The sequence below is a fragment of the Halogranum gelatinilyticum genome (assembly GCF_900103715.1).
Lineage (GTDB): Archaea > Halobacteriota > Halobacteria > Halobacteriales > Haloferacaceae > Halogranum > Halogranum gelatinilyticum.
Genome location: NZ_FNHL01000003.1, coordinates 334,895 through 387,073, shown reverse-complemented (window position 1 = coordinate 387,073; position 52,179 = coordinate 334,895). Strand labels below are relative to the sequence as shown.

Below are 52,179 nucleotides of genomic sequence, written 5' to 3'. Positions count from 1 at the left end.
CTCGATATGCTGCTTGACGAGTTCCGTGGCGAGCGTCGGACGCCCGACGACAGGGCCGTCGACCCCGACAGCGAACCGGGGACGGTCAACCTCGCCCGCTTGCTCGCGGGCAGCGAGGGAACCCTTGGCATCGTCACCGAGGCGACCGTCTCGCTGGAACCCGTGCCGAACACGGCCGCCGTCGCCCTCCTGACCTACGACGACGTGCTCGACGCGATGGAGGACGTCGCGCCCATCCTCGAACACGACCCCGCAGCAGTGGAAGTCATGGACGACGTGCTGCTCGATCTGGCCCGCGAGACCGCGGAGTTCCGCGACGTCGTCGGGCTGCTCCCCGAGGGGACCGACTCGGTGCTGCTCGTCGAGTTCTACGCCGAAGACGACGACCACGGTCGCCAGCAGGTCGCCGACCTCGTCGCCGACAGAGTGGGGGACGTCGACACCGAAACCGACCCGAGCGACGACCGCGTCGCGACCGACAAAGCCCGGTACGCCGTCACGGCGATGGAGGCCCACGACGCCGACACGCGCGCGAAGTTCTGGAAGATGCGCAAGTCCGGGCTGCCTATCCTCCTCTCGCGCACCTCCGACGCCAAACATATCGCCTACATCGAGGACACCGCCATCCCGGCGGAGAACCTGCCGGACTACGTCGCCGACTTCCAAGCCATCCTCGACGAGCACGACACGTTCGCCTCCTATTACGCCCACGCCGGGCCGGGCGTGCTCCACATCCGGCCGCTGGTCAACACGAAGACAGCCGAGGGACTGGCGACGTTCGAGGCTATCGCCGACGCCGCCACGGACCTCGTCGTCGAGTACGGCGGCTCGGTCTCCGGGGAACACGGCGACGGCCGTGCCCGGACCCAGTGGAACCGGAAGCTGTACGGCGACCGGCTGTGGCGGGCCTTTCGCGACCTCAAGACCGCCTTCGACCCACAGTGGCTGCTCAATCCGGGCAACATCTGTGGCTACGCACCCGACGAACTCGCCGAGACCGACGCTGTCGGCGACGGACCGGGACACACGCCCGGCCCGACGACGGCCCACGACATGACCGAACAGCTCCGGTTCTCGCCGGCGTACGAGTTCGACGCCGGGTTCGACCCGGCACTGGAGTGGGACAACGAGAACGGGATGCAGGGGATGGTCGAACTCTGTCACGGCTGTGCGGGCTGTCGCGGGATGCAGGACACCACGGGCGGGGTGATGTGTCCGACCTTCCGCGCGGCCGAAGAGGAGATTCAGTCGACGCGCGGCCGGGCCAATATGCTCCGGCAGGCGATGAGCGGCGACCTCCCCGAGGACGAACAGTTCTCCGAGGAGTTCGTCCACGAGGTGCTCGACCTCTGTGTCGGCTGTAAGGGCTGTTCGAAGGACTGCCCGAGCGAGGTCGACATGGCGAAGCTGAAAGCCGAGGTGACCCACGAACACCACGAACGAAACGGAGCCAGTGCCCGCGACCACCTCTTTGCAAACATCGACACGTTCTCCAAACTCGGCTCGGCGTTCGCGCCGCTGTCGAACTGGGCGACGAAGGTTCCGGGCGTCCGGAGTCTGATGGAGTCGACAATCGGCATCGCAGCCGACCGGGACCTGCCGACCTTCCACCGCGAGAGCTTCGTCGACTGGTTCCGCGACCGCGGCGGGGCGCAGGTGCCGTACTCACAGGCCACGCGGACGGTCCTCCTGTTTCCGGACACGTACACCACCTACAACCATCCAGAGGCTGGCAAGGCTGCCGTCCGCGTCCTCGAAGCCGCGGGCGTCCACATCCGGGTCCCGCGCGACGTCGCTTCGAGCGGCCGACCGGCACACTCGAAGGGGTTCCTCGACAAGTCCCGCGCCGAGGCCCGACAGAACGTCGACGCCCTCGCACCCGAGGTCGAAGCGGGCTGGGACGTCGTCGTCGTCGAACCCTCCGACGCCGTGATGTTCCAGTCGGACTATCTCGACCTGCTCTCCGGCGACGACGTCGAGACCGTCGCAGCAAACAGCTACGGCGTGATGGAGTATCTCGACATCTTCCGGCTGACCGATGACCTGCGTTTCGACAGTCCGACCGAGTCGCTCACCTACCACGGCCACTGCCACCAGAAGTCGACGAAGAAGGACCACCACGCGGTCGGCGTGCTCCGCCGGGCCGGCTACGAGGTCGACCCGCTGGACTCGACCTGCTGTGGGATGGCCGGGTCCTTCGGCTACGAGACCGAACATCTCTCGATGAGTAAGGCCATCGGCCGCATCCTCTACGACCAGGTCGACGACAGCCCCGGCGACGAGGTCGTCGCCCCCGGAGCCTCCTGTCGCTCACAGCTGGCCGAGAAGACGGGCGAGACGGGCGACCCGCCACATCCTATCGAGAAAGTCGACGCGCTGCTCCGGTAGCACCGACGCGAGACTTTTTGTCCGGAGAGGCGGCCAACCGACCCCATGCACTGACCGTCGCCGCGGGGGACGCCGCCGTCGTACGACGCACTCCCTCGTGACCGTCACCGCCACCAGCGTCGTCTGCTCGCCGCCCGCATTGTCTGTCTTCCGCCCTGTTCCGCCGCTCGATAGCTCCGGTCGCTTCGCTCACGCGCTCACAGCGAATCGAGGACGTCACCCAACACCGACAGCCCCGCCTCCACCTCGTCGGGCGAACGGCCGAGCGACAGCCGAAACGCGTCGGGTTGGCCGAAGAACCGACCGGGGACGACGAGGACGCCCCGGTCCCACGCCGCCGTCGCAACCGCGTCGCCGTCGGCGGTCTCGTGTGCGAAACAGCCGAAGGTGCTCCCGTCGAAGAGCGGACCAGCCAGATCACCACGTCCCTCGACGAACGACGCCAGCTGCCCGTGGTTCGTTCGGAGCAGTGCTCGCGCGTCCATCGTGAGCTGTTCTTCGTGGTGGAGTGCCCGCCGAGCCAGTGCGACGCTCGGCTCTGCGACCGCCGGAACGTGCTGCATCACCTTTCTCGCCCGCTCGACGAACCGCTCCGGCCCGACGAGCCAGCCGACTTGCAGCCCACCCAGTCCGTGGAACTTGGTGAGCGAGTTGGTGACGACGGTGTTCGGTAGCCCCGCAGCCGTGACGCCCCCGAACGGGCCGTCGTCGACTGTCTCGACGTACGGACCATAGACCTCGTCGACGAGGAGGTAGCCGCCGTCGTCGGCGACGACGCGTGCCAGCTCGGCCAGCGTCTCGCGACTGCTCAGCCGTCCGCTCGGATTGTGGCGGTTCGTCACACTGACCAGCGCGACGTCGTCGGCCGCGTTCGCGACACGTTCGGGGACCAGCGGATAGTCGCCTTCGGCCGGTCGGAAGAACCGGTCGACGCGTGCGCCGAGTGCCTCGGGTGTCGCGACGAGCGGCTGGTATCCCGGTTTCTCGACGAGTAGCTGTGGTCCGGCCGCCGCGTCCAGGTCGGCACCTCCGGCGAGGTCGATAGCTGCAGCTGCAGCGAGGAAGTTCGCGTGTGTCGCCCCCGCCGTGACGAGGACGTTCGACTCGCCGACGTCGTAGCACGCCGCGAGTTGTGTGCGTAGTGTGACGTCGCCTTCGGGTGGGGCGAGTCCGACGAGCGCAGGTGGAACGACGTCATCTGTCGGTTCGTCCTGTCGGAGGTCGCTCGAACCGAGGTCGTACGTCGCTTCTTCGGGCCGACCCTCGATCCATTCGAGGTACGGTATCGGCGGGAACATGAGACTCACATCCCGGCGCGGGTGGTAATAGCTACCTGTTGTCGGTCACGCTACCGTCGGCGACGCCGTTGAGCGGTGTCGCCGCGTCCCAGTACGTGTTCACCTGTCGTTTGGCCCACTCGAACGCGTCGGGATCGTCGTTGCCGATGAAGCCCCTGACGCCGCTCTCGGCGTAGACGAGCAGCCCCATTTCCGACCCGTCGGCCGTCTCGGCCGCGACGAGGCTGTACGGGAGCGACTGGTCCGTCCGTCTGATATCGAGGTTCCCCGTCGCGAGTGCCTCGCGCAGCTCCGTCTCGTAACGGCTGACGAGATGTTCGACGACCGCATCGGTGAGTGTGAGCCGCGCCGACAGGTCGCTCGTCGTGAGCCGTTCGTGGTAGATCGACACCTGCTGGGGCAGGACTGCGGGGGCGACCGACCAGATCCTCGTCGCCCGCGCAACGAGATCGCTCATATGGTTGACCGGGACGTGCGGCGAGTGCCGCTCTGCTAAGACGACCGTCGCGTCGTCGAGAATCCGGCTGTCACACGGCGCGTCCGCGGGTAGGAGGGACAGCACGTCGATACCCGAGAGGACGCCGTCGATGCAGGACGCGAACCGGTCGTACTCTTCGAGGGCAAGCTCCCCCGGAAGCGTCCGTCGGTAGCCGCCTTCGTCGGCGCGTTCGATGAAGCCGACCGACTCCAGTTCGCGGATACTCCGGTCGACCGTCGACCGCGAAACGTCCAACTCGCTGACGAGTGTTCGCTTCCGGACCCCCTCGGCGTCGACCGCTCGCAACACCCGCCCACGGCGTGCGATGACGGCCATCACTTCGGCGGGGTCCGGTCGTGTCATCGGGTAGTTTAGTCGGCACAGTGACTATAAGGGTTCGGATGAGACGATTATATATAAAACAGAGAAAGTTTTAAATGTCTAATTTCAGGAGTTGACGAAACTACCCGAGGCGTGAGGTAAAGATGGATGGGGAGAAAGAGAGTGATGCCGGGGTGCCTCTGACACAACACCGGCAGCGAACGCGGCTCCGTCGGCCTTGCCCGGACTGACAGAGCCGCGGTAGGGAACTCGTTCCCTTCGCTATCTCTACGGGGTGGATGGCTCTTGCCCGGACCGTCCGCCTCTTCGAGGGGTTTCCCCTCGTTTCTCTCGACCACCGAGCGGCGTGTTTGGCCGAAGCTTCTTACACGATGACAGACAAACATGACATATGGATTGCAGAGTCGTCGTCGAGGCAGCAGTCCCCGTGTACGACGTAGAGACGGCCGACGAAGCCGTCCGTATCGCCATCTCGAAGACGGGGGAGATGCTCAATCCAGACCTCAACCACGTCGAGATCGACATGGCTCACCGGGAGACGGAGTCCGGCGAGGAGCTCCCGCCGGCGTTCATCGCTGCCGACGAGGCACTCGTCGCGCTCGAACTGGAGATGACCGTGTTCAACGTCGAGCGTGAGGAACACGCCCGTCGCATCGCTCGGAAGGAGATCGGAATGCGTCTCGACAACATTCCGCTGAAGACCCTCTCGACGGAGGTCGTCCCCGAAACGGTGGACGACGAGCAAGACGCGTAGCTGGTCGGTCTGAGAGCAGCGAGGAGATGACGAGAGATTAGTCCGCCTGAGCAGCCAGGGGTTCGGTCTCGGCGTCGCTCACCGATTTCGTGATTCCCTTGGCGAGTTTGAAAACAGCAGCTTTGTGGTCGGTCTTCGATTTGTGGATAGATGTTGGTCGTACGCCGAGGTTCTGATACTCGGTCATTGGGAATTCATCGCCCTCCCATTTTTCGCACTGGTTCTGTACCTCTGCAAGCAGGCCGTGTAGGTGGATGAGCTCCTGCTTCTTCATGAGCAACGCCAAGTTACCACTGGAGGGTTATATTATTATCTTGAGTCTCGTTAACACACGAGTGCGTAGATAGCCGCTAACGCGGCAGATATCACCGCGTAGCGACAGTAGTCCTGAACGTTTTTTGTCTCGGGACGTCCACCGTTGAGACATGGGATACGAGGACCAACTCGACCGTGCGATGGAGGCGGCACCGGACGTCGAAGCGACGGACGACCGGTTCGAGGTCCCCACGCCAGCGGTCCGTCCCGAGGGAAACGTCACCATCTACGAGAACTTCCAGGAGACGCTCGACCGACTGGACCGCGAGGACCGACAGCTCCTCAGCTTCCTCCAGACGGACCTCGGGACGAGTGCCCAACTCGACGACCGTGGCCGCGCCCGGCTGACCGGCTCGTTCAAACAGCGACGGCTCGCTGACGCGCTCGACGACTACGTCGACCAGTACGTCCTGTGTTCGGAGTGTGGACTCCCGGACACACAGCTCGTCTCCGAAAAAGGTGCGACACTGCTGAAGTGCGACGCCTGCGGCGCGCGGTCGTCGGTCGCAGAGCAGTAGCCTACTCGAACTGCCGGACGATTTCGAGATCGCGTTCGGTCCGCATGAACTCCGTCAGCCGCCGCGTCGCGTGACAGTTCGGACAGCTGAAGTTCTGCCGTGTCTCCGGTAAATCCGTGGGGGTGGACTCCCACTCCTTCCCACACTCCGGGCACAGAAGACGGACAAACGCTTCGACCATACTCACTCGTGCGCTTGCTGGCTCAATAAAAGTTTGCGCGCCAACAGACTTTTGAGACCTACCTCGTCGGCGCAGGGGAGAAACGGGATAAAAAGGCGACCGGCCGCCACACACCATCAGACGAACAGGCCGAGGTCCTCGGCTTCGAGGAGTTCCTTGTACCGGTTTCGGATGGTGACTTCGCTGATGTTGGCGACGTTCGACACCTGGTTCTGTGTGACCTTCTCGTTGGTCAGGAGCGACGCGGCGTAGACGGCGGCGGCGGCGAGACCGACCGGCGACTTGCCGCTGTGGATGCCTGCTTCCTTTGCCGTGCGGAGCAGTTCGCGCGCCCGGCGTTCGGCCTCGTCGGAGAGACCGAGGTCGCTCGCGAACCGCGGGACGTACTGCTCGGGGTCGGCGGGCTGGATCTCCAGCTTGAGCTCGCGGACGATGTAGCGGTACGTCCGGGTCAGCTCCATCTTCTCGACGCGGGAGACGCTCGCGATCTCGTCGAGCGAGCGGGGCGTCCCGGCCTGTCGGGCCGACGCGTAGAGCGCGGCGGTGGCGACGCCCTCGATGGAGCGTCCCGGCAGGAGGTCCTCGGCGAGCGCGCGGCGGTAGATGACCGACGCGGTCTCGCGGACGGCCTGCGGCAGGCCGAGTGCGGAGGCCATGCGGTCGATCTCGCCGAGTGCCTGCTTGAGGTTGCGCTCTTTGGAGTCGCGAGTGCGGAACCGCTCGTTCCACGTGCGGAGCCGCTGCATCTGCTGGCGTTGGCGGCTCGACAGGGTCTTGCCGTAGGCGTCTTTGTCCTGCCAGCCGATGTTGGTCGACAGTCCCTTGTCGTGCATCATCTTCGTCGTGGGGGCACCGACGCGGGACTTCGAGTCACGCTCGGCACTGTCGAACGCGCGCCACTCCGGGCCGCGGTCGACGTTGCCTTCCTCGACGACGAGACCACAGTCACCGCAGACGAGTTCGCCGTGTTCTTCGTCGGTGACGAGTCGGCCCTCACACTCGGGGCAGAGTCGAATCTCCTCGCTCTCTGTCTGTCGCTCACTCTCCTGCTCGGCTGTGCTGCTGCTGTATCGTCTGATGTTCGTTTCGGTCATGATGGGTGGGCGGACGACTGCCTCGTCGGGAGGGGGAAAAGACAGATATCCCGGGTACCGTCCGTTACCAGTAGTAAGCGCGAAAAGTATATAAAGCTATCGCTGATGTGTGTCGCCGTAAACCAAGCGATAGAACGCTCTTTGCCGCCATCTCGGGGTGGAAACCGGCTACGACGTGCGTGTTGTTGAGTAACTTAACGGTTCCGCAAAGAGAACGATTCTACACATATAACGGTTGCTCCTGGTTCAGAGCCAGCCTTCCCGTCGGAAGTAGACGAGCAAGACGAACGAGACTGCCGCCATGCCAAGCATGATCGCCGGATAGCCGTACGTCCAGCCCAGCTCGGGCATATTGAACGGACCGCCCGAGAAGTTCATCCCGAAGACGCCGACGACGAGCGTCAGCGGCAGGATGACGGTGGCGACGACGGTCAGTGTCTTCATCACCTCGTTGGTCGACTGGGCGACGGCGTTCTGGTAGATGTCCCGTGCACCACGGGCGAGGTCGCGGTAGGTCTCCGTGAGGTCGGCCAGCTGGACGAGATGGTCGTAAACGTCGCGGTAGTATTTCTCGGTCGCGTCGCGCACCTCGTCGGGGTCGCCGCGAGCGAGGACGTTGACCGCCTCGCGGGTCGGCCAGACGACCTTCCGAAACGAGAGCAGGTCGCGACGGACCGCGTTCAGCGCTTCGAGGATCGTCTGGTCGGGACCGCCGAGGATGCCGTCCTCGATGGCCTCGATGGTCGTCTCCACGTCGTCGAGCAGCAGATAGTAGTCGTCGACGACGCGGTCGACGACGCGGTAGGCCGCGAAGTCCGGCCCGAACCGCCGGGCGCGCGACTCGCCGTTTTCGATGTTGTCCCAGACCACCTCGACCGCGGGCATCTCCGAGACCGAGAGCGTGACGAGCCAGTCCGACCCGATGAACAGTCCGACCTGCTTGGTGCGAAGCTCTTCGTCGAACGTCGTCTCTCCGCGGCGCAGCGAGGCCGTCTTCACGAGGACAAAAGTGTGGTTCGGGAACAGCTCGGTCTTCGGTCGGACGTCACGGTGGATGTCCTCGACAGAGAGCGGATGGATGCCGAAGACGTCCGCCACGCGCTGGAGTTCGTCGTGGTCGTCGGTCTCGGCGCGGACCCACGTCGTCCCGGCAGCCCGCTTGGCGCGTTCGAGGTCGTCGTAGCGGTCGATGCCGTCGGCGGTGTAGACGATGGCCTGGGTCATACTCCGGCTCTCCCGTAGCCGATGGCCAAGAGCGTGATACCGACCATCACGCCGCTCAACGAGAAGGCGCGTCCGGGATACGGCGCGACGGCACCGACGAGGTAGCCGACGACACCGAGTCCGGTGAGGAGCCCGCCTGCGACGAGTTCGGCGTTCATGTCATCGCGCTTGCGGCCCGGAGAGAAAAGCGTTGCCGGCGTCAGCTACTGGACTCGACCGGATGCTGCATCGCTGTCATCATCGACAGCACGTTCTCCTGTTCGTCCAGCCGTCTCGGATAGACGCCGAAACAGGCCACGAAGTCCGCGCCGCTGCGGACCTTCGTGACGTGGATGTTGACGTCGACGTCCTGCCCGTTGAAGTCCGCCGTCGCCCGGAACTTCGTCACGGACGTGTCCGTTCCGAGGACGGCGACGGTCTGCGAGGAGACCTCCTGGGCGTTGCTGATCCCCTCGTAGTTGCTCTGAAGCAACTGGACGAGCTGGTCGTTGTCGTAGTCACCGACGGGGTTGAACGTCTCGCCCGCGATCTCGATGGCCGGGGTGGCGATGGCGGCGAAGACACCCAGCCGCGCCGACCCGACGAGCGGAATCGACAGCGATTTCTCGTACGTCGCGACGCGGTTGATCGCCGTGGCCGTCTGGCCTGCGAACTCACGCTCGATGGTGAGGTCCTCGACGCCGTCGAGTTCGTAGTTCGCCTCCGAGGCCACGCTCGCTTCGGTTCTAGCCGTCGACGCTTCGAAGGTCAGCGCGTCCGACCCGCCGAGACCCGCACAGCCGCTGCTCAGTGCAAGCAGTCCGGGAACCCCAGCGAGTACGCTCCGACGTGTGGTCATGCTCCTTCGGGACTACCAGCGACTCGTAGATAAGCCGTATGGCCGGTTCGTTGAGATGTGGGGCTAGCTTCCGGGGAGGATGTCACCGAGTGCCGCACCGATGGCCATCGCGACGAAACAGACGCTCACCTGGCAGGCAGCGACCCACGGCGTCGACCAGTCGACGCGGCCCCAGACCGTCATCAACGCCGTCGCCGTCGCCGCCGAGATGGAGAGCACGCCGACCATGCGGCGCGGGACGAGGCCGAGGACCGGGTTGACCACCTCGACCTCCTGGAAGTCGGCGACGTAGATGAGCCCGTGGACGAGCACGACGGTGAACGCGAGCGTCCCAACGAGATAGGCGACGTTGCCGGCGACGAACGAACCGACCTCCAGCGTTCCGCTCTCGACGAGCATCGGGATGCCGAAGACGACGCTGCCGACGAGTGCCTCGGCAGCGTCGGTCCGGTCGAAGCCGCCCGTAACGACGTTGCCGAAGGTCCCGCGCGTGTCGATGTCGAGGCGTCGGGCCAGCCGCATCGTCTCCGCCAGCTGTGCCTTGGCCTCGGGGGCTCGGACCTGCTGCTCCAAGAGTTCGAGTTCGTCGAGCAGGTCGTCGACTCGCGGCCGCTCTCGTGGCCCGTCGGCTCCGGACGACGTCTCGTCGGCCGTCGACTGCTCTCCCCTGCTCATGTCGTTCGCTCTGGGAGCCACCGACAAAAGGGTACGCGCTGTGGTAGCCGCCGCGTTGATATATCTGGAAAATATATAGATATACTGTCCGGGCTGCCGTCGACGACGCCTCTGACACGTCGACGGCGGTGCGGGCTTTCGTACTCAGCGTCCCTGCCACTCGGGAGCTCTGTCCTCGAAGAACGCGTCGATGCCCTCGTTCTTGTCTTCGGTCGCGAACAGGCCGACGAACAGCTCCTTCTCGTAGTCGAGACCCGCATCGAGGTCCAGCCGCGAGGCCGCCTGCACCGCCTCCTTCGCCCGCTGGAGCGCGAGCGGACTCTTCGACGCCATCTTTCTGGCGAGGTCGTCGACGCGCGCGTCCAACTCGTCGGGCGCGACCGCCTCCTCGACGAGACCGATGTCGGCCGCCTCTGTCGCGTCGACGAGTTCCCCCGAGAGCACGAGCCGCATCGCCTGCCCCGGGCCGACGAGACGGGTCAGCCGTTGCGTGCCGCCGCCGCCGGGAATCAGCCCGAGGTTGATCTCGGGTTGGCCCAGTTTGGCGTCTGCGCGGGCGATGCGGACGTCGCAGGCCTGCGCGAGTTCGCAGCCGCCGCCGAGGGCGTGGCCGTTGACCCGCGCGATGACCGGCTTGGGACAGTCGGCGACGGCCTCGTAGACCCGCGGCCGCTCGCTCGCCTCGCGCTGTTCGACGACGCCGCGCTCGCGCAGCTCTTTCACGTCCGCTCCGGCGACGAACGCCTTCGCCTCGTCGGCTCCGGTGAGGACGACCACCCGAACCGACTCGTCGTCTGCGACGGCCGCGAAGACGCGCTTCAGTTCGTCGCGAATCTGGCCGTTCAGCGCGTTGCGGGCCTCCGGCCGGTCGATAGTGACAGTGGCGACGTACTCGGCGCGCGCGTCGATTTCGACGCGAACGAGGTCGCAGCCGGCGGCGACATCGAGGACCGATGAGCTGTCGTCGTTACTCATCCTCCACCTCTCCAGAGACACCGACGATCTCGCCGTCCTCCCAGACGTAGAATCCTTCGCCCGACTTCTTACCCAGCTTCCCCGCCCGGACCTTCTTTCGCAGTATCGTCGGCGGCCGGAACCGCTCGCCGAGCTCTTCTCGAAGGTGTTCGAGGATGCCCAGACGGACGTCGAGTCCGACCACGTCGCCGAGTTCAATAGGACCCATCGGATGGTTGTAGCCGAGTTCCATCGCCGCGTCGATGTCGCGGGGGCTGGCGACGCCCTCCTGGACCATCCGCATCGCCTCGACGCCGAGTGCGACGCCGAGCCGCGAGGTCGCAAAGCCGGGGGAGTCCTCGACGACGACGGCGGTCTTGCCGACGCTCTCGACGAACACCTCGGCGAACTCCCTCGTCGCGTCGCTTGTCTGTTCGGCGACGACGACTTCGACCAGCCCCATGATGTGCACGGGGTTGAAGAAGTGCAGGCCGACGGCCCGCGAGGGGTCCGAGAGCGCGCTCGCGATGCCCGTCACCGAGATGGAGGAGGTGTTGCTGGCGACGACGCAGTCGGCGGGGGCGTGCCCTTCGGCCTCCGCGAGCACCTTCTGTTTCAGTTCCTCGTCCTCGGGGACTGCCTCGACGAGGAGGTCCGCGTCGGCGACGGCCGCAGCGAGGTCCGTCGTCCCCTCGATACGGTCGAGTGCGGCGTCGCGCTCGCTCTCGGTCACCTTGTCGCGGTCGACGCCGCCCTGGAGGTTCTCGCGGATGTGCTCTAGCCCCTCGTCGACGATGTTCTGGTTGATGTCGCGGAGGACCACGTCGTGGCCACCCATCGCGCTCACCTGGGCGATGCCGTGGCCCATCGTGCCCGCACCAAGCACACAAACGTTCATGAAGAAACGCTCGCCGCAGGGGAGGTAAATCATTCTCTTCGTGAGATGTCGAGCGCGGCACAGTGTTATCCCGTCCTCCCGCGTCTTACGGGTATGGCCGACACGAAGCGCGGACGAGTCGAACAGGCACGGCAGGCAGAGCGTCGCCAGCGACGCCGGGAACTCGAAACAGCACTGGACCGGCTCGACGAGTCCGAACCCGAATCGCTCGACGAAGAGCTGGACGACGAGTCCGAGGAGGAGTTGGGCGTCGAGGCGGTCGAACCCGTGGCCGACGAGCGTCCGGTCTGCCGTCGCCGCGGCTGTTCGGAACCGGCGACGTTCGTCGTCCTCGAACGCTACCTCGAAGAGACCAGCAACGACCCCGTTGAGGCGGCCGCGCTCCTCTGTCACCGCCACACCGAGGAGGAGGGGCCGACACGACTCGACGCGGCCTACGACGACTACGTGTTCCGCATCGAGCCGCTGCCCGAGTGGTAGTCAGAAGTTCGCTACCCGACACCAGCGGGCTACATATCCCCCGCTCGCCTACAGCGTCCCATGCGCTTCGATATGCTCGACTCGGAGATGAGTCTCGACGAGTCGTATCTCGACGTCGACGAAGACGAGCTACGGGCGCGACTCGCCGCCTACGGCCGCGGTGAGCTGCAAGCGTTCGACGTACCCGTCGACTATCCCGACGGTCTCCTCGGCGACGTGATGCGGCTGATGTCCGCGATTCCGTACGGCGAGACGCGCACCTACGGCGACCTCGCGGCCGACCTCGGCAGTTCGGCGCAGGCGGTCGGGCAGGCCTGCGGAGCCAACCCCGTCCCCATCGTCGTTCCCTGTCACCGCGTCGTCGCCGCCGACGGTCTCGGCGGCTTCTCCGCGGAGGCCGGGACCGACCTCAAACGCCGACTGCTCGCGCTGGAAGCGGGCGAGTCGCTGGCGCGGTTCTCCGAGTAGTCAAACTGGCCGAATTAGTCGAGCGGCCGGACTTTGGTCCCGTAGCGCGTCACGCCCTCTTGTGTGTAGATCCGCCGTCTCGTCGCCTCGACAGCGTCGCCCGCGCTGACTGCCTCGGGGTCGGTGTCGACGACCTGTAGCGGCATACTCACCGTCTCGCCCGCGTGTTCGAAGGCGACGAGCGCGACCGCGAAGTCGCCGCCGCGCGCGCCGAACTGCGCGAACTCCGGCGGCGCGCCACCGGGCGAGACGGTCGTCACCGTCTCTATCTCTCCCTCTCGGGGCAACTCGACGCGCTCGAACTCGTCGAGCGCGTGGCACGCGCGACAGGCACCCTCCGGCGGGAAGGTGAGCGCGCCGCACTCGGCGCACTTGCCCGCGACGAGGCGGTACCGCGCCTCGTGCGTCCGTCGCCACGAGGGCACAGAGACCGCGGCCCCGCCGCCCGCCGGTGGCTCGCCGGTGAGTTCGCCCCGGAGTCGCAGATACTCAGCGTAGCTGACCTGTACTCCCTCGGTGTCGCTCGTTTCGACGGGCGGGAAGTCGTCGGGGCCGTCGGCCTCACAGGCGACGACCAGCGCGTCAGCACCCGCGCCGCCCCCGTAGCCGACGGTCAACACGCGCTCGTGGCCAGCGTCGAGTGCCGTCGCGAGCGCGACGAGCGGGCTGGCCGCCCCGAGGTCGCCGAACTCGTGGATCGGTGTGACGGAGGAGATAGCCTCCGCGTCGACGCCGAGCGCGCCGGTCACGCGGTACGGCAGCTTGCCGTCCGGTGCCTGGAGGGCGACGGCGGACGGATTGGGGTCGCTGTCGAGACCGCTGACCGCCCCCGCGACGCACTCGACGAACGCCTGGCGGTCGTAGGCACTCACGCCGAGACCTTCGACCCGCTCGCTCCCCTGTCTACGGAACCGCGTCCCCGGATAGTCGACGGCGTACTCGGCGTGGTCGACGAACTTCGCCGCTCCAGCCTCGCTCAGGACGAACGCCGCCGCTCCCGCACCGGCGGCGTGGTCCTCGGGGCTGTTCGGCTCCCCCCGCGGGCAGTCGGCGGCGACGACGAGCGCGGGCGTCTCGCCCGGTTCGGCCGTCCCGAGTGCCTGCGTCCCGGCGCGGGTACTGCCGGTGAAGAAGCGACGCGGTGTCGCGGCGTCGACACCGAGGAACTCGCCGAGTCGCGCCGTCGGGTCCTCCTCGGCCAACGGCGGGGTCGTCGTCGCGAGCACGAGCTGTTCGAGAGCGGTCGCGTCGACACCGGCAGCGTCGAGTGCCCGTTCGGCCGCGTCGGCGGCCATGGTCAGGCTGTCCTCGTCCGCACCGGCGACGGCCTTCGACTGCACCCCTGCAGCCGAGAACTGCCCCCACGCCTCGCGGACGGTCTCGGCGTCGATACGGGCCCGCGGGAGGTAGACCCCGATACCCGCGATACCGACCGCGCTGCCGCGCCCGTCGGTCATTCTCCGCCCTCCGCGCCGTCCGTGCTCCCAGCAGGCTCCGCGTCCTCGCGCTCGAAGACGTGGACGACGGCCGCGCCGCCGCTGCCGCCGACGTTGTGCGTCAGCCCGCGCTGGGGGTCGTCCAGCTGTCGCTCGCCCGCCCCGCCCGTCAACTGCTTGAACGCCTCGACGGCCTGGCCCGCACCCGTCGCGCCGATGGGGTGGCCCTTCGACTTGAGGCCGCCGGAGGTGTTCACTGGCAACTCGCCGTCGATAGCGGTCGTCCCCGAGAGCGCGAGGTCACCCGCCTCGCCACGCTCGCAGAAGCCGAGGTCCTCGTAGGCGAGCAGTTCGGCGATGGAGAAGCAGTCGTGGACCTCCGCGAAGTCGAGGTCGCCTGGGCTGATTCCGGCCATCTCGTAGGCCTCGTCGCCCGCGGCTTTCGAGGCCGGGACCGACGTGTAGGAGTCCCGTTGGAACAGCCCCACACGGTCGCTCGCCGCGCCGACACCGGTGATCTTCACCTTGTCGTCGTACGACTGGGCGACCTCCTCGCTGGCGACGAAGACCGCGGCCGCACCGTCGGAGGTCGGACAGCAGTGATAGAGCGTGAGCGGGTCGGCGACGACGGTGCCCGACTCGGCGTCGTCGACGGTGCAGGTGAAGCGGAGATGCGCGTGCGGGTTCTTCGCGCCGTTGGCGTGGCTCTTGACGGCGACGTGCGACATTGCTTCGCGCGGGACGTCGTACTCGCGGAGGTAGGCGTCTGCCATCTGGGCGTAGACGCCAGAGAAGGTCGTCCCGGCCAGCCGCTCCCACTCAGTCTCGCCGCTGACGCCGAGCCAGTATTTCGTCGCCTCCGTCGACATATCGGTCATGACTTCGACGCCGCCTGCCAACACGAGGTCGGCCATGCCGCTCTTGACGGCCATTACGGCCTGTCGGAGCGCGTAGCCCGACGCCGCACAGGCGTTCTCGACGCGCGTGCAGGTGACGCCGTGGAGGCCGACGTGTTCGGTGACGGCGGGACCGGGAAGGCCGAGTTGGCGGCCGCCGACGCCGAGCGTGCCGAGTACCGCTTCGTCGACGTCGCCGGGGTCGACGCCGCCCGCACTCTCGACGGCGGCTTCGTACGCGGTCCGAAAGAGCGAGCGGTAGCTCTCGTCGGGGAACGCGCCGTAGTCGGACTGTCCGGCACCGACGAGATAGACGTCCGGGATGGCACTGCTACCACCACGGGCTGAACGAGACATGGCGAAACCTACCGGGTCGTTCGTGATATAGCTCGTGGTCTGTCGTTCCGTCCCGTCTCGTTCCATCTCGTTCCATCTCGTCCCGTCCGCGCCACTGGACTCCCATGACTCCCGCCAACCGGTCTTCGGCCGTCGGCTTACACCGCCATCGAGTCGGCGTCGTCGCCGACGAAGGAACGACACTCGTCGACGAACGTCGAGAGGTTGCGTCCGACGTCACGCGAGAAGAGGAGGACGACGCCGTCGCAGTCGGATATCGGCAGCTGGATGGTGAAGAACTGCTCGAACTGCGTCACGACCGACTGTGGCTCGCCGAGACTGCTTCCGATCTGACTCGCCTCGACGAGTGCCCGGTGGATCGCTCGCGCACGTGCGACGAGCCGGGTGACTTCCTCGGCGGAGAACGCCGCCCGGATTTCGGGCGAGCTGTGGACCTTCGTGAACCCCGAGTCGGTGTAGAAGACCGACCCGAGAAAGCCGCTGCCGACCCGTTCGCCGCAGAACGAGCTCAGTCGGCGAACGCACTGTTCGGACATGGTTCATGTTCGCTGCACAACAGTATTAACGTTCCCGCTGGGTCTGAGCGGCGTTCGCACGGCGCGTCACTCGTCGGTCTCGTCGATCTCGTCGGATTCGTCGACGTCGCCCTCGCTCTCGCCGGTGTCAGCGTCGCCCGTGTTCCGTCGCTCGTTCTCCGCGCGGACCTTCCGCCCGCTGTAGAGGTAGTAGACGAGCGCGACGAGCGGGAAGACGACGGCCGCCCCGAACCAGAGATGTCGCCAGAGTCCCCACTCCAGCCCCTGACGGCGCTGGACTTTGATGTCGAGATGGATGATGCCCGCGAAGAACAGATGCATCACGAAGACGACGGCGAGCGCGCCGTCCGGCCCGACGAAGAGCGACACGACGAGCAACAAGACGGCTCCGATGGCCCAGATGAGCGGCAGCACGCCGCGGTACGGTGCCCGGACGCGCGCCCGGACGTTGTTCCGGTCGACCTGCTTGCCACGCCGGTAGCTGTCCATACGGGTCCGTACAGCCGTCGCGGCAAAAACGGTTCGACGCCGCCGCGTTGGCTCCGACGCGCCGTCACCCACTCACCGTCTCGGCCAGCCAGCGTCCGCACCAACTCGCCCGTCGAGGGCGGCGGTGGCGAGCGCGAGCACGACGCCGAAGGCGAAGCCGACGGCGTGCGCGAAGACGTTCGTCAACCGGCCGTCGACGACGACGGTGGTCGGGACGAGACCGTAGACGAGGATGCCTACGAGGGCGAACAGCGACCCCGCGAAGAGAGCGTCGGCCAACACGCGTCGACGGGGGCGGTCGGCCGCGGCGGAGACGCCACCACGTTTGAGCTCCAGCCGGACACCGAAGACCGCAGCGACGAGTCCGATGACGACCAGCCCTGCCGAGAGCACCGAGACCGTCCCCGAGGCGCGCGCGGTGACCAACGCGAGCACGAGGAGACCCGCTGCTTCGCCGACGTAGACGCCGACCGAGCGGCCGTACTCGTCGCCGACGAAGACCGCGGCAGCGACGAAGAGGAAGCCGCCGAAGCTGGCGACGACACCCGAGAAGCCACGGTTGGTCGGGGTGAGACCCGGAAACCACGTCAACAGTACCGCGTAGTTCGCGAGGTTGACGAGCACGGGGACGAGGAGGAACAGACAGAGGCTCGTCCACCAGAACCAGCGTCTGCGACCGAGATGGCTGGTCACGAGATACGTGACTGCCGTCATCGTGCCGTAGCCGAGCAGATTGCCGAGGAGATGGGCGTCGTCGGCGTGGACGTAGGCCGCCGTGACGAGCGTGAGCGGTCGGGGCGCGCCGTGGTCGAACGCAAGCTGTGTCTGCGTCGCCGCGGGCAGCAGTTCGTGGACCGCGACGAGGAGCCCGGCCACGGCGACGAGGACGACGAGGTCGAGGGCCACCCTGAGAACCGCTCGCCGTCGCATACGTGCGTGTTCGGGTCTGTGCGGTTAACGTTCGGGGTCTACGCGGGTTGCGAACCGAACCCACAGGTATATACGGCCGACCGTCTGACTAGGGGATGGAGTAATTGCGAATGGCAAAAGGTAAGGTCGCTTTCTTTAACGACACAGGCGGTTACGGTTTCATCGAGACTGACGACGCGGACGACGACGTGTTCTTCCACATGGAAGACGTCGGCGGTCCTGACCTCGAAGAGGGCCAGGAAGTCGAATTCGACATCGAGCAGGCCGACAAGGGCCCGCGCGCGAAGAACCTTCAGCGGCTGTAAGGCCGGACCCTGAGGCATCGGCACTAGACGACTTTTCGTGTTTTTCACCCGGCGAGCGGCCGCGCTGTCGACGTGCGTTCTCGCGACGACTTCTATCCGAGCAGCTTGACGTCGATACGGTGTGAGCCGTCCGCCGTTTCGAGCGTCACAGCGTCGACGACGTGTCGACGGAGGGCCGTCCGCCACTCCTCGACGGCCGCCTCGTGTGCCTCGCGGTGTGTCTCGACGTCGTACTCGCCGCGCTCGCGCAACCGGTCTTCGGTCTCGTCGACGTCGGGATACGCGGGAGCGTCGTCGTCGACGAACGCCTCCGGCCCGAGATGGATGGGAGCGACGTCGCCGTCGTACTCGCCCTCGCCGCCTTCGAGATGGATCCGTGCGCGCATCCGGCCGTAGAACGGCGGAGTGATGCGCAGGACGACTCGCTCACGGCCCCGTTCGGCGGCTTCGACAGCCGAAATCACGTCCTCGGCGGTCACCGCGATCGACCGAATCGACGCCGGGTCCGGCCCACCGACTTCCCCCTGTTCGTCACTCATAGTAGTCACTCGGTGGATACGGACGCCGCCGATAAGACGCCTGCGGGTTGGCCGGACTGTTCGCGGTGTGACACAGCCGGCCGCTCGTCACACTCCTCCGTCGAGACGGTGTGGCTGCTCGGTCGCTGCCGACTACCCTGTCGCCCGCCACGGTTTGAGTCCGCCGCCGCAGTCCGGGCAAGAGGACCGGTAGGCCATCGAACTCACGCGCTCCTTACAGTCTCGACACACGAACGGGCGTCGTTCCATCACGTGTGCCATCGCTTCTCACATTGTTAAACCTTACCGTAGCCCACCCCCTCGGAAAGTACACAAACTTTTATCATTGTTGTGGGTAGGTGCGCTATGGCCTACAGTTACGAGCCACACTACTTCGAAGACTTCACCGTCGGCACCGAGTTCGAGAGCGTCGGCCGCACCGTGACCGAGGCCGACTTCGTCATGCACTCCGCGCTCTCGGGTGACTGGACCGAACTCCACACCAACAAGGAGTACGCCGAGGACACCCAGTTCGGCCAGCGCATCGCCCACGGCCCGATGACGTTCGTGCAGGCGACGGGCTTCGTCTACCGCTCGGGCATCGTCGAACGGACGGCCCTCGCCTTCCTCGGGATGAACTACATGGACCTCCCGAACCCCGTCTTCGTCGGCGACACCATCACCCAGGAGATGGTCGTCACCGAGCAGAAGGAGTTGAGCAGCCGCGACGACGCCGGACTCGTCGTCATCGACTGCACGACGACGAAGCAGGACGGCACGGTCGTCCTTGAAGGCGACATGAAGTTCCTCATCAAGACCCGCGCGGGCGAGGAGTAGCCGACTCGACGCGACCCTCCACGACTGACCTCCCGGTGACCCGACCCTCGCCGGGATACGCTTTTCTCGCCGCCAGTCTATCACGAACGTATGGCACATATACCCGTCCTCGCCGCCGAGGACAGTCCCCGCGCTATCGACACACACGCCCACCAGCCGACCGCCGAGTTCCTGAAAGACGCTGGCGGTGAAATGATGCAGGACGCCGCAAAGAAATTCGGCACCGACATCCACACCTGGGACTACGACGCGATGCTGGAGGAGTACCACGAGACCGGCATCGGCCGCGCGGTCATGCTCGGCTGGGACGCCGAGACCAACACGGGCAATCCGCCCGTGCCGAACGACTACGTCGCCGAAGTGCGCGACGACTATCCGGACTTCCTCGTCGGCTTCGGGAGCGTCGACCCGCTCAAGCCGGACTGCGTCGAGGAGGCCGAACGCTGCGTCGAGGACCTCGGTCTCTCGGGGTTCAAGTTCCAGCAGATCGCCCAGGGCTTCGCCCCCAACGACCCCGAACACGAGCAGCTCTTTTCGACAATCGAGGACCTCGGCGTCCCGGTCGTCTTCCACGGCGGCAACTCGACGCTCGGCGCGGGCAGCCCGGGCGGGAGAGGCTTGAAGGTCAAGTACGGCGACCCGATGCTCATCGACGACGTCGCCGCCGACCATCCGGACCTCCAGATTCTCATCGCTCATCCGGCGTTCCCGTGGGAGAAACAACAGCTCGCCATCTGCCAGCAGAAGGGTAACGTCTACATGGACCTCTCGGGCTGGCTGCCGAAGTATATCGACGACCAGGTGTTGCACTACGCCGGGACGGTGCTCAAGGACAAGGTGATGTTCGGCACCGACTATCCGATGATTCGCCCCGAGAAGTGGCTCCAGCAGTTCGCCGAGTACACCGACTACCCGGAGGAGGTTCAGCGGAAGATCCTCTGGGAGAACGCCGAGGCGTTCCTCGGTCTGTGAGCCGACCGCTCAGAACTCGGGGTCGCGCTTCTCCAAGAAGGCACTGACGCCCTCCGTGTGTTCGGGGGTGTCGTACGCGCGGGCCTGCAGCATCGCCTCGCGGTCCAGTGCGTCCGCCCACCCGCGGCCCGTGTTGCCGTGGATGCCCTCCTTAATGAGGCCGATGGTGCGTGTCGGTCGCTCTTTCAACGTTGCCACGAGGTCGTCGACGGCGGCGTCCAGTTCCTCGGCCGCGACCGACTCGTTCACGATTCCCATCTCGGCGGCTTCTTCGGCACTGACGAGCCGTCCCGTGATGGCGAGATCCTTCGCCGTGCGCAGCCCCAGCATCTGCGGGAGGAGGAACGTCCCGCCCGTGTCGGGGACGAGACCGACCTTGACGAAGCCCGCGCCGAAGCGGGCGGTGTCGACCGAGATGGCGAAGTCGGCGACGAGCGTGACCGCCATCCCCGCGCCGACGGCGTCGCCGTTGACCTTCGCGACGATGGGCACCGAAGACTCGATGGCCGACTCGGCGACGCGGCCGAACGTCGAGGTCATGACCTCGTAGGACTCGTCGGCGTTCCAGTCGCGCTCGGCCATCATCTGGATGTCGCCGCCGGCGGAGAACGCCTTCCCCTCGCCCGTGAGGACGCAGGCGTCGTGCTCCTCGGGGTCGAGCGACTCGAAGGCGTCCGCGAGGTCCGACGCGATGTGGGTTGTCATCGCGTTCATCGCCTCGGGCCGGTCGAAGGTGATCGTGCGAACTCCCTCGCTGTCAGTGATACGCATGGCCGGGAAGTCGGCGCGGGGGGACGTAAATGCGACTCCCACCCGTGCGACGGTAATCGGCTATTCTCTTCGGCGCGTGGCTTCGCGGCGTTTCATCGTTTCCGCGAGGGAACCGAGCGGAAGCCAGCAAGAGCGAAGCTCTTGCGTCGCCGCGAGCCACTCATGCGAGGGACGACTGAGCGAGTGTCACGAGCGAAGGAGTCGGTTGGGGAGGACGTGGCTGCTGCGGGTGGGGCTGAAAGGGGACGCGCTCTCGACGACCCCGGCGCGGTAAGCACCGCAGGCTGTAAGCCGAGGAGCACAACAAGCCGCGGGAGTCGAGAGCGCGTGGGCTTTCGAGGTGGTCTCCGGTTCGGAGTCCGTGCTGGCGAAATAGATGCCTTCTCCGACTCCTCACCCGAAAATTTGCGAGAACAACCCCTTCTGCCCGCGTCGCAACCGCTCCAGAAACGCCGACTTGCTGATTCCCAGTTCCTCCCCGACCTCCGTCGCCGTCACCTGCTTCGGCACCGCGAAGTAGCCCATCCGCAACGCGGTCCGAATCGCAGCCTCCTGCGCGCCCGTCACGTCCCAGCGGCCCGTCGTCGACGTCTCGCCCTCCGGCCCGAGCGGGTAGATGCGTTCGAGCGTCACCCCGACCGTCGCGCCCGCGGCCTCCAGCACACCCTGCAACACGTCGTAGCCCACCACGGCACCCGTGTACCGTTCCTCGCCGTCGCGGTAGGTCAGCGTCTCGGCCATGAAGCCCGCGTCCGTCAGCTCGTGGACGACACAGGGCTGTTTCGACAGACAGCGGTACTCGTCGCGGTCCGGCCGGTCCTCGCCCGACGAGCGGTGGAGATACCGGATGCGGGCATCCTTATCGAGCACACTCGCGAGGGCGTCGCTCTCGGGCGCGCCGAACCGCAGGAGGGCGTTGCCGTCGTCGCGGAGTTGCGGGGGTTGGGACTCGATAGTGACGCCCGCCGCTTTCGACGCCGCCGCCAACGGACAGTCGTCGCCGGTCACACGGAACTCCACCACCAAGCACTCGTCTATCACGGTCTCTCACGTCTAGAGGCCGACAGAGTATATAAATCCCGTCTATGGGCGGCCCAATCGGTATGTGGTCGTATCTATAATTATCGTCCATGGACCTCGACACCGTCAAGGAACGCGCTGGCCCGCGCCAGTTCAGTCCCAAAGACGATATGCCCAAGGAGTATCGCGAGGCCGCGACGCGGATGATCCAGTTCCACGCCAACTCGGAGGTGATGGGTGGCTACCTCGAGAAGCCGTTCATCCGCCAAGCGCCGAGTTTGGACCGAAAGCTCGCCTTCTCCGCGAAGGTGCAGGACGAGATCGGCCACGCGCAACTCCTCTATCGAGCGGCCGAGTCGCTGGGTGTGAAGACCCGCGACGAGATGCTCGACGAGCTGGCCGAGGGCAAGGGGAAGTTCCTCAACTGCTTCCACTATCCGATGGACTCGTGGTACGAGGTGCCGATGATCGGCTTTTTCGTCGACGGCGCGGCCATGCGGCGGCAGGCGACGCTGAAGAGCACGTCGTGGGAACCCTACGCGCACGCGATGGACAAGGTGTGCTTCGAGGAGGGCTTCCACGTCAAACACGGCGAGGATATGCTGCGTGAGTTGATGACCTCCTCGAAGGCCAACCAGGAGCGCACCCAAGAGGCGTTCGAGATGTGGTGGCCCCGCATCATCCAGTTCTTCGGCCCGGTCAACGACCAGAGCACCCACCACGGCTTCGCGGCGGAGGTCGGCCTGAAGACCAAGAGTAACGACGAACTCCGGCAGGCCTTCCTCAACACCTACGTCCCGAAGGCCGAGCGGTACGGGCTGGAGATTCCGGACACGCCGGAGATTATCTACCACGAGGACGAGGGCCGCTACGAGGTCGTCGAGGAGGACCTCGACTGGGACCAGTTCTGGACCATCGCGAAGAACGACTACGACGGCAGCTACGAGCAGATCGGTTCCCGCCGCGACCGCCAGGAGGCAGTCGCGTGGGTCCGCGAACAGATGGACAGCTACGAGACCGCACACACCGGCACCGCCCCGCAGGCGGCCGACTAAGACAATGATTTGGGAAGTATTCCGACAGGACAAGGCGGGCGACTACCACCGACACGTGGGTAACGTCCACGCACCGGACCGCGAGATGGCGAAGCTGTTCGCACAGATTCAGCACGGCCGCCGGATGCAGACCCACAGCATCTGGGTGGCTCCGCAGGACGAGATCTCCGAAGTCGACGACGAGGAGACCTCCTTCGGCGGCACGACCGACAAGGCCTACCGCTGGGCGATGACGTACAACCGCGTCGACGCCAGCGGCATCAAAGAGGTCGTCGAGTCCGAGAAGGAGCAGGCGGCCGCCGCGAAGAAACGCGAAGCCGCCTCCGAGGAGGCCGACTCGTGAGCCTCGACGGTCCCGACAGTCTGACCGACCGCGAGCAGGCGGCGGTCGAAGAACTGCTGTTCCGCATGGCCGACGACGAGTACGTCGTCGCCGAGCGCTACATCGAGTGGCAAATCTACGCGCCGACGCTCGAATCCGATCTCGCCATCTCCAACATCGCCCAGGACGAGTTCGGCCACGCGCGGCTCTGGTACGACCTCCTGCAGGACATGGGCTACACCGAACAGGAGTGTCTCTGGGAGCGCGACCCCAAGGCCTGGACCCACTCCACGCTCGTCGAACAGCCCTTCGACGAGGGCGACTGGGCGGACGTCATCGTCCGCAGCTACCTCTACGACGTCGCCGAGAACCTCCGGATGGAGGTGCTCGTCGACTCGTCGTATCCGCCCATCGCCGACCGCGTCGCGAAGGTACTCGCCGAAGAGCGCTACCACCGCGAACACGCCCAGAGCTGGCTCGAACGGCTCTCCGGCGGCGAACACCACGAGAAGCTCCAGGCCGCCGTCGACCGGCTGTTCCCCTACGCGCTGACGCTCTTCGCGGCTGGCCCGCACGAGGAGGACATCGTCTCGCTCGAATTACGGACGGAGAGATTGGCAGACCTCCGCGAGGAGTGGCTCGACATCGTCGTGCCGTTCCTCGAATCGCTCGACGTCGTCGTTCCGGAACCGGACGAGGTCGACCTGCCCGAGGCGACGGGCCGCGACGGCAGCCACACCGACGCGTGGTTCGACCTCCAGTCGGAGTTCACCCACACCTACCACGAACTCGAGTTGGAAGAGCCGATCCGGCTCCGGGGTGAAGGATGAGCATGGACTCGGGCGCGCCGCTCGGCTCGGACGCCTGCGCCTACACCGACTACGCCGCGGGCGAGAAACCCGAGGACTTCCCGAAGACCGGCGAGGGCGCGACGGGCGTCGAGGCCGACATCTGGAAGGCGCTCTACGAGGTGGAAGACCCCGAGATGCCCGTCAGCGTCGTCGACCTCGGCCTCATCTACAACGTCGAAGTAGAGGGGTCGACGGCCCGCGTCGAGATGACGCTGACCTACACCGGCTGTCCCGCGCGGGACATGATCCTCAACGACGTCCGGTGTGCGGCGATGACCGCGCCCGGCATCGACGACGCCGATGTCGAGCTTCGGTACAACCCGCCGTGGAACGTCAACATGGTCACCGAACAGGGCCGCGAACAGCTGCGAGAGTTCGGGCTGAGTGTCTGATCATGAAACGAGGATTCGACCCGTCGATCTCGACCAGCGGGGACACGGAAGGAGCCGAATGTCCCTACTGCGGCTCGACGGAGACGGTTCGGGAACATCCGAAGGGACCGGGACTCTGCCGGTCGATGCACTTCTGTAACGGCTGTGAGCAGCCGTTCGAGAAGTTCGGATAGCCACACAACCGAGGTCCACTTTTCTGCGTTATCGGCCGCCGAGAGCCAGCAGACCGTTGTCGAGGACGACGACTGGGCAGCTACTGGGCCGCATTCGTCACCGACTCCGTGCACCCTCGACGAACCGCGCCCACGCCGTCGTCCACGAGGCCCACGCCCGTCGCCAGCGTTCGACCGCCGTCGGCGACAGGCCGAACCGCGGGGCGGGTGTCACCGTCGCGTTGGGCCGTGGCACTGTCGTCTCCGGGTCGAACACGGGCCGCTCTTGGATGCACGTCCCGCACTCGGGACAGTTGTAGGTGACGAACTCGCTCGTCTCGGCGACGTCCCAGTCGCCGTCGAACGAACTGGCGTGCGCACAGTCCGGGCAGAACAGCGTCCCCTTTCGGGGGGCTGCTCCGGGGGGTCGTGGGGACCGTGACTCGGATGGAGTCATCGCCTCCACTCGCCTCTCCGGACGGATAAGCCTCGCCCTAAGTGGCCCCTTCGGAGTTAATATCTCTCCAAGGACCTCCGTCGTCTCCGGGGGACTGCACGTGCCTCGGAGAGCGAACGCCACACGTTTAATCGGGGCGGCGAGATGGCTACGTATGACAACCGACGCCTGGTTCGCCGACCTCGCTTCCGGCGACACCGACGAGGCAGTCGCGCGCATCCGCGAGGGCCGCGCCGACGCGCCCGCCGATTGGCCCGCCGCGGCCGTCGAGTCGGGCTTCGCCGCCGACGAGGAGGCGTATTACGTCGCACTCCGCGAGGCGACTATCACCGCCGCTCGGACTGCGGTCGCCGAACGCGAACGCGCCGACGACAAACAGCTGCTCCACGCCGTCCGCGCGATGGACGACGCCGAGCGCACGGCCAACGAACTGGCCGAACGGCTCTCGGAGTGGGCCGGGACGCTCTTCGACGACGCCGGCTCCGGCGTCGGCTACGCCCGCCAGTTGGCCGAACGCGACCCGGAGACGCCCGCCGAACAGCCCGTCATCTCCTTCGCCGGTCGCGTCGCCGACCTCGCCGACGAGGCCGACGAGCTGCGAGAGTTCATCGAACGCCGCGCGCCCGACGTCGCGCCCAACCTCGCCGAGATGGCCGGACCGGTCCTCGCCACGCGGCTCATCTCGCTCGCGGGCGGTCTCGACGCGCTGGCGAAGAAACCCAGCGGCACGGTCCAGGTGCTCGGAGCGGAGGACGCCCTGTTCGCCCATCTCGCCGGTCGCGGCACCTCGCCGAAACACGGCGTCATCTTCACCCACGAGTACGTCCGCGGCACCCGCCCCGAGGACCGCGGCTCCGCCGCCCGCGCCTTCGCCGGGAAACTGACGCTCGCCGCCCGCGTCGACCACTACGGCGGCGAGTTCAAACAGGAACTCCACGACGACCTCGACGAGCGAATCGAGACGATTCAGGCGCGAGCCGAAGGGGGTGACGACGAATGAGCGACGAGACGAGCGACGAGACGAGCGACGAGACGAGCGACGAAACGAGCGACGAGCCGAGCGGCGAGTCGCTGCCAACGGGCGTCGAACGCCACACCTTCGACGACCGAGAACGCCTCGCCACGCAGGGACCGCCGGTCTACGGCGAGCCGACAGACGGCGACTGGCGCGTCTGGGACGCCGGCCGCTCGAAGCTCGGCGCGATGCTGGAGCTGGGAATGGATACGGGACTCGTCGGCGACGAGACCGTGCTCTACCTCGGCGCGGCCAGCGGGACGACCGTCTCGCACGTTGCCGACTTCGCCGGGCCGACCTACGCCGTCGAGTTCGCGCCGCGGCCCGTCCGTGACCTCGTCGGCGTCGCCGAGGACCGCGAGAACCTGTTTCCGCTGCTGAAGGACGCCCGGAAGCCCGAGACCTACGCCCACGTCGTCGAGGCCGACGTCGACGTCCTCGTGCAGGACGTCGCCACGCGCGGACAGGCCAAAGTCGCCGCCGACAACGCGGCGTTCCTCCGCGAGGACGGCCGCCTGCTCGCGGCGATCAAGGCCCGCAGCGAGGACGTGACCGCCGACCCGGCGGACGTGTTCGACGAGGTCGTCGCGGAGTTGGAAGCGACGTACGAAATCCTGGAGACCCAGCGACTCGACCGGTTCCACGACGACCATCTCGGTGTCGTCGCCCGCCCGAAGTAATCTGATTCTCTGGTTGTATCATCTAGTGGTATTTTGGTGGTCGGCATCGGAGAGCCAGCTATGTCGTTCACCGACAGCCTCCGAGACGACGCCGACACCGTCTGGACGGCCATCTACGAGCATCCGATGGTCGCAGGCATCGGCGACGGGACACTGGACGAGGACCGCTTCCGCTACTGGCTCCGGCAGGACTACGTCTATCTCGTCGACTACTGTCGCCTGTTCGCGCTCGGGGCGGCACAGGCTCCGACGCTGGAGCGGATGGGCACCTTCGCGAACCTCCTCTCCGAGACGCTCCACACCGAGATGGACCTCCACCGCGAATACGCCGCCGATTTCGGTATCACCGAGGCCGAGTTGGAGGCGACGGAGCCGTCGCCGACGACGCGAGCCTACACGGACTTTCTCGTCCGGGTCGCGTCGACGGGTTCCTTCGGCGACATCGTCGCCGCGCTCTTGCCCTGTATGTGGGGCTTCAACGACACTGGCCTGCGACTGCTCGACGACGGGCTGCCCGACGAGGAGCGCTACGCCGAGTGGATACGCACCTACAGCAGCGACGAGTTCACCGAACTCACCGACTGGTGCAAGGACCTGATGGACGATATCGCCGCGTCGTCGATGGCGGCCGACCGGGAACGCTACCGCGACCTGTTTCTCACCTCGGCGCGCTACGAGTACGAGTTCTGGGACGCCGCCTGGCGACAGGAGGAGTGGTCCGTATGACCGAACCCTTCGCCGAGAGCGACCACGACCGCTTCACCGACTGGCTGCGTGAGCGGTCGGAACCGGTCTGGTCGGCGGCGACGACCCACCGGTTCACCCGCGAGTTGGGTGACGCCACGCTCGACGAGGCGGCCTTCGTCGACTATCTCGTCCAGGATTACGCCTTCGTCGGCTCGCTCGTGAGCCTCGTCGGCTACGGCGTCGGGCAGGCACCGACGATGGGCCAGAAGCGTCGGCTCGTCGAATTCCTCGACACCGTCACCGACGACGAGGACGACTACTTCCTCCGGTCGTTCGAGGCGCTCGACGTCCCGCCCGCGGTGTACGAGAACCCCGACGCCGTCGCGCTCGCCGAGCCGACCGCGGCCATGCGGGACCTGCTCGGCCGTGCAGCGACGACGGGCGGCTACGCAGAGACGCTCGCCGTTCTCCTGCCTGTGGAGTGGGTCTATCTGACGTGGGCCGAGTCGGTCGGGACTCCGGAGGAACCGTTCTACTACCGCGAGTGGGTCGAACTCCACGACAACCCCGAATTCGCCGCGTTCGTCGGCTGGCTCCGCGAGGAACTGGACGAGGTCGGGCCGACGCTGTCGCCGCGTCGCCAGCAGGAGGTCGCGGCGTTGTTCGACCGGGCCGTCTCGCTGGAGGTGGCGTTCTTCGACGCCGCGTACGGCGGAGAAGAGTGACGAGAGGTGAACCAGTGAGTCGTTTCCGTTCAGGCCGCGCCCGTCCCGACCGCGGGGTCACGCTTGATGTGCATCTCGTCGTAGTCCGGTAGCTCCGCCCGCTCGCGGAGGAACTGTTCGACGCTCGTCCGCGGGACCGACACGATTGCGTCGGTCGTCTCGGGGTCGGCGTCGGTGTCGCTCGCGGCGACGAACCGCGCCATCCCGAGGAGGTTGCCCGCCGTAGGCAGGACGAGACCGACCGTCCGCTGGAGGGCGGCGAGGACGACGGTCGGAACGTAGACCGCCCGCACATCGCGTCCCAGTACCTCCTCGTATGTCTCGACGACCTCGCGCCAGGAGACGGCTTCCGGCCCACCGAAGTCGAGGACGGCGTTCTCGGCGTCGGCGTGGCCGATGCACGCCACGAGAAACGCGGCGACGTCGTCGACGCTGACGAAGGCGTGCCGTCGGTCGGCGGCTCCCGGCACCAGCGCGAGACCGCGGTTCTCGACGAGGGTTCCCGTGAGCCGTCGTGTGAGGCGAGTCCCCCAGAACGGGCGGTCGAGCGTGGCGTGTTCAGCCCCGCGGAGGGGGATCGAACTGCCGATGGCGGCGAACCAGGTGTCCATGAACGGGGCCGCGCGGACGACGGTGTAGGTGAGGCCGCTGTCGAGCAGGCGCACCTCGTTGCGCCGCTTGTACCGCGTCGTCGCCGCCCGCCCCTCGACCGGCGATTCGGGGACCGACAGGTAGACCACCTGTTCGACACCCGCGGCCTCGCAGGCGTCGAACAGGTTTCGGTAGCCCGCGTCCTCGACCGCGGCCAGGTCGTCGCCGCGGCGGGGGACGGCGGCACTGGCGGTGGCGACGACGACGTCGACGCCCTCGCAGGCCGCGCGGACGCTCGCCTCGTCGCGGAGGTCGCCGAAGGCGAGGTCGACGCCGAGTCGCGTCAACGTCTCGTGGTCCGCGGTCGGCCGGACGAGTGCCCGGACCGTCTCGTCGCGTGCGACGAGTCTGCGTACGACTGCCGTTCCGACCTGCCCCGTTGCCCCGACGACGAGAATCATTGCCTCCAGTTGGCCGCAATCGGCCATAGCCGTATCGTTACGCGAGACAGTGGTTCGCGGCGTCTACGGCTGTGCTGTCTCCGTATGCACAGCCTTCGCCATGCAAGACCTATTTAAAGAGGCGTCTCGAAGGAGCGGGCAATGGAGTTAGGGTCGCCGGAGTCGTTCACGCGACTCGGAACACTCGGAGTCGAAGAGGAGTTCTACATCGTCGACGACGCGGGACGGCCGACCTCGGGCATCGACGACCTCGTCTACGGGGACGACGACCCGCCGGAACCGCTCGCAGGCCGCCTCGACCACGAACTGTTCCAGTTCACCATCGAGACGCAGACGCCGCTCATCGAACGCCCCGAGGACGCAGCCGAGCACGTTCGCGCCGTCCGCGACGCGCTCGTCGAACACGCCGCGAACCACGGCTATCAGATCGCCGGTGCGGGGCTGCATCCGACGGCGAAGTGGCGCGAACTCGAACACGCCGAAAAGCCCCGCTACCGGGCACAGCTCGACCGGATACGGTATCCCCAGCACCGCAACACGACTGCGGGTCTCCACGTCCACGTCGGCGTCGACGACGCGGACAAGGCGACGTGGATCGCCAACGAACTACGGTGGTATCTCCCGCCCATGCTCGCCCTGTCGGCGAACTCGCCGTACTGGAACGGTTTCGACACCGGGCTGGAGTCCGCACGCGCGAAGATATTCGAAGCCCTCCCGAACACCGGGATGCCGACGGCGTTCGAGGATTTCGAGGCGTTCCAACGGTTCGAGCGGCGGATGGTCGAACTCGGCTCGATCAACGACCGCGGCGAACTCTGGTACGACGTCCGGCCGCACACCGGCCACGGGACGGTCGAAGTGCGGACGCCGGACGGTCAGTCGGATTCCGCGGTCGTGCTGGCGTTCGTCGAGTACGTCCACGCGCTCGTGCTCGACCTCGCCGAGCGGTACGAGGACGGCGAGTCCGGCACAGACCTCCGCCGGGAGCTGCTCGACGAGAACAAGTGGCGGGCGATGCGGTACGGTCACGACGCGAGCTTCATCGACCGCTCGGCGGAGGAGACGGTCGACCTCGCGACGTTCGTCGACGACGAGTGCGACCGCCTCGGCGTCTCGGGACTCCGCGACGTCTTCGACCGCGAGAGCGGGGCGGACCGTCAGCGTCGGGTCCGCGACGAGGACGGACTCGACGCGCTCTGCGAATCGGTGTTGCTGTCGTCTTAAGCACCCTCGAAGGCCGATTCGTTCTCTGCCAAGCAAACGTTTTTCCGCGTTAAGTTCTGACCTGCCAGACAGAACACATGGCAGCAGATGACACCCAAGAGTCCCCCACCGAGGACACGGATTCTGGCGAGGGGACACGGGGCGACGACGGGCGCACGGCGCGCGAACGGCTCGAAGAAACCGCCGACCACGCGGTCGAGGAGTTCGACCAGAGCGTCGTCGACCTGCTCGCGTGGCTCCTCGACACGGAGACGCGTGCACGCATCTACATCTACCTCCGTGCGAACCCCCAGAGCACGAGCGAGGAGGTCGCCGACGGGACGGGGTTGTATCCCTCGACCGTCCGTGAGGCACTCGCGGAACTCCACGACGAAGAGGTCGTCTCCCGGCAGAAACGCGAGAGTGCCGGTGCGGGCAACAACCCCTACGAGTACGAGGCGATCGCGCCGAGCGACCTCGTCCGTGGCGCGGCCGAACAGGTCCAACAGCAGCTCAACACGGTGTTCAACCTCGACCAGCAGCTCGCCGACGAGGCCGACGACGAGCGCGCCGAGCCGGTGACGATTACGGTCCACGGCGACGAGCCGCCCGTCTCGGTCAGCGAGAGCGACGACTGAGCACCGTCACCCGACCGGTTTAAGTCCCGTCGCGGCGACGCCGAGATATGAACGTCGCGCTCGGCGGGACCTTCGACCCCATTCACGACGGTCACCGCGCGCTGTTCGCCCGAGCGTTCGAACTCGGTGACGTGACGGTCGGTCTCACCTCCGACGAGTTGGCTCCGAAGACGAGACACGTCGACCGCTACGTCCGGCCGTTCGCCGAGCGAAAGCGGGACCTCGAAGCCGAACTCTCGGCCGTCGCCGCCGACACCGACCGCGACCGCGATTTCTCAGTCCGCGAACTCACCGAACCGACCGGCATCGCCACCGAGGCGGGGTTCGACGCGCTCATCGTCTCCCCCGAGACGCAGGACGGCGGCGAGCGTATCAACGAGATTCGCGCGGAGAAAGGACTGCCGTCGCTCCGACTCGAAGTCGTCGACCACGTCCCCGCGGCGGACGGCGAACGCATCTCCTCGACGCGCATCGTCATGGGCGAGATCGACGAACACGGCAATCTCACGCCCGAACGCGACGGCCGTGAGAGGACCCGCGTCGACTGAATCTCTCACTCTCTCGCTCTCTCGCTCTTACCAACTCGGCGGCCGGAACCCGGCGTCTTCGAGGATATCCTTCCACCGTTTCTGGACGCTGAGTCGCGTCACGCCCATCGCGTCGGCGACGGCGGTCTGTGAGCGTTCCTCGCCAGCGATGAGTGCGGCCGCGTAGAGGCTCGCGGCGGCGGTGGCGGGCTTCGAGCGGTCGGCGTCGGGGACGTGCGTCAAGAAGAGGTCGGTGGCGTTGGTGCGGGCTTCCGAACCCAGTTCGAGGCTGTCGCTCGCGCGGTCGATGGCGGCGAGCCACTCCTCGTTGTCGACCTGGTCGCGGGCGCGGTACATACTCGGTCGTTGGCGTGGGGGAATATAAACCGTCGGCGCCAGAGCGAACGATACCTTCTTACTCGTGTTTCCTGTAGCACGGACTGCGCGCGTGGGTAGCCAAGCCAGGAAAAGGCGCAGCGCTTAGGACGCTGTCCTATAGAGGTCCGCCGGTTCAAATCCGGTCCCACGCATTCTGCTGCGAACGACAGTGAGCAGCGAATGCTCACGAGCGGGTTTGAATCAGGGAGCGAACGGAGTGAGCGACCGTGGTTCAAATCCGGTCCCACGCATTTTCCGACACACGTTCACTGTCGACTGCAACCGCTCTTCGTCGGTGTCGACTGTCTCACCGCCGATACCATCGAGGGTGACCACGGCGTCCTCTTGACGACGGACAGAATGGAGGCCGACGCGTTCGAAGCGGCTGTCACCGCGGTCGGACGTCTCCTCGTGGACGCGTAGTCACTTCTTGCCGCGACTCGCGAGGTGGTAGGCCATCACCCGTCGCATCCCCTCGACGAACGCATCGAGGTCCACCGAGTGAGCGTCGAGTCGTCCGGCCTTTAGCCCGCCGTAGCGCGTCTCCCACTCGGTGAGGAAGTACTCCTCGACACCGTGGTTGCGAATCCTGTCGGCCAGTTCCTCGACCGTCGGCTCGTCGCCGCGGAGTTCGTCGATATCGACGATGCCGTTGCGGAGGGCGTAGACGACGATCCCTGAGGAGTAGTCGCCCTCGCCGAGTTCGCGTTCCCACGTGGTGACCCAGTTGCCGATGCGGGCCATCATCTGGGCGTCCCACACGGCTTCGCGGAGCTCGCCGTTGTCTCGCCGGTCGAAGTCCGGCGAGTGCAGCAGGTCGATATCGACGTAGCTGAAGACGACCATGTTGTGGACGTCGTACTGCTCGCAGCCGCCGAGGGTCGCGACGTCGAGACACTCGTTGACGAGCAGGCTGTAGTCGATGGCGTTGAGCGCTTGCCGGAGGTCGAACCGGAGGACGTGGACGAACTCCTCGTACCGTGGAGCGGCGCGGAGACCCTCCTCGAGGCGGTCCCAGAGCCACTGGGCGAACTCGACGAGCTCGCCGTCGACGTCGTCGCGGTCGGTGTCGACTTGCTCGGCCGGGAAGGGGACCTTCCGCGCCTCTTCGAACGTCGCCCGGTCACCGTCGCGTTCGGCGACGTCGTCGAGGAGTGTGATGAACATCGTGAGCAGCACCTTCTGTTCGAGCACCCGGTCGTGGGACGCTGTCGGGACACACGAGAGCCGGAACAGGGGGAAGATTGCCGACAGCCAGTGCCAGAGGTAGGGGTCCCGTGTCCCGACGACTGCCTCGTACTGTTCGACGGCCGCGACGAGTGGCTCCGAAAGAGCGACGTCGTCACCGTTCAGCCTCGCCTCGACGGTGACCGCGTCCACACCGAGTTCTCTCTCTAAGGCTTCGAGCGATGTTCGCGTCATTATTTACTCTGTCCTATACGTTGTCCGATGTTAACAGTATAGTAATATCAAGCTGAAGATATTGTTATCCTCTTGTCCGATTGTCGAAAATGCTTATACGTGTATCGAGCGAAGCCCTCGGAAAGATGGATGGTTGAGGACATCGATCCGGTCGCGTACAAACGGGCGTTCAGAGAGACGCCGAACCCGTCGATTCTGGCAGGCCCGGACTTCGTCATCCGCGACGTCAACGACGCCTGCCTCCGGTTCACCGGATACGAGCGTGACGAACTCGTCGGCGAGACGCCGGACGTTCTCTTCACCGACCCGGCGGTCTTCTTCGGCGAAGTCGCCCCGGCGCTCGCCGTCGAGAACCCGTGGCTCGGGAGCTTCGAACTGAAGGCCAAAGACGACCGGTTTCGGTACGGCTACGGGGCCGCCACGCCCCTGTTCGACGACGACGGAATCATCGCCTACGCCGGCGTCTTCATCGACATCACCCGCGAGCGACGTGCAGAGCAGACGACCCGCATCCTCAACCGCGTCCTCCGGCACAACCTGCGGAACGACGCGAACGTCATCCTCGGTCATCTGGACTTGCTGCGTGAACAGGCCGAAGACGAGGCGATGGAGGAGAGCGTGGCCATCGTCGAGGCGCGGATCAACCGGCTACTGGACCGCGCGGAGACGGCCCGTGAACTCGAAGACCTCATCTCGGTCGACTCCGATCCACAGGTCGAACCGATTCGCGTCGACGAACTCCTCCGTGACGCGGTCGAGACCGCCCGCGACCAGTACGAATCCGTCGAGTTCGTCGTCGACGAGCTCGTGCCGGCCTCCGTCGCAGCGGGTCCCGCGCTGGCGACGGCGTTCGACGCCGTCTTGGAAAACGCCGTCGAACACAACGATTCGGACGTCCCCCGAGTCGTCGTCGGGATGGAACCCGACGACCGGACCGTCCGTGTCACTATCGCCGACAACGGCCCCGGAATCAAGCAAGAAGATCTGCCGCACGTCTTCAGCCTCGACGAACGCAGTCAGATCTACCACGGTGAGGGCATCGACCTCTTCTTCGTCTACGAGCTACTGGCGGAGTACAGCGGCCGTATCTCCGTCGAAGCGAACGACCCGCGCGGGGCAGTCTTCACCTTCCACCTGCGGCGTCAGTCCGACGACGAAGAGGAGTAGAACTCGAACTCGTCGGCAACGTGAATCGCTTCCCGGTCGGACAACGGTGTCGGTTCGGCTGCCACGCCGGCGGCGACGAGTTCGCGGGCCGCCTCGTCGACGGCGGACGGGATGTCCGCCTGTGGGTTCTGGGGGTCCGCCACGGACGGACCGAACCCCTCGCGCCAGATGAGGTAGAGAAGCGACAGCTGATACGTCTGCGTCTCACCGTCCACGCGGTAGAAGTCGACACGGGTGATGGCCCAGTCGAGTTCACCGCCCTTCCGGTCGAGTTTCACCACGTCACGGCCGACCGCCCGCCACGTTCCGGGCTGCAAGAAGGGGAACAGCTCCGGGACCGTCGACACGTCGAAGGTCGCCTCCTGCTCCCGTGAGGTGTAACGACCGTCCCGCTCGTGGACGAGCACGTAGGGTCGCACCGGGCCGACGATGCTGTTGTCGGGCGTGAAATGGAAGTCGTAGTAGATCGTCTTGCCGTTGGCCGACTTGACCAGTTCGCTCGCGTCGAACAGGGCACCGGCCGGGTCGAACCCGCGGAACTCACCGGGGGAGTCCGGATATCTGAACGTCCCTGGGTCGTCGCCGACGCCCGCGTAGACGGTGAAGTAGACTGGAACCGAGTCCAGTGGGAAGCGTCGGCCCTCGTCCGCACGGACGGGACCTGCGAGTGTCGCCCCCAAGCCCAGGAGGCCGATACTTCGGAGGAGCTGTCGGCGGGCGATACCGGTCGTCGTCGTAGGGTCTCTCGTCATTGGTGGCTCCGGCTCTCCGACACGAGCGGCCGTCTCGACGAGCCGTTCGGTACAAGAGAGAGTCAAGAAAACTTCGGCGTGGACTGAAATAAACGTTTGTCCGAGTAGTGTTATTTCTGTACAGCTGTACTGTTCACACGGCCGACAACGTCTCGAAAACATCCCTGGTCCCGGGATGAAACTGTGACAGTGTGAGACTCGGTTACGACGGGGCCGTGCTTGTCTGCTCACAAACCTTTTTCCCCGTCCCCCGTTTTTTAAATAGCAATGGCGACGCTGAGTGAACTTCTCGACGATCTGGTAGTGGACGTCGACGGCGTGTTTCTCTTCTCTCCGAGTGGCTCGTACTACGAGCAGTTCGCGGACATCGAGGAGGAACTCGTCGTCGTCGCCCCGGAGAACACCGTCGGTGCCGAGACGTTCGTCGAGCTTCCGCTGGAGTTCGAGAACGTCCGAGACCGTGTCAAGTTCGGAATCGAGGGGTCGATGGAGCGCGGCCTGTTCGAGGAGGGTGACACTGTTCTGTGTGCCGCCTCGACGTTCGGCGGCGACACCGACACGGCCGTCCGCGTGCGTGTCGGCGAGTCGATGCGCTCGGGCGTCTACGACCTCTTCGTCAACTCCCGTGCCGACCCCGGCGTCATCCGCGACGTCTTCGAGGTCGCTATCGAACTCGGAAAGAAGGGACAGAAGGGCAAGCCGGTCGGCGCGCTGTTCGTCGTCGGCGACGCGGGCAAGGTGATGAACAAGTCCCGGCCGCTGTCGTACAACCCCTTCGAGAAATCTCACGTCCACGTCGGCGACCCCATCGTCAACGTGATGCTCAAGGAGTTCTCGCGGCTCGACGGCGCGTTCATCGTCAGCGACTCGGGCCGCATCGTCTCGGCCTACCGCTATCTCGAACCCTCCGCGGAGGGCGTCGACATCCCGAAGGGTCTCGGTGCGCGACACATGGCTGGGGGGGCCATCACGCGCGACACCAACGCGACAGCTATCGTCCTCTCGGAATCGGACGGGCTCGTCCGGGCGTTCAAGGGTGGCAAGCTCATCCTCGAAATCGACCCGGAGGATTACTGAGATGCAGATCGAGCGGCTGCTCGCCGGTATCCCGACACGCTGGTGGCTCGCGCTCGGCGTCCTCCTCATCGGTCTCGTGTTGAGCTACGTCGTCGTCGTCGTCAACCGCCGACTCCTCGCGCGAGCGGGTGTCCCGAACCTCATCGAAGGCACCGCCTTCGAGCGGATGGCCCGCGAACTCGGCTCGTCGACGGTCGCCATCGTCGCGAAACTGAGCGGCTATTTCGTCTTCGTCCTGACCGTCTTCGTCGCGCTCACGGTCGCGAACATCCAGTATACCGCCGTCTTCTGGGACGACCTCGTCGGCTTCATCCCCAAACTGTTCGTCGCGGCCATCATCCTCATCGTCGGCATCGTCGTCGGTGACAAGACCCAACTGCTCGTCCAAGAACAACTCAGAGGAATCAAGCTGCCGGAGGTCAACGTCCTGCCGAAACTCGCGAAGTACAGCGTCTTCTACGTCGCCGTCCTCATCGCGCTGAGTCAGATCGGCGTCGCCACGCTCGCGCTCATCGTCCTCCTCGGCGTCTACGCGCTGGCACTCGTCGCCTTCAGCCTCGTCGCCCTCTGGCCGATGCTCCAGTCGGCGGCCGCGGGCACCTATCTGCTTCTCACGCAGGCGTACGGCATCGGCGACGAGGTCCGCATCGGTGACCACCGCGGCATCGTCCAGGAGATCGACGTCTTCGTCACCCACATCGAGAGCGACGAGGAGGAGTATATCGTCCCGAACCGCAAGGTGTTCCAGCAGGGAATCGCCCGGATTCGGTGAGAGCCACTTCGCTGTTCCACTGTCTTCTACAGACTTCCGTTCGAAGCATTGTTCCTCGTGGACTCGGCGGCACGTGATGCTTCAGTCCCCGTGAGCCTGTCCGTGCGCCCCTCTGCAGTAGGATTGATACTCCAGTAAGACAGTCACAACGTCCAGTCGCTGTCGGTCGGCTTCTTCGGGCACAGTAGACCAACCGGTCTCCAACCGAATTTTATCTCAGGCATATCTTGGTTGGTTCAACCTTCCCACAAAACATTTTTAACAAGTGGATATAATTGGTAATTTGATGTCTAATAACAAAGATATCTCGCGACGGAAGTTGCTCGCTACTTCTAGTGCTCTCGGCGGCGCGTTGGTCGGGATGCCAGCGTCGGCAGCGGCTGCGGGCGGGAAGAAAAAGGAAGACAAGCTGACCGAAGAAGAACTGGAAAAGCTGTTCGTCACTATGGAAGCGGGTCCCCAAGCCTCCAACGATGAGGTCATGACGCAGTCACAGGTGACTGATCTCCCCGAAGACTTCCAGATTCTCATCGGTGAGTACCAAACCGCTTCGGTCCCCGGTGACAAGCCGTACGCTGTCGAAGGCTCCGACGAGTATTTCGCGCGTACCGCGCCTCCGGGATTCGAGCCGGTGTTCCAACAATCCGGAAGCGTTGGAACCGCAGCAGTTGGTGGAGCACTCGAAGACCTGTATCTGCAGGAGGACGTCGGCACTCAGAAGGTCGGTGGAAAGGATCTGACGGTCGGTATCGGTCTCGGTGCCAGGATACACGGTAACTACAGTATCGGCGTCTCAGCGACGCTCTCCGTCGACGTCTACCTCGAATACGGGTCTTTTTCGGGGTCGATTGCCCTCTCCAGTTTCTCGCTCGGCTACGGACTGACGGAAAACGGACTCTGCTTCCCCTTCGGATTCAAGCACTCAGTCCTTCGCGAACTCGACTTCGAAATCTGTGGGAACTTCTCGCTCGCAGACGGACCAGGCGATGCTGTCGAGGTCACTGCAGGACTCACGCTTCGGGCCTGCGCGGACCCGTGCCCCGGATTCACCTGCTCGTACTGCTTACCGTTCACGGCCAATGTGAGCGGGACCGTCATGCCGCCCGAACTCTGAGATACGGTGTCACGGGCGGTGTGGTGTCGTGATTTGACTCGCGTGTGCGGGACGTGGGCTACCGAAGTCACTGACGGTCCAGGTCATCCGCCACGCTTAATATTAGACGATAGACAGTCTGAATCAATGGTCTCCGTAGCGGCCGTCGTAGTGGGTGGCGCGCTCACACTGCTGTGTCTGTACTACGCATATCGGCTGGCGAACACGGCGCGCCTGTCCTACTCGTTGCGGGGCGTCTCTCCCGAGCGTTCGCCCGCCGTCGTCGACGGCCAACGGGTGACAATCGAGGGAGTCGTCACAGTCGACGAGGAGGCACCCGCAAGCGACCGTGCGACCGACGGACTGGCGTCCCCGGTCGGGATGTACGTCTGGCAGGCGGCGTTTCCGCGGAGCGGACAGCGAGTGATCGACTTCGAGAACCGGACGACGAGACAGGCGAGGGCGACCTTCGCCTCCGGTGTCGAATACGGCTCGTTCAGCGTCGCAACCGAGAACGGGGACGTCCGGGTCGACCCGAGTTGGCTCCGAGCGGCGCACGATGCCGACAAACTGTCGGAGGTACAGCCGGTCGGCTTTCTCCCGAGTCGGACGTGGCACGTCTACCTCTGGAACTCCCCGTACGTCGAGTTGAGCGAGCATCCGACCGAGATGTCGCTCGAACGGCTCCGCGCCGTCGTCGACGACGACCCGGAGATCGACCTCGGCGACGACTCCTTCCTGTCGAAGGCCGTCGTTGAGGGCTCGCGACTGACGGTCCACGGCGAGCTGTCGGTCGGTCCCGGGCCGCCGACCATCCAGGGGACCAACGACACGCCGCTCTTCGTCTCCGACGGCGGCATCGACGCAGTTCGCCGCAGTCTTCGGCGTCGGGCACTCACCTACGGCGTCTATCTCGTGGCGGCAGCAGCCGCTACCGTGGTTTCGGTCCTCGCATTCTCCTGATCCACAATTTCGGGCTACTCCCGTCGTTCGCCGTCGCTCTCGCTGCGGTCCTCCGCGTCGCCCATCTCCCGTGCGGGGACCCCTGCGACCGTCGCACCCGGCGGGACGTCCTGCGTCACGAGCGAGTTGGCCGCGACCTGTGCGTCGGCACCGATCTCGACGCCGGGGAGGACGATTGCCCCCGCGCCGATCATGGCGCGTTCGCCGACGACGACCTCGCCCGTGCGGTACTCGTCCTGCAGGAACTCGTGGCAGAGTAGCGTGGCATCGTAGCCGACGATGGCGTCGTCTTCGAGCGTGATGAGGTTCGGCCAGAAGACGTCCGGGGTGGCTTCCAGCCCCCACGAGACGCCCGTGCCGACGGTGACGCCGATGAGACCCAAGAGGAAGTTCTTCAGGCGGAGACTCGGCGAGATTCGGATGAGCCAGACGAACAGATAGTTGCGGGCGACGATGACCGGCGAGCGGGCGCTCGGCCACGACTGCAGAGAGTTGCGCGGGCCGGGCGTCGGATGGCTCGTCACCCGGTCGTGTCGGGAGGTCGCGTCGGTGTCGTCAGTCACGACTGGGGGTTGGGCGGCGGGGACTAAAACTCCCGACGACGGCGGTCCGACTCCGCTCCAGCGGTAACGGGACCGGCACTCACTCGGACGCGTCCGACTCCGACGCCTGCGCGACGTAGACGCCTTCCATCTCCGTCGGCTCGACCGTCAGCGTCACCTCGTCGTCCTCGGCGACGGGCTGGTCGGTCACGACTGTCACGACCTCGATGGGTTTGCGACGGACGAACGCGACGATGAGATCCAGTATCGAGGGATGGCCTCCCTCGCGGACGACGACGACGTAGCGGGACTCGGCGAGCGTTCGGAGATCCGGTTCCAAGTCGTGGCTCCCCACCTCCTCCGGCGGGATGACGTGGAGGACGTCACCCTGCACTGTCTCGGTCATGGTGTCGAGAGGGGAGAGCGACGGAAGAACGACGCGTTATCGAACGCTACTTGCGCAGTTCGTTCATGTGGTCGACGCGCTGCTGGACCAGGTCTGCCTTCCCGATGTCGTGGCGGATGTGGAAGCCCTCACCCGCCGCGGCGAGCGCGCTCTCTGCTTGCTCTTCGGCCGCGCTGATGCTGTCGGCGACGCCGACGACCGCGAAGGAGCGCGACGTGGTCGTGTAGAGGCCGTCCTCGCGGGCGTCGACGCTGGCGTAGAACAGGAGTGCGTCGCCCGCGGCGTCCTCGTCGACTTCGATCTCCGCGCCCGCTTTGGGGTCCGTCGGATAGCCCTCGGGGACGGCGTACTTACAGACCGTCGCCTTCCCGGCGAATTCGAGTTCGGGCAGCGACTCGCCCTCGCGGGCGGCGACGAGCACGTCGAGGAACGGCGTCTCGAGGACGGGCAGCGTGTTCATCGCCTCCGGGTCGCCGAAGCGGGCGTTGAACTCGATAACCTTCGGTCCCTCGCTCGTGAGCATGAACTGACCGTAGAGGATACCCTTGTAGCCGTCGAGTGCCTCGACGACCGATTCGATGACCTCGACGGCGTCGTCGTAGTCGCCCTCGCTCATGAACGGCAGTTCGAACGTCGTGTCGGTGTAGCTGCCCATGCCGCCGGTGTTCGGTCCCTCGTCGCCCTCGTAGGCGCGCTTGTGGTCCTGGACGGCCGGAGTCGTTACGAGTTCGCCGTTGGCGACGAAGGCCTGGACGGTGAACTCCTCGCCGACCAGTCGCTCTTCGAGGACGATGCGGTCGTACTCCTCCTCGCGGAGATAGGCCTTCGCGCCCTCCTTGTCCACCTGGTCGCCGATGACCTTCACGCCCTTCCCGCCCGTGAGCCCGGCGGGCTTGACTGCGAGGTCGCCGTCGTAGGCGTCGATGTAGTCGCAGGCGGCCTCGGTGTCGTCGAAGGTCGCGAAGTCCGGGTTGCCGGGGACGTCGTGCTCGTCCATGAACCGTCGCTGGAACGCCTTGTCCGTCTCGATGCGGGCCTCCTCGGCGTGCGGGCCGAAGGTGTAGACGCCCGCCTCGTCGAGGGCGTCGGCGACACCGGCGGCGAGACCCGACTCGGGACCGACGATTGCGAGCGTCGCACCCACGTCCTCGGCGTAGGCGACGATCTCGTCACTGGCCGTCTCGTCGACGGTCTCGAAGCCGTCGGCGAGGGCGTCGATGCCGGGGTTCCGGTTGCTGGCGCAGGCGTAGAGGTCGCAGTCGTCCGCGAGCGCACGGGCGATGGCGTGCTCGCGACCGCCGCCACCGACGAGGAGTACGGTCTCTGTCATACTCGGAGGTGGGTGCGCACATCGGTGTAAAGGTTACTCTTGGAGCAGGAGAGAGTATACACGAACGCGCCTATGTTTGTGTGTTTCACGACAGCATGGGGCGTGCCCAGTTCTCCGCAGGCCTACAGGCTTTAACGCCTGGTGCTCTTACCACCGGTATGAGCAATCCTACGGGTCGCAACCGTCTCGACGAGGAGCAGAGCCCGTATCTCCGGCAGCACGCAGACAACCCTGTCGACTGGCAGCCGTGGGACGACGCCGCACTCGAAGCGGCACGGGAGCGTGACGTGCCGATCTTCCTCTCTATCGGCTACTCGGCGTGTCACTGGTGTCACGTCATGGCCGACGAGAGCTTCGAGGACGAGGCCGTCGCCGAACTCCTCAACGAGAACTTCGTCCCGGTCAAGGTCGACCGCGAGGAACGCCCCGACCTCGACCGCGTCTACCAGACCATCTGCCAGCTCGTCTCCGGCCGCGGCGGCTGGCCCCTCTCCGTCTGGCTGACGCCCGAGGGCAAGCCCTTCTACGTCGGCACGTACTTCCCGCCCGAACCGCAACAGGGCGCGCCGGGCTTCCAACAGCTCCTGACCGATATCACCAACTCGTGGAACGACCCCGAGCAGCGGTCGGAGATGGAGAACCGCGCCGACCAGTGGACCAACGCACTGACCAACGAGCTGGAGGAGACGCCGGAACCGGCGACCGAGGCACCCGACATCGACGTGCTCGGGACGGCCGCACAGGCGGCACTCCGCGGCGCGGACCGCGAGTTCGGCGGCTTCGGCGGCGACGGGCCGAAGTTCCCCCAGCCGGGTCGCGTCGAGATGCTGCTCCGCACGTACGACCACTCCGGCCGCGGCGAGGCACTGAACGTCGCCACCGAGACGCTCGACGCGATGGCCGACGGCGGGCTGTACGACCACGTCGGCGGCGGCTTCCACCGCTATACGGTCGACCGGAAGTGGACCGTCCCGCACTTCGAGAAGATGCTGTACGACAACGCCGAGTTGCCGAAGGTCTTCCTCTCGGCCTACCAGCTGACCGGCGAGTCGCGGTACGCCCAGGTCGCCCAGGAGACGTTCGCGTTCGTCGAGCGCGAACTCACGCATCCCGACGGGGGCTTCTACAGCACGCTCGACGCCCAGAGCGAGTCCCCCGGGGGCGACGGCGAGCGCGAGGAGGGGGCGTTCTACGTCTGGACGCCCGACCAGGTTCGCGAGGTGTTGTGTGAGCCGGACGCCGGGCTCGTCTGTGACCGCTACGGCATCAAGGCGGGCGGCAACTTCGAGCACGGAACGACGGTTCTCAACGTCGCCACCTCGGTCGACAACCTCGCCGACACGTACGACTTCGACACCGAGGAGGTCCACCAGCGGCTGATGGACGCCCGCGTCGAACTGTTCGAAGTCCGCGAGGGTCGGCCGCATCCGCCCCGCGACGAGAAGGTCCTCGCCGGGTGGAACGGTCTCATGATTTCGGCGTTCGCCCGCGGAGCACGCGTCCTCGACCCCGCACTCACCGCACAGGCCGAAGCAGCCCTCTCGTTCGTCCGCGAGCAGCTGTGGGACGCCGACGCTGGCCGACTGGCTCGCCGGTACAAAGACGGGGACGTGAAGGGCGACGGCTACCTCGAAGACTACGCCTTCCTCGCTCGCGGCGCGTTCGACTGTTATCAGGCGACCGGTGACGTGGACCAGCTCGCGTTCGCGCTCGACCTCGCCCGCGTCATCGAAGAGGAGTTCTGGGATGAAGACCGGGGAACGCTCTACTTCACCCCGCAGAGCGGCGAGACGCTCGTCACGCGGCCGCAGGAACTGCACGACTCGTCGACGCCGTCGAGCATCGGCGTCGCGACCGACCTGCTGCTCGACCTCGACCACTTCGCTCCCGACGCGGGCTTCGGCGACGTCGCCGACACGGTGCTCAAGACACACGCCGACCGCATCCGTGGCAGCCCGCTCGAACACGTCTCGCTCGCGCTCGCCGCCGAGAAGCACGCTCGCGGCACCGTCGAACTGACGCTCGCCGCCGACGAATTGCCCGAGGAGTGGTGGGACGTGCTCGCCAGCCGGTTCCTGCCCGGCGCGGTCGTCTCCCAACGCCCGCCCACGGACGACGACCTCGACGAGTGGCTCGACATCCTCGACCTCGACGACGTACCGCCCATCTGGGCCGGTCGCGAGAGTCAGGACGGCGACCCGACCGTCTACGCCTGCGAGGCCTTCACCTGCTCGCCCCCCGAGACCGACATCCGGCAGGCGCTCGACTGGCTCGAACAGGATTGACGTCGCCGTCGACGTACCGAGTCCCCGGTGCGTTCCGGCCGCTTCGATACGCCCTCGACTTCCGTTCCGAATCTGTCGCCACAACGACTATTGCGCGCTGGCGAGAGCGAACCAACCGTGTCCCCCTTCGACTGGCTCTTCCCCACCTGGTCGGACCCCCTCGCCATCGCGGTCTTCGTCGGTCTCCGGGTCCTCGCGAACAGTTCGTTGACTCTCCTCGTCGCCCGCGTCGCCGGTTCCGCCGCGGTCGCGACGAAGATACTCGCCGGAGGAACGGCTCTCTCGGCGGTCGTGACGGTCTCCGTCCTCCGGCCGGGCGGTCTCGGACTCACCGCCTCCTACGTCGAACTCCTCGTGCAGGTCGGCCTGCTCGTCATCGCTGGCTACGCCGTCTACTCGCGGCCGACCGACCGCCGCACGGGTCTCGCGACGGCTCTCGTGCTCGTGGTCGCCGCACTCCTCACGCTGGCGACGGTTCCGCTCTACGGCGAGGCACTGGTCGCGCCGTGAAAAGATGATTCGTCTGCGAGAACTGCGAGACCCGAATTACTCCAGCTGTTCGGCGAGATAGACCGAGATGGGGAGGTCCTCTTCCTCGACGAAGCGGGCGACTTCTTCTCCGTCTAACTCGACGACGACCGTCGGGATGAGTTCGATGTCGTACTCTTCGACGCCGGGACCGGTCTTCGAGCCGTCGTCTTCCTTCTCTACGGGGAAGTGCTCGATGCGCGTCTCGGGGACGCCAGCGGCGTCGAGCGCGGCCGCGAAGTCGGGCAGCTGTGCGCGGCAGTCCTTACACCAGTCGCCGCCCCAGACCTTGAACACGTACTCCTTCTCACCGAGCGTTGCGACGGCGTCCTCGTAGGCGACGGGGTCCCACGTCTGGTTCGGCTGCATCGTTTCGAGCGTCATTGCCCTCCCTTCGTGACGCCCGCTGAAAAACCGAGCGTTGGCGGCGACGTTTCTCCGCTTCGTGTCCACACACCAAACTTCGTCGGGGTCGCTACGGCTTTCAGTCTCGACCGAATAGCGAGAGGCAATGGACGAGAGCATCCTCGACGCCATCGGGTCTCCGCTGGTACAGGTGGACGCACCGGAGGGCGCGACGGTCGCCGCGAAGATCGAGTCGAAGAACCCCGGCGGGTCCGCGAAGGACCGCCCGGCGATGTGGATGGTCGAGACGGCCGAACGCGACGGGACACTCCAGCCGGGCGACACCATCGTCGAACCGACGAGCGGCAACACGGGCATCGGGATCTCGGTCGTCGGCGCGGCGAAGGGTTACGACGTGAAAATCGTCATGCCCGCCTCGAAGTCACCCGAGCGTCGGGAGATCATGAAGGCCTACGGCGCGGAACTGGTGCTCGTCGAGGGCGACATCTCCGACGCGAAAGACCGCGCCGACGAGATCGAGGAAGGAGAGGGCGCGGTCCAGCTCCGGCAGTTCGAAAACCCCGCCAACCCGGAGGCACACTACCGGACGACGGGCGAAGAGATCGTCGAGCAGGTCGGCGACCGCACGGTCGACGCGCTCGTCGCGGGCGTCGGTACCGGCGGCACCATCTCGGGCATCGGCCGTCGGCTGCGCGAGGAGTTCCCGGAGCTCGAAATCGTCGCCGTCGAACCCGAGGACAGCGCGGTCCTCTCCGGCCGAGAGCCGGAGGGCGACAGCTTCCAGGGGATGGGTCCGGGCTTCGTCAGCCCGAACCTCGAGCGCGACCTGCTCGACGACGTGATAACCGTCTCCATCGACGAGGCCGAAGAAGAGTGTCGTCGCCTCGCCCGCGAGGAGGGTATCCTCGTCGGCCAGTCCAGCGGCGCGTCGAACCTCGCGGCCAAGCAGGTCGCCGGGCGGCTGGTCGAGGACGGCGTCGGCTCGGAGAGAGCGGAAGAACCGCTCGTCGTCACGGTCTACTGGGACTCCGGCGAGCGGTATATGTCGACCGGGCTGTTCGACTAAGCTATCGAAACTCTTCTTCGGTCACGCGGACGACGACGGTGTCGTCGACGTCGCGGAGGTCGTAGTCGGGAATCTCGCCGTCGACGCGCGTGAGGAACATCGGCTCGACGAGTTCGTCGTCGACGACGCCGTAGACCTTGAGCAGAGTGCCGGTCTCTGCGGCGTCGACCTCGCCTTCCCGAATCGCCGTCGCGAGTGTCCGCGAGAGCCACTCGTCGCCGTCGATGCTCGGCTCGCGGACGAGCGCGGTGTCGACGTAGCGGACGAGATACCAGTTGAGGTCGTTGAGCAGCGAGACCGCCGCGCCGACGCTCACGGTGTCGAGTGCCAGCGAGTTGGCGAAGGGTTCCGAGAGGTCGTAGGTCGAGAGTGCCGCACGGGCAGTCTCTCTGGAGAGCAGTTCGTATTTGAGGTCGACGTCAGCCGCGCCGACGAGACAGACCCGCGTCACGCACTGAGTGTCGGCAGGCCGTGCTAAAGGGGTTGCGGGTCGGGGGTCAGCTTAGCGGCCGAGCCAGTCGTCGGCACAGTCGGCGTCGCAGAAGGTGAGCTGTTGGTGTTCCGACCGGAGCCGCCGACCCATCAGGTCGACGTCTCGGGCGACGTCGACGCGGTGGTGCGGCTCTCTGAGGACGACCGGCGTGCCACACTGGCTGCACGGCTCGGTCTCGTCTCCGCTGAGCGAACGCTTTGCGACCTGTTGGACGGTCCAGTCGGGTCCCAGATGACGGACCCGCTTCCCGCGACTCGATTTCGACATGGTGACAACAGTTAACACACTAGTCTAAATAGTTTTGGGGCAGACAGTCCGTCTTCGCTATCTGTCCGGCGCGACGACCTCGACGGTTCGCCCGACAGCGTCGGCACGCGCCAGTAGGTCTGCCGGCTCGGCGGCCGCGACCTCCTCGGGCGTCGCGTTCGTCTCGGGATGGGAGGGGGCGACCTGCTCGCAGCCGACGGTGATCGTCGAGTCGTCGAACGTTCCGATCTCCCGCGCCTGGTCGACGATGTCGGTCTTGTCCCGCGTGAGCAGCGGCCGGTGGACCGGCAGATCGACGGCGACGTCGGTCGCCGCGAGGTTGCCTCCCGTCTGACTCGACTTCTGTCCGAGCGACTCGCCTGTGACGACCGAGTGCGCGCCGACCTCGCGGGCGACGGCTTCGCCGATGCGGAGCATGACGCGCCGCAGGGAGAGCATCCGCGTCGCACCGACCTCGCTCATCAGCGTCTCGACGATGTCGCCCGCGGGCGCGATGCGCAACGAGAGGTCGCGCTCCGGCGCGTAGCGAGCGAGTTCGCCGACCGTCGACAGTGCCCGCGCCTGGTGGTCGACGCCGCCGTACTCGCCGAGGTCGACGTAGACGGGAATAATCGAACAGCCGCGTTTCATCATCTCCCAGGCAGCGACCGGCGAGTCGAGTCCGCCGCTGAGAAGGACGACCGCGGTCCCCTGCGTCCCGAGCGGAAGCCCGCCCGGTCCCGAGCGTTTCTCCGTGAAGACGAACGCCTCCTCGGCGCGGCACTCGACGTAGTAGGTCCGGTCGGGGTCGTCGAGGTCCACCCCTGCTCCCGTCTCGGCTTCGACGACGCTTCCGCCCTCGCGTTCGAGGTCGCGGCTGGTGAACGGATGTTCGTCCTCGGTTCCGGCGCGCTTCGCCCGCACGGCGAACGTCGCGCCGTCGGGGTGGTCGGCCGCGGCGTCGCGGAGCGCGTCGTAGATGGTCTCGGCCGTCGGCGCGACGCTCCGGGCCGGACTGGCCGAGACGACGCCGAAGGTGTCGCAAGCGGCGTCGCAGGCGGCGTCGGTCTTGTCGGGGCTGTCGGTACGGACGAGCAGCCGCGACCACTCGTGGTCGACCGTCGCGTCGACGCCGCGTGAGGCGAGCATCGATTCGAGGTTGTCGCGGAGCAGCCGCTCCATGTCGATGCGGACCTTCGAACTCTTGGTCCCGATCTCGCCGTAGCGGACGAGCACGGTGCCCCGGCCGTGTTCCATACCGGAGAGAAGTCGGTTGGGGTACTTAGAACGTCGAGATGTCGCCCTCGATGACCTGTCGGGTCACGTCGGTGACGTTCGCGAGTTTCTCGTCGACGACTTCGCGGATTTCGGCTTCGACGTCCGAGACGGCGACGCCCTCCTCGGTGATGACCTGCGCGTCGGCGACGTGCGGCTCGTCGATGGGGCGGCCGATCTGACTCAAGAGCCGGACCTGGAGGTCGCGGATGCCGTCGACCTCGCTGACGACGGTCTCGGCGATGTCGGTCGAGAGGAGGTTGTAGATCTTCCCGATGTGGTTGACGGGGTTCTTGCCCGACGTCGCTTCCATGCTCATCGGCCGGTTCGGCGTGATGAGGCCGTTGGCACGGTTGCCGCGGCCGACGGAGCCGTCGTCACCCTGCTCGGCGGACGTGCCGGTGTGGGTCAGATAGTAGGACTCGTTTTCGAGGTCGTCGGCGGTGTTGACCTCGACGGTGACCTTGCGGTCGGTGTAGGTCTGTGCGAGGTCGGTGACGAACTCGCGGACGGCCTCGACCGTCTCTGCGTACTCCTCGATGCCGGAGAGATGCTGGTCGACCATCGCGGCGGCGACGGTGATGTCGATCTCGTCGCCCTCGCGCTTGCCCATGATCTTCACGTCCTGGCCGAGTGCGGGGTGGGACTCGTGGAAGGTCGTGTTCAGTTCGCGTTCGGCGTTGTAGACGATCTGCTCGGTCTCGGTGAGAGGGGCGTGGCCGACGCCGAAACTCGTGTCGTTGGCCATCGGAATTTGGGTGCCTTCCTCGCCGAAGACGGTCTGGAGGTCGCCGCTGCCCTCGCCGAGTTTGACGTCGATGATGACGTCCGTCTCGAGGTCGAGCGCGGGGAAGTGCTCGCCGAGATACTCGCGGGCGGCCTTGAGCGCGATGGAGTCGACGGGGATGTTCGTGCCCTGGTACTCCTTCGTCGCGCGGCCGACGACGAGGATGTAGATGGGTTCGATGACCTCGCCGCCCTTCTCGGCTCCGGGCTGGCCCGTTTCGGCCCACTCCTGGTACGCTGTCCCGGCGACGAGCTGCGTCTCGTCGGTGTTGTAGTGGAGGACTTTGCCGACGCGGTCGAGATAGGCCTGTGCGATAGCCTTCGAGACGTGTTCGGCGATGCCGTCACAGATGGAGTCCGGATGGCCGATACCCTTTCGCTCGACGATTTCGACCTCTTGGTCTTCGACGGCGCGGCGGTCGAGTTCCGCGACTTGGATGTTCCGCTCGGTCATTACTCGCGCTTGGTGAGGGGAGGTGCTATAACTTGCGGAAACACCTGACGCCCGAGTAATTACTGTGGGGCATTCTCGGCCAGCAACAGGCCGAGATAGGAGGTCCTGATTTGCTCGTCGGGATCCAGCCCGAGGTCGCGGAGGACGGCGAAGGCACCCTCGCGCGCCTCGTCCAGTTCACTCTCCTCGACCTCGCGTTCGACTTCGGCGAACTCGCCGAGTCCCGAGACGTGGTCGAGAGTCACGGTGTAGCCGTCAACAGCGTAGAAGTCGCGCTCTTTCTCGACGACGGCGGCAGGTTCGAAGCCCAGCCCGTCGAAGACGCCGCCCATCGCCTCGTCGTCGGCGACGCCCGTCTCGAACTCCTGTCGCGTCTTCGACTCGCTGTCGACGAGCGGTCCCTTGTAGGTGACCTTGGTCGTCGTCTCGCCCGTCTCGGTGTCGGTCTCCCGTCGCAGCCGCAGGGCCTCGTCCGTCTCGGCGAAATCCCGGTGCGGCGCGTCGTAGTAGGTGTCGACCTGTTCGACGCTGGCGACGTGGTCGGCGTCCAACTCCCTCAGCCGCGCCCGGACGTCGTCGTGGTCCGCACGGAGCTTCACTTCGACCTCGTACATATCTCGGCGGAGGCGACGCCGCGGGAAAAACGTGGCCTTCGGTCCGCTACGGCCGGTCGCTCCGACTGTCGGCGTCGGCGTCGCTGCTGCCGGCCACCCATCAGTTTTCCGCGTCGTCGCCGCCGCTCACCCCGCTGTTTCCGCGCCAGCGACGCCACCCGTACGGGCGGTCCGAAACGTGATTCTTAAGGGTAGCACGAGAGACATAGCAACTATGAGTGACGAACAGCAGGCGGAGACGGCCGACGCGCCGGACGCCGAGGAAGAGGTCGAAGCAACAGAATCGGGTATCCAGGACGGCGACTTCGTCAAGCTGGACTACACGGTCCGTACGAAAGACGACGAAACCGTCGTCGACACGACGAAGAAGGACGTCGCCGAGGAAGCCGGAATCGACGACGACGACTACGAGTTCGCCCCGCGCGTCATCGTCGTCGGTGCAGGACACGTCTTCCCGGGCGTCGACGAGGACCTGATCGGCAAGGACGTCGGCGACTCCGGTACCGTCGACATCCCCGCCGAGGAAGCCTTCGGCGAGTTCGACTCGGACGACGTGAAGACGGTCGCCGCCGACAAGATCGCGGAAGACGACCGCTACCCCGGTGCCCAGGTCCAGATCGACGGCGAGCAGGGTCGACTGGAGACCATCATCGGCGGCCGCGCACGCGTCGACTTCAACCACCCGCTCGCGGGTGAGGACCTCGAATACGACTACGAGATCGTCGAGATCGTCGACGACCGCGAGGAGCAGGCCCAGGGTCTGCTCGGGATGTACCTCCAGCAGTCGCCGGAGGTCTGGATCGACACGGACGAGGTCGAAGAGGAGCAGCTCGTCGAATCCGACGACGAGGACGGAGAGGACGAGATCGAGACCGTCATCGTCGAGAAGGAGACGCTCTACATCGAGGCCACGCCGCAGATGACGATGAACCAGCAGTGGATGTTCTCCAAGCAGCAGATCGCGCAGGACGTCATCCAGCGGCTGGGTGTCGACCGCGTCATCGTTCAGGAGACCATCGACGGCTCCGGCGGCATGATGGGCGGCATGGGCGGTATGATGGGCGGCGCCGGCGGTGCTGGCGCAGGCGACATCGAGGACGCCCTCGACGACGTCGACATCGACGCCGACGAGATCGTCGACGAACTCGACGAGACCGAAGAGTAACTCGGTCCCTTCGACGCGCTCGACGCGCGACTCCCAATCACTGTTTTCTTTAGCGTCACCCGAGCAGCCGTAGATATGGATACCGACACGGACACCGAACTCGCGATTCCCGACGACCTCTGGGTCGCGCTCGTCGCCGCCGCCTGCACCATCGGTCTCTCGCTCGTCCTCCGGTTCGGTCTGGGACAGTCGACGAGTGTCGTCGTCCGACTCGTCCCCATCGCTCCGTACTTCGTCTACCTCTTCGTGAAGAAGAGCGTCGAGGGCAGCCCGCTGGCGGCGGTGCGGACGTGGGCCGCGCTCATCGTCGTGACAACGCTCGCGGTGCTCGGCTACGTCGCGCTCTAAAACCCAAATCAGGCGATGTCGCGGCTGGTGTCGACGGTGACCTGCTCGCCGAGTTTGAGCTTGATGGTCTCGTCCATCGCAGCCCCGCCACGGAACTTCGGGACGGCGAGGCGGTTGATGATCTCTTGGCCCTGAATGTCCGTCTGCAGGTCGAACACGACGTCGGCCATGTGGCGGGTGACATCGCGGTTCTCGGGCGGGTGGTGGCCCTTCATCGCGTGTAAGACGGCGAGCCCGCCGGTGTTGACCATCTGTGTCTGGAGTTCGTTGAGGAAGCTTCTGTACCGTGCCGGCTCGGACCGTTCGAGCACGTCCGCCACGTCGACGATGAGGTTCGCGCTGTCGGGGAGCGCGCCCACGAGTCGGTTGGCGTGGTCCAACGGGGCGTCGCTGCCGATGTCGCGGATCGTCGGACTGCCGACGCGGGTGTTCGCGCGGTCGAACGCGTCCGACACGGCTGCCTGCGAGCGAACCGTCGTCATGTAGAGCGTCCCTCTGGTCGCCGTGAACTCGTAGAGGAACAGTTCCGACTGGCTCGCGGGAGGGGCTTCGAGGAGGACGATACTGCCGGGCGGGATACCGCCACCGAGCCGTCGGTCGAGTACCGTGATCCCGGTCGGCAGGCGGTTAGCCATACGTCCGTGCTAAACGGTGGCGCGTATTAGGTCTTCCTCCACAGGAAGTGCGGACGCAAGCCGCGCGTACGCCGAGCGCACGACAGCTGTCTGCAGAACCGGCGGCCGAACCGACGGCACCGCCGCGAGGATTCGACAGCCCAACAGGTCGCTCACGCCGTCCGGTTTCAGCCGGGTCCGCGTCAGAACCGCGCCGACGACGGGCGTCCCCAACTCACGGGACATCGCGGCCGTCTTCGCCGTGTCGCGCAACGCGGCCGCACACAGCGGCGAGACGAGGAGCACGCC

Annotated in this window: 65 protein-coding genes and 1 tRNA gene (2 of these 66 only partly in view); 31 read left to right on the top strand and 35 right to left on the bottom strand. The window is 66.1% G+C overall.

Annotated features, from left to right (window positions below):
• Positions 1–2,388 carry the 3' portion of an FAD-binding and (Fe-S)-binding domain-containing protein gene (locus tag BLR57_RS13335; RefSeq protein ID WP_089698299.1) on the top strand. Its footprint begins 768 nt before the window's first position, so only the last 2,388 of its 3,156 coding nucleotides appear in the window; its start codon lies beyond the left edge, outside the window; the stop codon is at positions 2,386–2,388.
• Positions 2,389–2,585: 197 nt separating this feature from the next.
• Here BLR57_RS13335 and BLR57_RS13330 read toward each other — a convergent pair whose 3' ends face one another.
• Positions 2,586–3,695, bottom strand: a complete 1,110-nt coding sequence (locus tag BLR57_RS13330; RefSeq protein ID WP_089698296.1) for a pyridoxal phosphate-dependent aminotransferase — start codon at positions 3,693–3,695, stop codon at positions 2,586–2,588.
• A gap of 22 nt (positions 3,696–3,717) precedes the next feature.
• Complete coding sequence (locus BLR57_RS13325) at positions 3,718–4,527, bottom strand: helix-turn-helix transcriptional regulator (RefSeq protein WP_089698294.1); 810 nt, start codon at positions 4,525–4,527, stop codon at positions 3,718–3,720.
• A gap of 370 nt (positions 4,528–4,897) precedes the next feature.
• Between BLR57_RS13325 and BLR57_RS13320 the strand changes: the two genes are divergently transcribed.
• Positions 4,898–5,260: a DUF555 domain-containing protein gene (locus BLR57_RS13320; RefSeq protein WP_089698292.1), complete on the top strand. Its 363-nt coding sequence runs from the start codon at positions 4,898–4,900 to the stop codon at positions 5,258–5,260.
• A gap of 37 nt (positions 5,261–5,297) precedes the next feature.
• Here BLR57_RS13320 and BLR57_RS13315 read toward each other — a convergent pair whose 3' ends face one another.
• Positions 5,298–5,534, bottom strand: a complete 237-nt coding sequence (locus tag BLR57_RS13315; RefSeq protein ID WP_089698290.1) for a UPF0058 family protein — start codon at positions 5,532–5,534, stop codon at positions 5,298–5,300.
• Between the two features lie 151 nt (positions 5,535–5,685).
• Here BLR57_RS13315 and BLR57_RS13310 point away from each other — a divergent pair, with 151 nt between their 5' ends.
• Entirely contained in the window at positions 5,686–6,093 is a 408-nt protein-coding gene (locus BLR57_RS13310; protein ID WP_089698288.1) for a translation initiation factor IF-2 subunit beta, read from the top strand.
• A 1-nt stretch (position 6,094) separates the two neighbouring features.
• Here the strand turns inward: BLR57_RS13310 and BLR57_RS13305 are convergent, their stop codons facing one another.
• The 8 genes from BLR57_RS13305 to BLR57_RS13275 all read right to left on the bottom strand — a co-directional run bounded on the left by BLR57_RS13305 (position 6,095) and on the right by BLR57_RS13275 (position 11,957).
• Positions 6,095–6,274, bottom strand: a complete 180-nt coding sequence (locus BLR57_RS13305) for a DUF7836 family putative zinc-binding protein (protein WP_089698286.1) — start codon at positions 6,272–6,274, stop codon at positions 6,095–6,097.
• A 116-nt stretch (positions 6,275–6,390) separates the two neighbouring features.
• The gene (locus BLR57_RS13300; RefSeq protein WP_089698284.1) at positions 6,391–7,368 is read right to left on the bottom strand and encodes a transcription initiation factor IIB; all 978 of its coding nucleotides are present in this window, start codon (positions 7,366–7,368) and stop codon (positions 6,391–6,393) included.
• A gap of 246 nt (positions 7,369–7,614) precedes the next feature.
• A complete protein-coding gene (gene corA, locus BLR57_RS13295) occupies positions 7,615–8,592 on the bottom strand; it encodes a magnesium/cobalt transporter CorA (RefSeq protein WP_089698282.1) in 978 nt (325 codons plus the stop codon).
• Positions 8,589–8,750 (bottom strand): hypothetical protein, encoded by a 162-nt coding sequence (locus BLR57_RS19460; protein ID WP_170830639.1) that lies wholly within the window; start codon positions 8,748–8,750, stop codon positions 8,589–8,591. The genes corA and BLR57_RS19460 overlap by 4 nt, the downstream gene beginning before the upstream one ends.
• A 41-nt stretch (positions 8,751–8,791) precedes the next feature.
• Positions 8,792–9,430, bottom strand: coding sequence for a DUF6517 family protein (locus tag BLR57_RS13290; RefSeq protein WP_089698280.1), 639 nt, complete (start codon positions 9,428–9,430; stop codon positions 8,792–8,794).
• A gap of 63 nt (positions 9,431–9,493) precedes the next feature.
• Positions 9,494–10,105, bottom strand: a complete 612-nt coding sequence (locus BLR57_RS13285) for a DUF2391 family protein (protein WP_089698279.1) — start codon at positions 10,103–10,105, stop codon at positions 9,494–9,496.
• Between the two features lie 144 nt (positions 10,106–10,249).
• Complete coding sequence (locus BLR57_RS13280) at positions 10,250–11,080, bottom strand: enoyl-CoA hydratase/isomerase family protein (protein ID WP_089698277.1); 831 nt, start codon at positions 11,078–11,080, stop codon at positions 10,250–10,252.
• Positions 11,073–11,957: a 3-hydroxyacyl-CoA dehydrogenase family protein gene (locus tag BLR57_RS13275; RefSeq protein WP_089698275.1), complete on the bottom strand. Its 885-nt coding sequence runs from the start codon at positions 11,955–11,957 to the stop codon at positions 11,073–11,075. Before BLR57_RS13275 ends, BLR57_RS13280 begins: the two co-directional genes overlap by 8 nt.
• 93 nt (positions 11,958–12,050) lie before the next feature.
• Between BLR57_RS13275 and BLR57_RS13270 the strand changes: the two genes are divergently transcribed.
• Together BLR57_RS13270 and BLR57_RS13265 are read left to right on the top strand one after the other, a co-directional pair.
• Positions 12,051–12,437, top strand: coding sequence for a hypothetical protein (locus BLR57_RS13270; protein ID WP_089698274.1), 387 nt, complete (start codon positions 12,051–12,053; stop codon positions 12,435–12,437).
• 60 nt (positions 12,438–12,497) lie between these two features.
• Positions 12,498–12,905, top strand: a complete 408-nt coding sequence (locus BLR57_RS13265) for a methylated-DNA--[protein]-cysteine S-methyltransferase (protein WP_089698272.1) — start codon at positions 12,498–12,500, stop codon at positions 12,903–12,905.
• A gap of 14 nt (positions 12,906–12,919) precedes the next feature.
• Here the strand turns inward: BLR57_RS13265 and BLR57_RS13260 are convergent, their stop codons facing one another.
• The 5 genes from BLR57_RS13260 to BLR57_RS13240 all read right to left on the bottom strand — a co-directional run bounded on the left by BLR57_RS13260 (position 12,920) and on the right by BLR57_RS13240 (position 17,549).
• Positions 12,920–14,362, bottom strand: a complete 1,443-nt coding sequence (locus tag BLR57_RS13260; RefSeq protein WP_089698270.1) for a zinc ribbon domain-containing protein — start codon at positions 14,360–14,362, stop codon at positions 12,920–12,922.
• Positions 14,359–15,561: a thiolase domain-containing protein gene (locus BLR57_RS13255; RefSeq protein ID WP_089698416.1), complete on the bottom strand. Its 1,203-nt coding sequence runs from the start codon at positions 15,559–15,561 to the stop codon at positions 14,359–14,361. Before BLR57_RS13255 ends, BLR57_RS13260 begins: the two co-directional genes overlap by 4 nt.
• A 170-nt stretch (positions 15,562–15,731) precedes the next feature.
• Positions 15,732–16,130 carry a DUF7522 family protein gene (locus BLR57_RS13250; protein ID WP_089698268.1) on the bottom strand — a complete coding sequence of 133 codons (399 nt, stop codon included), beginning with the start codon at positions 16,128–16,130 and terminating at the stop codon, positions 15,732–15,734.
• Between the two features lie 66 nt (positions 16,131–16,196).
• Entirely contained in the window at positions 16,197–16,619 is a 423-nt protein-coding gene (locus tag BLR57_RS13245; RefSeq protein WP_089698265.1) for a hypothetical protein, read from the bottom strand.
• Positions 16,620–16,691: 72 nt separating this feature from the next.
• Complete coding sequence (locus BLR57_RS13240) at positions 16,692–17,549, bottom strand: hypothetical protein (RefSeq protein ID WP_139173347.1); 858 nt, start codon at positions 17,547–17,549, stop codon at positions 16,692–16,694.
• Positions 17,550–17,659: 110 nt separating this feature from the next.
• Between BLR57_RS13240 and BLR57_RS13235 the strand changes: the two genes are divergently transcribed.
• Complete coding sequence (locus BLR57_RS13235) at positions 17,660–17,854, top strand: cold-shock protein (protein ID WP_089698261.1); 195 nt, start codon at positions 17,660–17,662, stop codon at positions 17,852–17,854.
• A gap of 92 nt (positions 17,855–17,946) precedes the next feature.
• Here BLR57_RS13235 and BLR57_RS13230 read toward each other — a convergent pair whose 3' ends face one another.
• Positions 17,947–18,393 carry a DUF8009 family protein gene (locus tag BLR57_RS13230; RefSeq protein WP_089698259.1) on the bottom strand — a complete coding sequence of 149 codons (447 nt, stop codon included), beginning with the start codon at positions 18,391–18,393 and terminating at the stop codon, positions 17,947–17,949.
• Positions 18,394–18,738: 345 nt separating this feature from the next.
• On the opposite strand from BLR57_RS13230, the gene BLR57_RS13225 reads away from it, so the two are divergent.
• Both BLR57_RS13225 and BLR57_RS13220 read left to right on the top strand, forming a co-directional pair.
• Positions 18,739–19,209: a MaoC/PaaZ C-terminal domain-containing protein gene (locus BLR57_RS13225; RefSeq protein WP_089698257.1), complete on the top strand. Its 471-nt coding sequence runs from the start codon at positions 18,739–18,741 to the stop codon at positions 19,207–19,209.
• Positions 19,210–19,299: 90 nt separating this feature from the next.
• On the top strand, positions 19,300–20,181 hold the full coding sequence (locus tag BLR57_RS13220) for an amidohydrolase family protein (protein ID WP_089698255.1): 882 nt from the start codon (positions 19,300–19,302) through the stop codon (positions 20,179–20,181).
• A gap of 9 nt (positions 20,182–20,190) precedes the next feature.
• Here BLR57_RS13220 and BLR57_RS13215 read toward each other — a convergent pair whose 3' ends face one another.
• Both BLR57_RS13215 and BLR57_RS13210 read right to left on the bottom strand, forming a co-directional pair.
• Positions 20,191–20,952: an enoyl-CoA hydratase/isomerase family protein gene (locus BLR57_RS13215; RefSeq protein ID WP_089698253.1), complete on the bottom strand. Its 762-nt coding sequence runs from the start codon at positions 20,950–20,952 to the stop codon at positions 20,191–20,193.
• A gap of 393 nt (positions 20,953–21,345) precedes the next feature.
• Positions 21,346–21,993 carry a helix-turn-helix domain-containing protein gene (locus BLR57_RS13210; protein ID WP_089698252.1) on the bottom strand — a complete coding sequence of 216 codons (648 nt, stop codon included), beginning with the start codon at positions 21,991–21,993 and terminating at the stop codon, positions 21,346–21,348.
• Positions 21,994–22,082: 89 nt separating this feature from the next.
• Between BLR57_RS13210 and paaA the strand changes: the two genes are divergently transcribed.
• Genes paaA through paaE form a run of 5 tightly spaced genes read left to right on the top strand, consistent with a single transcriptional unit; the run spans position 22,083 to position 24,765 of the window.
• The gene (gene paaA / locus BLR57_RS13205; protein WP_089698250.1) at positions 22,083–23,027 is read left to right on the top strand and encodes a 1,2-phenylacetyl-CoA epoxidase subunit PaaA; all 945 of its coding nucleotides are present in this window, start codon (positions 22,083–22,085) and stop codon (positions 23,025–23,027) included.
• Between the two features lie 4 nt (positions 23,028–23,031).
• Positions 23,032–23,370 (top strand): 1,2-phenylacetyl-CoA epoxidase subunit PaaB, encoded by a 339-nt coding sequence (gene paaB, locus BLR57_RS13200; protein WP_089698247.1) that lies wholly within the window; start codon positions 23,032–23,034, stop codon positions 23,368–23,370.
• The gene (paaC, locus tag BLR57_RS13195; protein WP_089698246.1) at positions 23,367–24,179 is read left to right on the top strand and encodes a 1,2-phenylacetyl-CoA epoxidase subunit PaaC; all 813 of its coding nucleotides are present in this window, start codon (positions 23,367–23,369) and stop codon (positions 24,177–24,179) included. The genes paaB and paaC overlap by 4 nt, the downstream gene beginning before the upstream one ends.
• Positions 24,176–24,592: a 1,2-phenylacetyl-CoA epoxidase subunit PaaD gene (gene paaD / locus BLR57_RS13190; protein WP_089698243.1), complete on the top strand. Its 417-nt coding sequence runs from the start codon at positions 24,176–24,178 to the stop codon at positions 24,590–24,592. Before paaC ends, paaD begins: the two co-directional genes overlap by 4 nt.
• 2 nt (positions 24,593–24,594) lie before the next feature.
• Complete coding sequence (paaE, locus tag BLR57_RS19455) at positions 24,595–24,765, top strand: 1,2-phenylacetyl-CoA epoxidase subunit PaaE (RefSeq protein ID WP_170830638.1); 171 nt, start codon at positions 24,595–24,597, stop codon at positions 24,763–24,765.
• A 97-nt stretch (positions 24,766–24,862) separates the two neighbouring features.
• Here the strand turns inward: paaE and BLR57_RS13185 are convergent, their stop codons facing one another.
• On the bottom strand, positions 24,863–25,201 hold the full coding sequence (locus tag BLR57_RS13185) for a DUF8106 domain-containing protein (protein ID WP_089698241.1): 339 nt from the start codon (positions 25,199–25,201) through the stop codon (positions 24,863–24,865).
• 154 nt (positions 25,202–25,355) lie between these two features.
• Between BLR57_RS13185 and BLR57_RS13180 the strand changes: the two genes are divergently transcribed.
• From BLR57_RS13180 to BLR57_RS13165, 4 genes are read left to right on the top strand one after another with little or no spacing between them, the layout of a single operon-like run.
• Positions 25,356–26,201, top strand: coding sequence for an NOP5/NOP56 family protein (locus BLR57_RS13180; protein ID WP_089698238.1), 846 nt, complete (start codon positions 25,356–25,358; stop codon positions 26,199–26,201).
• Positions 26,198–26,896 (top strand): fibrillarin-like rRNA/tRNA 2'-O-methyltransferase, encoded by a 699-nt coding sequence (locus tag BLR57_RS13175; RefSeq protein WP_244510017.1) that lies wholly within the window; start codon positions 26,198–26,200, stop codon positions 26,894–26,896. Before BLR57_RS13180 ends, BLR57_RS13175 begins: the two co-directional genes overlap by 4 nt.
• Positions 26,897–26,956: 60 nt before the next feature.
• The gene (gene tenA / locus BLR57_RS13170) at positions 26,957–27,622 is read left to right on the top strand and encodes a thiaminase II (RefSeq protein WP_089698236.1); all 666 of its coding nucleotides are present in this window, start codon (positions 26,957–26,959) and stop codon (positions 27,620–27,622) included.
• A complete protein-coding gene (locus BLR57_RS13165) occupies positions 27,619–28,308 on the top strand; it encodes a TenA family protein (RefSeq protein WP_089698412.1) in 690 nt (229 codons plus the stop codon). Before tenA ends, BLR57_RS13165 begins: the two co-directional genes overlap by 4 nt.
• 29 nt (positions 28,309–28,337) lie before the next feature.
• Here the strand turns inward: BLR57_RS13165 and BLR57_RS13160 are convergent, their stop codons facing one another.
• Positions 28,338–29,360, bottom strand: a complete 1,023-nt coding sequence (locus BLR57_RS13160; RefSeq protein WP_170830637.1) for an SDR family oxidoreductase — start codon at positions 29,358–29,360, stop codon at positions 28,338–28,340.
• Positions 29,361–29,501: 141 nt separating this feature from the next.
• Here BLR57_RS13160 and BLR57_RS13155 point away from each other — a divergent pair, with 141 nt between their 5' ends.
• The 3 genes from BLR57_RS13155 (at position 29,502) to BLR57_RS13145 (ending at position 31,749) form a co-directional block, all read left to right on the top strand.
• On the top strand, positions 29,502–30,584 hold the full coding sequence (locus BLR57_RS13155; RefSeq protein WP_089698233.1) for a glutamate--cysteine ligase: 1,083 nt from the start codon (positions 29,502–29,504) through the stop codon (positions 30,582–30,584).
• Positions 30,585–30,661: 77 nt separating this feature from the next.
• Entirely contained in the window at positions 30,662–31,201 is a 540-nt protein-coding gene (locus BLR57_RS13150; protein WP_089698231.1) for a helix-turn-helix domain-containing protein, read from the top strand.
• A 47-nt stretch (positions 31,202–31,248) separates the two neighbouring features.
• A complete protein-coding gene (locus BLR57_RS13145) occupies positions 31,249–31,749 on the top strand; it encodes a phosphopantetheine adenylyltransferase (protein ID WP_089698228.1) in 501 nt (166 codons plus the stop codon).
• Between the two features lie 27 nt (positions 31,750–31,776).
• Here BLR57_RS13145 and BLR57_RS13140 read toward each other — a convergent pair whose 3' ends face one another.
• Complete coding sequence (locus BLR57_RS13140) at positions 31,777–32,085, bottom strand: cyclin family protein (protein WP_089698226.1); 309 nt, start codon at positions 32,083–32,085, stop codon at positions 31,777–31,779.
• 89 nt (positions 32,086–32,174) lie between these two features.
• Here BLR57_RS13140 and BLR57_RS13135 point away from each other — a divergent pair.
• Positions 32,175–32,258: transfer RNA gene (locus BLR57_RS13135), tRNA-Leu, on the top strand.
• 271 nt (positions 32,259–32,529) lie between these two features.
• Here the strand turns inward: BLR57_RS13135 and BLR57_RS13125 are convergent.
• Positions 32,530–33,528, bottom strand: coding sequence for a hypothetical protein (locus tag BLR57_RS13125; protein ID WP_089698221.1), 999 nt, complete (start codon positions 33,526–33,528; stop codon positions 32,530–32,532).
• A gap of 129 nt (positions 33,529–33,657) precedes the next feature.
• Here BLR57_RS13125 and BLR57_RS13120 point away from each other — a divergent pair, with 129 nt between their 5' ends.
• Positions 33,658–34,695 (top strand): PAS domain-containing sensor histidine kinase, encoded by a 1,038-nt coding sequence (locus BLR57_RS13120; RefSeq protein WP_089698219.1) that lies wholly within the window; start codon positions 33,658–33,660, stop codon positions 34,693–34,695.
• Here BLR57_RS13120 and BLR57_RS13115 read toward each other — a convergent pair.
• Positions 34,671–35,447 carry a hypothetical protein gene (locus BLR57_RS13115; protein WP_089698216.1) on the bottom strand — a complete coding sequence of 259 codons (777 nt, stop codon included), beginning with the start codon at positions 35,445–35,447 and terminating at the stop codon, positions 34,671–34,673. The two genes, BLR57_RS13120 and BLR57_RS13115, sit on opposite strands and share 25 nt — an antisense overlap.
• Before the next feature lie 267 nt (positions 35,448–35,714).
• Between BLR57_RS13115 and dacZ the strand changes: the two genes are divergently transcribed.
• The 4 genes from dacZ to BLR57_RS13095 all read left to right on the top strand — a co-directional run bounded on the left by dacZ (position 35,715) and on the right by BLR57_RS13095 (position 39,352).
• Positions 35,715–36,524, top strand: a complete 810-nt coding sequence (dacZ, locus tag BLR57_RS13110; protein ID WP_089698214.1) for a diadenylate cyclase — start codon at positions 35,715–35,717, stop codon at positions 36,522–36,524.
• Position 36,525: 1 nt separating this feature from the next.
• On the top strand, positions 36,526–37,296 hold the full coding sequence (locus tag BLR57_RS13105) for a mechanosensitive ion channel family protein (RefSeq protein WP_089698211.1): 771 nt from the start codon (positions 36,526–36,528) through the stop codon (positions 37,294–37,296).
• A gap of 286 nt (positions 37,297–37,582) precedes the next feature.
• Entirely contained in the window at positions 37,583–38,410 is an 828-nt protein-coding gene (locus BLR57_RS13100; RefSeq protein WP_089698209.1) for a hypothetical protein, read from the top strand.
• 126 nt (positions 38,411–38,536) lie between these two features.
• Positions 38,537–39,352 (top strand): hypothetical protein, encoded by an 816-nt coding sequence (locus BLR57_RS13095; protein ID WP_089698207.1) that lies wholly within the window; start codon positions 38,537–38,539, stop codon positions 39,350–39,352.
• A gap of 14 nt (positions 39,353–39,366) precedes the next feature.
• Here the strand turns inward: BLR57_RS13095 and BLR57_RS13090 are convergent, their stop codons facing one another.
• The 3 genes from BLR57_RS13090 to purD form a co-directional block, all read right to left on the bottom strand.
• Positions 39,367–39,915, bottom strand: coding sequence for an acyltransferase (locus BLR57_RS13090; RefSeq protein WP_089698205.1), 549 nt, complete (start codon positions 39,913–39,915; stop codon positions 39,367–39,369).
• Positions 39,916–39,994: 79 nt separating this feature from the next.
• Positions 39,995–40,300, bottom strand: coding sequence for a DUF7526 family protein (locus BLR57_RS13085; protein ID WP_089698203.1), 306 nt, complete (start codon positions 40,298–40,300; stop codon positions 39,995–39,997).
• A 46-nt stretch (positions 40,301–40,346) separates the two neighbouring features.
• On the bottom strand, positions 40,347–41,630 hold the full coding sequence (purD, locus tag BLR57_RS13080) for a phosphoribosylamine--glycine ligase (protein ID WP_089698201.1): 1,284 nt from the start codon (positions 41,628–41,630) through the stop codon (positions 40,347–40,349).
• A gap of 158 nt (positions 41,631–41,788) precedes the next feature.
• Between purD and BLR57_RS13075 the strand changes: the two genes are divergently transcribed.
• Positions 41,789–43,915, top strand: a complete 2,127-nt coding sequence (locus BLR57_RS13075) for a thioredoxin domain-containing protein (RefSeq protein ID WP_089698198.1) — start codon at positions 41,789–41,791, stop codon at positions 43,913–43,915.
• Between the two features lie 117 nt (positions 43,916–44,032).
• Positions 44,033–44,425, top strand: a complete 393-nt coding sequence (locus tag BLR57_RS13070; protein ID WP_089698196.1) for a hypothetical protein — start codon at positions 44,033–44,035, stop codon at positions 44,423–44,425.
• A 36-nt stretch (positions 44,426–44,461) separates the two neighbouring features.
• On the opposite strand, the gene BLR57_RS13065 is transcribed toward BLR57_RS13070, so the two are convergent.
• Positions 44,462–44,827, bottom strand: a complete 366-nt coding sequence (locus tag BLR57_RS13065) for a thioredoxin domain-containing protein (RefSeq protein ID WP_089698194.1) — start codon at positions 44,825–44,827, stop codon at positions 44,462–44,464.
• A gap of 127 nt (positions 44,828–44,954) precedes the next feature.
• On the opposite strand from BLR57_RS13065, the gene BLR57_RS13060 reads away from it, so the two are divergent.
• Positions 44,955–45,875 carry a PLP-dependent cysteine synthase family protein gene (locus BLR57_RS13060; protein WP_089698192.1) on the top strand — a complete coding sequence of 307 codons (921 nt, stop codon included), beginning with the start codon at positions 44,955–44,957 and terminating at the stop codon, positions 45,873–45,875.
• Between the two features lies 1 nt (position 45,876).
• Here BLR57_RS13060 and BLR57_RS13055 read toward each other — a convergent pair whose 3' ends face one another.
• The 5 genes from BLR57_RS13055 to cyaB are packed head-to-tail and all read right to left on the bottom strand — an operon-like array spanning position 45,877 to position 49,743.
• Positions 45,877–46,326 carry a DUF5804 family protein gene (locus tag BLR57_RS13055; RefSeq protein WP_089698190.1) on the bottom strand — a complete coding sequence of 150 codons (450 nt, stop codon included), beginning with the start codon at positions 46,324–46,326 and terminating at the stop codon, positions 45,877–45,879.
• A gap of 51 nt (positions 46,327–46,377) precedes the next feature.
• Positions 46,378–46,635 (bottom strand): hypothetical protein, encoded by a 258-nt coding sequence (locus BLR57_RS13050; protein WP_089698188.1) that lies wholly within the window; start codon positions 46,633–46,635, stop codon positions 46,378–46,380.
• Between the two features lie 57 nt (positions 46,636–46,692).
• Positions 46,693–47,871 (bottom strand): tRNA sulfurtransferase, encoded by a 1,179-nt coding sequence (locus BLR57_RS13045; protein ID WP_089698186.1) that lies wholly within the window; start codon positions 47,869–47,871, stop codon positions 46,693–46,695.
• A 25-nt stretch (positions 47,872–47,896) separates the two neighbouring features.
• On the bottom strand, positions 47,897–49,129 hold the full coding sequence (locus tag BLR57_RS13040) for a methionine adenosyltransferase (protein WP_089698184.1): 1,233 nt from the start codon (positions 49,127–49,129) through the stop codon (positions 47,897–47,899).
• 59 nt (positions 49,130–49,188) lie between these two features.
• Positions 49,189–49,743, bottom strand: a complete 555-nt coding sequence (gene cyaB / locus BLR57_RS13035; RefSeq protein WP_089698182.1) for a class IV adenylate cyclase — start codon at positions 49,741–49,743, stop codon at positions 49,189–49,191.
• Positions 49,744–49,957: 214 nt separating this feature from the next.
• Between cyaB and BLR57_RS13030 the strand changes: the two genes are divergently transcribed.
• Together BLR57_RS13030 and BLR57_RS13025 are read left to right on the top strand one after the other, a co-directional pair.
• Positions 49,958–50,908: an FKBP-type peptidyl-prolyl cis-trans isomerase gene (locus BLR57_RS13030; protein WP_089698180.1), complete on the top strand. Its 951-nt coding sequence runs from the start codon at positions 49,958–49,960 to the stop codon at positions 50,906–50,908.
• Positions 50,909–50,983: 75 nt separating this feature from the next.
• Complete coding sequence (locus BLR57_RS13025; protein ID WP_089698178.1) at positions 50,984–51,256, top strand: DUF8049 family protein; 273 nt, start codon at positions 50,984–50,986, stop codon at positions 51,254–51,256.
• A gap of 8 nt (positions 51,257–51,264) precedes the next feature.
• Here BLR57_RS13025 and BLR57_RS13020 read toward each other — a convergent pair whose 3' ends face one another.
• Positions 51,265–51,891 carry an RAD55 family ATPase gene (locus BLR57_RS13020; protein ID WP_089698176.1) on the bottom strand — a complete coding sequence of 209 codons (627 nt, stop codon included), beginning with the start codon at positions 51,889–51,891 and terminating at the stop codon, positions 51,265–51,267.
• A gap of 9 nt (positions 51,892–51,900) precedes the next feature.
• Positions 51,901–52,179, bottom strand: the 3' portion of a protein-coding gene (locus BLR57_RS13015) for a MinD/ParA family ATP-binding protein (protein WP_089698174.1). It continues 366 nt past the right edge of the window; only the last 279 of its 645 coding nucleotides appear in the window; its start codon lies off the right edge, out of view — the gene reads right to left on this strand; its stop codon occupies positions 51,901–51,903.

What these genes read in the sequence shown, in the direction of transcription:
- BLR57_RS13020 (WP_089698176.1), bottom strand. Translation starts at nt 51,891, where the DNA reads ATGGCTAACCGCCTGCCGACCGGGATCACGGTACTCGACCGACGGCTC.
- BLR57_RS13320 (WP_089698292.1), top strand. Translation starts at nt 4,898, where the DNA reads ATGGATTGCAGAGTCGTCGTCGAGGCAGCAGTCCCCGTGTACGACGTA.
- BLR57_RS13250 (WP_089698268.1), bottom strand. Translation starts at nt 16,130, where the DNA reads ATGTCCGAACAGTGCGTTCGCCGACTGAGCTCGTTCTGCGGCGAACGG.
- BLR57_RS13300 (WP_089698284.1), bottom strand. Translation starts at nt 7,368, where the DNA reads ATGACCGAAACGAACATCAGACGATACAGCAGCAGCACAGCCGAGCAG.
- BLR57_RS13305 (WP_089698286.1), bottom strand. Translation starts at nt 6,274, where the DNA reads ATGGTCGAAGCGTTTGTCCGTCTTCTGTGCCCGGAGTGTGGGAAGGAG.
- BLR57_RS13310 (WP_089698288.1), top strand. Translation starts at nt 5,686, where the DNA reads ATGGGATACGAGGACCAACTCGACCGTGCGATGGAGGCGGCACCGGAC.
- BLR57_RS13265 (WP_089698272.1), top strand. Translation starts at nt 12,498, where the DNA reads ATGCGCTTCGATATGCTCGACTCGGAGATGAGTCTCGACGAGTCGTAT.
- dacZ (WP_089698214.1), top strand. Translation starts at nt 35,715, where the DNA reads ATGGCGACGCTGAGTGAACTTCTCGACGATCTGGTAGTGGACGTCGAC.
- BLR57_RS13115 (WP_089698216.1), bottom strand. Translation starts at nt 35,447, where the DNA reads ATGACGAGAGACCCTACGACGACGACCGGTATCGCCCGCCGACAGCTC.
- BLR57_RS13085 (WP_089698203.1), bottom strand. Translation starts at nt 40,300, where the DNA reads ATGACCGAGACAGTGCAGGGTGACGTCCTCCACGTCATCCCGCCGGAG.
- BLR57_RS13050 (WP_089698188.1), bottom strand. Translation starts at nt 46,635, where the DNA reads ATGTCGAAATCGAGTCGCGGGAAGCGGGTCCGTCATCTGGGACCCGAC.
- BLR57_RS13185 (WP_089698241.1), bottom strand. Translation starts at nt 25,201, where the DNA reads ATGACTCCATCCGAGTCACGGTCCCCACGACCCCCCGGAGCAGCCCCC.
- BLR57_RS13145 (WP_089698228.1), top strand. Translation starts at nt 31,249, where the DNA reads ATGAACGTCGCGCTCGGCGGGACCTTCGACCCCATTCACGACGGTCAC.
- BLR57_RS13285 (WP_089698279.1), bottom strand. Translation starts at nt 10,105, where the DNA reads ATGAGCAGGGGAGAGCAGTCGACGGCCGACGAGACGTCGTCCGGAGCC.
- BLR57_RS13220 (WP_089698255.1), top strand. Translation starts at nt 19,300, where the DNA reads ATGGCACATATACCCGTCCTCGCCGCCGAGGACAGTCCCCGCGCTATC.
- paaA (WP_089698250.1), top strand. Translation starts at nt 22,083, where the DNA reads ATGGACCTCGACACCGTCAAGGAACGCGCTGGCCCGCGCCAGTTCAGT.
- BLR57_RS13030 (WP_089698180.1), top strand. Translation starts at nt 49,958, where the DNA reads ATGAGTGACGAACAGCAGGCGGAGACGGCCGACGCGCCGGACGCCGAG.
- BLR57_RS13240 (WP_139173347.1), bottom strand. Translation starts at nt 17,549, where the DNA reads ATGCGACGGCGAGCGGTTCTCAGGGTGGCCCTCGACCTCGTCGTCCTC.
- BLR57_RS13280 (WP_089698277.1), bottom strand. Translation starts at nt 11,080, where the DNA reads ATGAGTAACGACGACAGCTCATCGGTCCTCGATGTCGCCGCCGGCTGC.
- BLR57_RS13155 (WP_089698233.1), top strand. Translation starts at nt 29,502, where the DNA reads ATGGAGTTAGGGTCGCCGGAGTCGTTCACGCGACTCGGAACACTCGGA.
- BLR57_RS13065 (WP_089698194.1), bottom strand. Translation starts at nt 44,827, where the DNA reads ATGACGCTCGAAACGATGCAGCCGAACCAGACGTGGGACCCCGTCGCC.
- BLR57_RS13105 (WP_089698211.1), top strand. Translation starts at nt 36,526, where the DNA reads ATGCAGATCGAGCGGCTGCTCGCCGGTATCCCGACACGCTGGTGGCTC.
- BLR57_RS13040 (WP_089698184.1), bottom strand. Translation starts at nt 49,129, where the DNA reads ATGACCGAGCGGAACATCCAAGTCGCGGAACTCGACCGCCGCGCCGTC.
- BLR57_RS13140 (WP_089698226.1), bottom strand. Translation starts at nt 32,085, where the DNA reads ATGTACCGCGCCCGCGACCAGGTCGACAACGAGGAGTGGCTCGCCGCC.
- tenA (WP_089698236.1), top strand. Translation starts at nt 26,957, where the DNA reads ATGTCGTTCACCGACAGCCTCCGAGACGACGCCGACACCGTCTGGACG.
- BLR57_RS13045 (WP_089698186.1), bottom strand. Translation starts at nt 47,871, where the DNA reads ATGGAACACGGCCGGGGCACCGTGCTCGTCCGCTACGGCGAGATCGGG.
- BLR57_RS13230 (WP_089698259.1), bottom strand. Translation starts at nt 18,393, where the DNA reads ATGAGTGACGAACAGGGGGAAGTCGGTGGGCCGGACCCGGCGTCGATT.
- BLR57_RS13225 (WP_089698257.1), top strand. Translation starts at nt 18,739, where the DNA reads ATGGCCTACAGTTACGAGCCACACTACTTCGAAGACTTCACCGTCGGC.
- BLR57_RS13165 (WP_089698412.1), top strand. Translation starts at nt 27,619, where the DNA reads ATGACCGAACCCTTCGCCGAGAGCGACCACGACCGCTTCACCGACTGG.
- corA (WP_089698282.1), bottom strand. Translation starts at nt 8,592, where the DNA reads ATGACCCAGGCCATCGTCTACACCGCCGACGGCATCGACCGCTACGAC.
- cyaB (WP_089698182.1), bottom strand. Translation starts at nt 49,743, where the DNA reads ATGTACGAGGTCGAAGTGAAGCTCCGTGCGGACCACGACGACGTCCGG.
- BLR57_RS13125 (WP_089698221.1), bottom strand. Translation starts at nt 33,528, where the DNA reads ATGACGCGAACATCGCTCGAAGCCTTAGAGAGAGAACTCGGTGTGGAC.
- BLR57_RS13325 (WP_089698294.1), bottom strand. Translation starts at nt 4,527, where the DNA reads ATGACACGACCGGACCCCGCCGAAGTGATGGCCGTCATCGCACGCCGT.
- BLR57_RS13275 (WP_089698275.1), bottom strand. Translation starts at nt 11,957, where the DNA reads ATGAACGTTTGTGTGCTTGGTGCGGGCACGATGGGCCACGGCATCGCC.
- BLR57_RS13025 (WP_089698178.1), top strand. Translation starts at nt 50,984, where the DNA reads ATGGATACCGACACGGACACCGAACTCGCGATTCCCGACGACCTCTGG.
- BLR57_RS13215 (WP_089698253.1), bottom strand. Translation starts at nt 20,952, where the DNA reads ATGCGTATCACTGACAGCGAGGGAGTTCGCACGATCACCTTCGACCGG.
- paaB (WP_089698247.1), top strand. Translation starts at nt 23,032, where the DNA reads ATGATTTGGGAAGTATTCCGACAGGACAAGGCGGGCGACTACCACCGA.
- BLR57_RS13235 (WP_089698261.1), top strand. Translation starts at nt 17,660, where the DNA reads ATGGCAAAAGGTAAGGTCGCTTTCTTTAACGACACAGGCGGTTACGGT.
- BLR57_RS13180 (WP_089698238.1), top strand. Translation starts at nt 25,356, where the DNA reads ATGACAACCGACGCCTGGTTCGCCGACCTCGCTTCCGGCGACACCGAC.
- BLR57_RS13260 (WP_089698270.1), bottom strand. Translation starts at nt 14,362, where the DNA reads ATGACCGACGGGCGCGGCAGCGCGGTCGGTATCGCGGGTATCGGGGTC.
- BLR57_RS13290 (WP_089698280.1), bottom strand. Translation starts at nt 9,430, where the DNA reads ATGACCACACGTCGGAGCGTACTCGCTGGGGTTCCCGGACTGCTTGCA.
- paaD (WP_089698243.1), top strand. Translation starts at nt 24,176, where the DNA reads ATGAGCATGGACTCGGGCGCGCCGCTCGGCTCGGACGCCTGCGCCTAC.
- BLR57_RS13120 (WP_089698219.1), top strand. Translation starts at nt 33,658, where the DNA reads ATGGTTGAGGACATCGATCCGGTCGCGTACAAACGGGCGTTCAGAGAG.
- BLR57_RS13315 (WP_089698290.1), bottom strand. Translation starts at nt 5,534, where the DNA reads ATGAAGAAGCAGGAGCTCATCCACCTACACGGCCTGCTTGCAGAGGTA.
- BLR57_RS13095 (WP_089698207.1), top strand. Translation starts at nt 38,537, where the DNA reads ATGGTCTCCGTAGCGGCCGTCGTAGTGGGTGGCGCGCTCACACTGCTG.
- BLR57_RS19460 (WP_170830639.1), bottom strand. Translation starts at nt 8,750, where the DNA reads ATGAACGCCGAACTCGTCGCAGGCGGGCTCCTCACCGGACTCGGTGTC.
- BLR57_RS13060 (WP_089698192.1), top strand. Translation starts at nt 44,955, where the DNA reads ATGGACGAGAGCATCCTCGACGCCATCGGGTCTCCGCTGGTACAGGTG.
- BLR57_RS13100 (WP_089698209.1), top strand. Translation starts at nt 37,583, where the DNA reads ATGTCTAATAACAAAGATATCTCGCGACGGAAGTTGCTCGCTACTTCT.
- BLR57_RS13160 (WP_170830637.1), bottom strand. Translation starts at nt 29,360, where the DNA reads ATGATTCTCGTCGTCGGGGCAACGGGGCAGGTCGGAACGGCAGTCGTA.
- BLR57_RS13245 (WP_089698265.1), bottom strand. Translation starts at nt 16,619, where the DNA reads ATGGACAGCTACCGGCGTGGCAAGCAGGTCGACCGGAACAACGTCCGG.
- purD (WP_089698201.1), bottom strand. Translation starts at nt 41,630, where the DNA reads ATGACAGAGACCGTACTCCTCGTCGGTGGCGGCGGTCGCGAGCACGCC.
- BLR57_RS13175 (WP_244510017.1), top strand. Translation starts at nt 26,198, where the DNA reads ATGAGCGACGAGACGAGCGACGAGACGAGCGACGAGACGAGCGACGAA.
- BLR57_RS13270 (WP_089698274.1), top strand. Translation starts at nt 12,051, where the DNA reads ATGGCCGACACGAAGCGCGGACGAGTCGAACAGGCACGGCAGGCAGAG.
- paaE (WP_170830638.1), top strand. Translation starts at nt 24,595, where the DNA reads ATGAAACGAGGATTCGACCCGTCGATCTCGACCAGCGGGGACACGGAA.
- BLR57_RS13150 (WP_089698231.1), top strand. Translation starts at nt 30,662, where the DNA reads ATGGCAGCAGATGACACCCAAGAGTCCCCCACCGAGGACACGGATTCT.
- BLR57_RS13075 (WP_089698198.1), top strand. Translation starts at nt 41,789, where the DNA reads ATGAGCAATCCTACGGGTCGCAACCGTCTCGACGAGGAGCAGAGCCCG.